General features: G+C 50.1%; 52 protein-coding genes, 1 tRNA gene and 1 rRNA gene (1 of these 54 running past the window's edge). 33 read left to right on the top strand and 21 right to left on the bottom strand.

Annotation, left to right across the window (positions count from 1 at the left end):
• The 7 genes from H6F76_RS15935 to H6F76_RS15905 all read left to right on the top strand — a co-directional run.
• A protein-coding gene (locus H6F76_RS15935) for a response regulator (RefSeq protein ID WP_190510058.1) crosses the window boundary here: on the top strand, positions 1 to 757 show its 3' portion. Its footprint begins 479 nt before the window's first position; the window shows 757 of its 1,236 coding nt (coding positions 480-1,236); its start codon lies off the left edge, out of view; it ends in the stop codon at positions 755 to 757.
• A gap of 107 nt (positions 758 to 864) precedes the next feature.
• Positions 865 to 1,230 (top strand): response regulator, encoded by a 366-nt coding sequence (locus H6F76_RS15930; protein WP_190509676.1) that lies wholly within the window; start codon positions 865 to 867, stop codon positions 1,228 to 1,230.
• Positions 1,231 to 1,263: 33 nt separating this feature from the next.
• Complete coding sequence (locus tag H6F76_RS15925; RefSeq protein ID WP_190509674.1) at positions 1,264 to 1,830, top strand: chemotaxis protein CheW; 567 nt, start codon at positions 1,264 to 1,266, stop codon at positions 1,828 to 1,830.
• A gap of 59 nt (positions 1,831 to 1,889) precedes the next feature.
• Positions 1,890 to 4,439, top strand: a complete 2,550-nt coding sequence (locus H6F76_RS30555; protein ID WP_190509672.1) for a methyl-accepting chemotaxis protein — start codon at positions 1,890 to 1,892, stop codon at positions 4,437 to 4,439.
• 43 nt (positions 4,440 to 4,482) lie between these two features.
• Positions 4,483 to 8,121, top strand: a complete 3,639-nt coding sequence (locus tag H6F76_RS15915; RefSeq protein WP_242036694.1) for a hybrid sensor histidine kinase/response regulator — start codon at positions 4,483 to 4,485, stop codon at positions 8,119 to 8,121.
• Between the two features lie 16 nt (positions 8,122 to 8,137).
• Positions 8,138 to 8,635, top strand: a complete 498-nt coding sequence (locus H6F76_RS15910) for a chemotaxis protein CheW (protein ID WP_190509670.1) — start codon at positions 8,138 to 8,140, stop codon at positions 8,633 to 8,635.
• A 192-nt stretch (positions 8,636 to 8,827) separates the two neighbouring features.
• Positions 8,828 to 9,103, top strand: a complete 276-nt coding sequence (locus H6F76_RS15905; protein WP_190446858.1) for a GlsB/YeaQ/YmgE family stress response membrane protein — start codon at positions 8,828 to 8,830, stop codon at positions 9,101 to 9,103.
• 565 nt (positions 9,104 to 9,668) lie between these two features.
• Here H6F76_RS15905 and H6F76_RS15900 read toward each other — a convergent pair.
• Positions 9,669 to 9,741: transfer RNA gene (locus H6F76_RS15900), tRNA-Thr, on the bottom strand.
• Positions 9,742 to 9,953: 212 nt separating this feature from the next.
• Between H6F76_RS15900 and hemE the strand changes: the two genes are divergently transcribed.
• Both hemE and H6F76_RS15890 read left to right on the top strand, forming a co-directional pair.
• Positions 9,954 to 11,018 carry a uroporphyrinogen decarboxylase gene (gene hemE, locus H6F76_RS15895; protein ID WP_190446857.1) on the top strand — a complete coding sequence of 355 codons (1,065 nt, stop codon included), beginning with the start codon at positions 9,954 to 9,956 and terminating at the stop codon, positions 11,016 to 11,018.
• 5 nt (positions 11,019 to 11,023) lie between these two features.
• Positions 11,024 to 11,980: an NAD(P)-dependent oxidoreductase gene (locus H6F76_RS15890; protein ID WP_190509668.1), complete on the top strand. Its 957-nt coding sequence runs from the start codon at positions 11,024 to 11,026 to the stop codon at positions 11,978 to 11,980.
• A gap of 255 nt (positions 11,981 to 12,235) precedes the next feature.
• Here H6F76_RS15890 and lpxD read toward each other — a convergent pair whose 3' ends face one another.
• Together lpxD and rlmD are read right to left on the bottom strand one after the other, a co-directional pair.
• On the bottom strand, positions 12,236 to 13,294 hold the full coding sequence (gene lpxD, locus H6F76_RS15885; RefSeq protein ID WP_190509666.1) for a UDP-3-O-(3-hydroxymyristoyl)glucosamine N-acyltransferase: 1,059 nt from the start codon (positions 13,292 to 13,294) through the stop codon (positions 12,236 to 12,238).
• 33 nt (positions 13,295 to 13,327) lie between these two features.
• Positions 13,328 to 14,683, bottom strand: a complete 1,356-nt coding sequence (rlmD, locus tag H6F76_RS15880) for a 23S rRNA (uracil(1939)-C(5))-methyltransferase RlmD (protein ID WP_347276048.1) — start codon at positions 14,681 to 14,683, stop codon at positions 13,328 to 13,330.
• Positions 14,684 to 15,081: 398 nt separating this feature from the next.
• Between rlmD and apcD the strand changes: the two genes are divergently transcribed.
• Together apcD and H6F76_RS15870 are read left to right on the top strand one after the other, a co-directional pair.
• Positions 15,082 to 15,567, top strand: coding sequence for an allophycocyanin subunit alpha-B (apcD, locus tag H6F76_RS15875; RefSeq protein ID WP_190446854.1), 486 nt, complete (start codon positions 15,082 to 15,084; stop codon positions 15,565 to 15,567).
• A 386-nt stretch (positions 15,568 to 15,953) separates the two neighbouring features.
• A complete protein-coding gene (locus tag H6F76_RS15870) occupies positions 15,954 to 17,123 on the top strand; it encodes an alpha/beta hydrolase (protein WP_190509662.1) in 1,170 nt (389 codons plus the stop codon).
• A gap of 306 nt (positions 17,124 to 17,429) precedes the next feature.
• Here the strand turns inward: H6F76_RS15870 and H6F76_RS15865 are convergent, their stop codons facing one another.
• Positions 17,430 to 18,170 carry a DUF429 domain-containing protein gene (locus H6F76_RS15865; RefSeq protein ID WP_190509660.1) on the bottom strand — a complete coding sequence of 247 codons (741 nt, stop codon included), beginning with the start codon at positions 18,168 to 18,170 and terminating at the stop codon, positions 17,430 to 17,432.
• Between the two features lie 64 nt (positions 18,171 to 18,234).
• Here H6F76_RS15865 and H6F76_RS15860 point away from each other — a divergent pair, with 64 nt between their 5' ends.
• The 4 genes from H6F76_RS15860 (at position 18,235) to H6F76_RS15845 (ending at position 21,743) form a co-directional block, all read left to right on the top strand.
• Complete coding sequence (locus H6F76_RS15860) at positions 18,235 to 18,738, top strand: hypothetical protein (protein WP_190509658.1); 504 nt, start codon at positions 18,235 to 18,237, stop codon at positions 18,736 to 18,738.
• A gap of 239 nt (positions 18,739 to 18,977) precedes the next feature.
• A complete protein-coding gene (locus H6F76_RS15855; RefSeq protein WP_190509656.1) occupies positions 18,978 to 19,541 on the top strand; it encodes a DUF981 domain-containing protein in 564 nt (187 codons plus the stop codon).
• A gap of 361 nt (positions 19,542 to 19,902) precedes the next feature.
• Positions 19,903 to 20,565 (top strand): hypothetical protein, encoded by a 663-nt coding sequence (locus tag H6F76_RS15850; RefSeq protein WP_190509654.1) that lies wholly within the window; start codon positions 19,903 to 19,905, stop codon positions 20,563 to 20,565.
• 230 nt (positions 20,566 to 20,795) lie between these two features.
• A complete protein-coding gene (locus H6F76_RS15845) occupies positions 20,796 to 21,743 on the top strand; it encodes an EamA family transporter (protein ID WP_190509652.1) in 948 nt (315 codons plus the stop codon).
• Positions 21,744 to 21,843: 100 nt separating this feature from the next.
• On the opposite strand, the gene kefC is transcribed toward H6F76_RS15845, so the two are convergent.
• From kefC to H6F76_RS15830, 3 genes are read right to left on the bottom strand one after another with little or no spacing between them, the layout of a single operon-like run.
• On the bottom strand, positions 21,844 to 23,736 hold the full coding sequence (gene kefC / locus H6F76_RS15840) for a glutathione-regulated potassium-efflux system protein KefC (RefSeq protein WP_190509650.1): 1,893 nt from the start codon (positions 23,734 to 23,736) through the stop codon (positions 21,844 to 21,846).
• Positions 23,729 to 24,364 (bottom strand): NAD(P)H-dependent oxidoreductase, encoded by a 636-nt coding sequence (locus tag H6F76_RS15835; RefSeq protein ID WP_190509648.1) that lies wholly within the window; start codon positions 24,362 to 24,364, stop codon positions 23,729 to 23,731. Before H6F76_RS15835 ends, kefC begins: the two co-directional genes overlap by 8 nt.
• Before the next feature lie 52 nt (positions 24,365 to 24,416).
• Complete coding sequence (locus H6F76_RS15830; protein ID WP_190509646.1) at positions 24,417 to 24,629, bottom strand: hypothetical protein; 213 nt, start codon at positions 24,627 to 24,629, stop codon at positions 24,417 to 24,419.
• 239 nt (positions 24,630 to 24,868) lie between these two features.
• Here H6F76_RS15830 and H6F76_RS15825 point away from each other — a divergent pair, with 239 nt between their 5' ends.
• The 5 genes from H6F76_RS15825 to H6F76_RS15805 all read left to right on the top strand — a co-directional run bounded on the left by H6F76_RS15825 (position 24,869) and on the right by H6F76_RS15805 (position 27,795).
• A complete protein-coding gene (locus H6F76_RS15825; protein WP_190509644.1) occupies positions 24,869 to 25,411 on the top strand; it encodes a transposase in 543 nt (180 codons plus the stop codon).
• A 172-nt stretch (positions 25,412 to 25,583) separates the two neighbouring features.
• A complete protein-coding gene (locus tag H6F76_RS15820) occupies positions 25,584 to 26,132 on the top strand; it encodes a leucine-rich repeat domain-containing protein (protein ID WP_190509642.1) in 549 nt (182 codons plus the stop codon).
• A 226-nt stretch (positions 26,133 to 26,358) separates the two neighbouring features.
• Positions 26,359 to 26,628 carry a hypothetical protein gene (locus tag H6F76_RS15815; protein ID WP_190509640.1) on the top strand — a complete coding sequence of 90 codons (270 nt, stop codon included), beginning with the start codon at positions 26,359 to 26,361 and terminating at the stop codon, positions 26,626 to 26,628.
• A gap of 2 nt (positions 26,629 to 26,630) precedes the next feature.
• The gene (locus H6F76_RS15810) at positions 26,631 to 27,086 is read left to right on the top strand and encodes a type II toxin-antitoxin system VapC family toxin (protein ID WP_190509638.1); all 456 of its coding nucleotides are present in this window, start codon (positions 26,631 to 26,633) and stop codon (positions 27,084 to 27,086) included.
• Positions 27,087 to 27,294: 208 nt separating this feature from the next.
• Entirely contained in the window at positions 27,295 to 27,795 is a 501-nt protein-coding gene (locus tag H6F76_RS15805) for a hypothetical protein (protein ID WP_190509636.1), read from the top strand.
• Between the two features lie 364 nt (positions 27,796 to 28,159).
• Here H6F76_RS15805 and H6F76_RS15800 read toward each other — a convergent pair whose 3' ends face one another.
• Positions 28,160 to 29,722 (bottom strand): heme peroxidase family protein, encoded by a 1,563-nt coding sequence (locus H6F76_RS15800; protein ID WP_190509634.1) that lies wholly within the window; start codon positions 29,720 to 29,722, stop codon positions 28,160 to 28,162.
• 211 nt (positions 29,723 to 29,933) lie between these two features.
• Between H6F76_RS15800 and H6F76_RS15795 the strand changes: the two genes are divergently transcribed.
• The 4 genes from H6F76_RS15795 to H6F76_RS15780 all read left to right on the top strand — a co-directional run bounded on the left by H6F76_RS15795 (position 29,934) and on the right by H6F76_RS15780 (position 35,289).
• Complete coding sequence (locus H6F76_RS15795; RefSeq protein ID WP_190510054.1) at positions 29,934 to 30,149, top strand: DUF2997 domain-containing protein; 216 nt, start codon at positions 29,934 to 29,936, stop codon at positions 30,147 to 30,149.
• A gap of 24 nt (positions 30,150 to 30,173) precedes the next feature.
• Positions 30,174 to 30,722: a molecular chaperone GrpE gene (locus tag H6F76_RS15790; protein WP_190509632.1), complete on the top strand. Its 549-nt coding sequence runs from the start codon at positions 30,174 to 30,176 to the stop codon at positions 30,720 to 30,722.
• A 236-nt stretch (positions 30,723 to 30,958) separates the two neighbouring features.
• A complete protein-coding gene (locus H6F76_RS15785) occupies positions 30,959 to 32,551 on the top strand; it encodes an Hsp70 family protein (RefSeq protein ID WP_190509630.1) in 1,593 nt (530 codons plus the stop codon).
• 233 nt (positions 32,552 to 32,784) lie between these two features.
• The gene (locus H6F76_RS15780; protein WP_190509629.1) at positions 32,785 to 35,289 is read left to right on the top strand and encodes a DHH family phosphoesterase; all 2,505 of its coding nucleotides are present in this window, start codon (positions 32,785 to 32,787) and stop codon (positions 35,287 to 35,289) included.
• Here the strand turns inward: H6F76_RS15780 and H6F76_RS15775 are convergent.
• The 3 genes from H6F76_RS15775 to H6F76_RS15765 form a co-directional block, all read right to left on the bottom strand.
• Positions 35,286 to 35,879 carry a DUF4126 domain-containing protein gene (locus H6F76_RS15775; protein WP_190509627.1) on the bottom strand — a complete coding sequence of 198 codons (594 nt, stop codon included), beginning with the start codon at positions 35,877 to 35,879 and terminating at the stop codon, positions 35,286 to 35,288. The genes H6F76_RS15780 and H6F76_RS15775 overlap by 4 nt on opposite strands.
• A gap of 114 nt (positions 35,880 to 35,993) precedes the next feature.
• The gene (locus H6F76_RS15770; RefSeq protein ID WP_190509625.1) at positions 35,994 to 37,184 is read right to left on the bottom strand and encodes an isomerizing glutamine--fructose-6-phosphate transaminase; all 1,191 of its coding nucleotides are present in this window, start codon (positions 37,182 to 37,184) and stop codon (positions 35,994 to 35,996) included.
• Positions 37,185 to 37,448: 264 nt separating this feature from the next.
• The gene (locus H6F76_RS15765) at positions 37,449 to 37,811 is read right to left on the bottom strand and encodes a hypothetical protein (RefSeq protein WP_190509623.1); all 363 of its coding nucleotides are present in this window, start codon (positions 37,809 to 37,811) and stop codon (positions 37,449 to 37,451) included.
• A gap of 705 nt (positions 37,812 to 38,516) precedes the next feature.
• On the opposite strand from H6F76_RS15765, the gene H6F76_RS15760 reads away from it, so the two are divergent.
• The 4 genes from H6F76_RS15760 to mtnA all read left to right on the top strand — a co-directional run bounded on the left by H6F76_RS15760 (position 38,517) and on the right by mtnA (position 42,717).
• The gene (locus tag H6F76_RS15760; RefSeq protein ID WP_190509621.1) at positions 38,517 to 39,404 is read left to right on the top strand and encodes a nucleotidyltransferase; all 888 of its coding nucleotides are present in this window, start codon (positions 38,517 to 38,519) and stop codon (positions 39,402 to 39,404) included.
• Positions 39,401 to 40,033, top strand: a complete 633-nt coding sequence (locus H6F76_RS15755; RefSeq protein WP_190509619.1) for a hypothetical protein — start codon at positions 39,401 to 39,403, stop codon at positions 40,031 to 40,033. Before H6F76_RS15760 ends, H6F76_RS15755 begins: the two co-directional genes overlap by 4 nt.
• A gap of 389 nt (positions 40,034 to 40,422) precedes the next feature.
• Positions 40,423 to 41,112: a GAP family protein gene (locus H6F76_RS15750; RefSeq protein WP_190509617.1), complete on the top strand. Its 690-nt coding sequence runs from the start codon at positions 40,423 to 40,425 to the stop codon at positions 41,110 to 41,112.
• A gap of 513 nt (positions 41,113 to 41,625) precedes the next feature.
• Entirely contained in the window at positions 41,626 to 42,717 is a 1,092-nt protein-coding gene (mtnA, locus tag H6F76_RS15745; RefSeq protein WP_190509615.1) for an S-methyl-5-thioribose-1-phosphate isomerase, read from the top strand.
• A gap of 71 nt (positions 42,718 to 42,788) precedes the next feature.
• On the opposite strand, the gene H6F76_RS15740 is transcribed toward mtnA, so the two are convergent.
• From H6F76_RS15740 to H6F76_RS15715, 6 genes are all read right to left on the bottom strand, one after another.
• Positions 42,789 to 43,967: an NDP-sugar synthase gene (locus tag H6F76_RS15740; protein ID WP_190449916.1), complete on the bottom strand. Its 1,179-nt coding sequence runs from the start codon at positions 43,965 to 43,967 to the stop codon at positions 42,789 to 42,791.
• Between the two features lie 279 nt (positions 43,968 to 44,246).
• On the bottom strand, positions 44,247 to 45,086 hold the full coding sequence (locus H6F76_RS15735) for a ScpA family protein (RefSeq protein ID WP_190509613.1): 840 nt from the start codon (positions 45,084 to 45,086) through the stop codon (positions 44,247 to 44,249).
• A 235-nt stretch (positions 45,087 to 45,321) separates the two neighbouring features.
• On the bottom strand, positions 45,322 to 45,684 hold the full coding sequence (locus H6F76_RS15730) for a LapA family protein (protein ID WP_190509612.1): 363 nt from the start codon (positions 45,682 to 45,684) through the stop codon (positions 45,322 to 45,324).
• A gap of 227 nt (positions 45,685 to 45,911) precedes the next feature.
• Positions 45,912 to 46,988 carry an AI-2E family transporter gene (locus tag H6F76_RS15725; protein WP_190449919.1) on the bottom strand — a complete coding sequence of 359 codons (1,077 nt, stop codon included), beginning with the start codon at positions 46,986 to 46,988 and terminating at the stop codon, positions 45,912 to 45,914.
• 170 nt (positions 46,989 to 47,158) lie between these two features.
• A complete protein-coding gene (locus H6F76_RS15720; protein WP_190509611.1) occupies positions 47,159 to 48,025 on the bottom strand; it encodes a DUF3153 domain-containing protein in 867 nt (288 codons plus the stop codon).
• A 74-nt stretch (positions 48,026 to 48,099) separates the two neighbouring features.
• Entirely contained in the window at positions 48,100 to 48,627 is a 528-nt protein-coding gene (locus H6F76_RS15715; RefSeq protein ID WP_190509609.1) for a hypothetical protein, read from the bottom strand.
• A gap of 209 nt (positions 48,628 to 48,836) precedes the next feature.
• On the opposite strand from H6F76_RS15715, the gene H6F76_RS15710 reads away from it, so the two are divergent.
• Positions 48,837 to 49,550, top strand: a complete 714-nt coding sequence (locus H6F76_RS15710) for a hypothetical protein (RefSeq protein ID WP_190509607.1) — start codon at positions 48,837 to 48,839, stop codon at positions 49,548 to 49,550.
• 1 nt (position 49,551) lies between these two features.
• Here the strand turns inward: H6F76_RS15710 and H6F76_RS15705 are convergent, their stop codons facing one another.
• A complete protein-coding gene (locus H6F76_RS15705; RefSeq protein WP_190509605.1) occupies positions 49,552 to 50,520 on the bottom strand; it encodes a DNA polymerase III subunit delta' in 969 nt (322 codons plus the stop codon).
• Positions 50,521 to 50,563: 43 nt separating this feature from the next.
• Complete coding sequence (gene tmk / locus H6F76_RS15700) at positions 50,564 to 51,253, bottom strand: dTMP kinase (RefSeq protein WP_190509603.1); 690 nt, start codon at positions 51,251 to 51,253, stop codon at positions 50,564 to 50,566.
• Between the two features lie 209 nt (positions 51,254 to 51,462).
• On the opposite strand from tmk, the gene H6F76_RS15695 reads away from it, so the two are divergent.
• Both H6F76_RS15695 and H6F76_RS15690 read left to right on the top strand, forming a co-directional pair.
• Positions 51,463 to 51,810, top strand: a complete 348-nt coding sequence (locus H6F76_RS15695; protein WP_190449925.1) for a hypothetical protein — start codon at positions 51,463 to 51,465, stop codon at positions 51,808 to 51,810.
• A gap of 168 nt (positions 51,811 to 51,978) precedes the next feature.
• Complete coding sequence (locus H6F76_RS15690; protein ID WP_190509601.1) at positions 51,979 to 53,025, top strand: zinc-dependent dehydrogenase; 1,047 nt, start codon at positions 51,979 to 51,981, stop codon at positions 53,023 to 53,025.
• Positions 53,026 to 53,113: 88 nt separating this feature from the next.
• Here the strand turns inward: H6F76_RS15690 and argS are convergent, their stop codons facing one another.
• On the bottom strand, positions 53,114 to 54,874 hold the full coding sequence (argS, locus tag H6F76_RS15685; RefSeq protein WP_190509599.1) for an arginine--tRNA ligase: 1,761 nt from the start codon (positions 54,872 to 54,874) through the stop codon (positions 53,114 to 53,116).
• 558 nt (positions 54,875 to 55,432) lie between these two features.
• Here argS and H6F76_RS15680 point away from each other — a divergent pair.
• Positions 55,433 to 56,287 carry a C39 family peptidase gene (locus H6F76_RS15680; RefSeq protein WP_190509597.1) on the top strand — a complete coding sequence of 285 codons (855 nt, stop codon included), beginning with the start codon at positions 55,433 to 55,435 and terminating at the stop codon, positions 56,285 to 56,287.
• A 20-nt stretch (positions 56,288 to 56,307) separates the two neighbouring features.
• Here the strand turns inward: H6F76_RS15680 and nadC are convergent, their stop codons facing one another.
• Positions 56,308 to 57,195 (bottom strand): carboxylating nicotinate-nucleotide diphosphorylase, encoded by an 888-nt coding sequence (gene nadC / locus H6F76_RS15675; RefSeq protein WP_190509595.1) that lies wholly within the window; start codon positions 57,193 to 57,195, stop codon positions 56,308 to 56,310.
• A gap of 363 nt (positions 57,196 to 57,558) precedes the next feature.
• Here nadC and H6F76_RS15670 point away from each other — a divergent pair.
• A 16S ribosomal RNA gene (locus H6F76_RS15670) occupies positions 57,559 to 57,671 on the top strand; the annotation flags it as partial.

Below are 57,671 nucleotides of genomic sequence, written 5' to 3'. Positions count from 1 at the left end.
TGATGCTGAAAGGCTAATTGCCGACGTGCAACAAAAATGGCAACTCTGGCAGCAAGCAAAGGTTGCCGATCGCTCACCCAATCAAGCGCCCATCATTCAACAGCCAGAGCGACTACAGCAGCAAATTTCGGCAGCTTCGTATCAAACCCTCGCGACCTTATTAAACGGTAAGCGCACGCTGAGAGATTTAGCTGTTAAGCGGCAACGCGATGTCGCAGAGGTTACCCGTTCTCTCTTACCCTACATTCAAGCTGGCTTTGTCAAACTTGTAGATGTTCCTGATTTTCCTGTACCGTTTGCGGGTCTCCCGACTGCCGCAACACCCATTTCTACGGTGGGTGCCTCTACAACGGCAATGGAAGGCTTGCTGGTTGCTTGTGTGGATGATAGTCCGGCTGTTTGCCGTGTGATGGAAACAATCCTCACTCAGTCTGGGTATCGCTTTATAGGGGTGCAGGACTCGCTACGGGCGATCGCCACGCTGTTAATCCGCAAACCCGATTTGATCTTTCTCGATCTGGTGATGCCAAACACCAATGGCTATGAAATTTGTAGCCAGTTGCGGAAGGTGTCTGCTTTCCGCGATACGCCGATCGTCATCCTTACGGGCAATGACGGCATCGTCGATCGAGTGCGTGCCAAGATGGTCGGCGCGTCTGATTTTCTTGGCAAACCAGTGAATGCTGAAACCGTGTTGGCGGTGGCTCACAAGCACCTCAAGCACTTGCAGCAAAACAGTTCTCTGATAGTTGGTTAGTCGTGTGATTCCGCGTTGTGTTTCGGCTTTGTTTCGGTTGGTTGTGTGTTTCAGGTTGATGTCGTCGGTTTAAGCGCGGTCGCTAGTCTTTTAAGGGGATAAATTCCATGAGTACTGTTTTAGTTGTTGAAGATTCTTCGACCGAGATGGAGATTCTCACCGCTTGCCTGCAACGGGGTGGTTTCAACGTTGCGACGGCTAGTAGTGGCGAAGAGGCATTAACCAAAGTTGGCAATATTAAGCCAGATGTCATTATTTTGGATGTGGTTTTGCCAGGTTGCAGCGGTTTTGAGCTTTGCCGTGAGTTAAAAGCTGATGTTCTTACTAACAAGATTCCGGTTGTGATGTGTTCAACTAAAAGCACTGACATGGACAAGTTTTGGGGCATGAAGCAAGGAGCTGATGCTTACATCACAAAACCGATCGACCAAGAAGAACTCGTTCGCACAGTTAAGCAATTAGTTAAAGGCTAAAGCCACCCTGTATTTGGTGCTCTAAGGATAACCATGCTACCTGAGTCTCTACTCGAAACAACCCGCTTTCTCGATCCGCTCAACCAGCCTGACGAAACAACTAAAGGTGTGGGTCAACAGTTTTTACGGTTTCATCTGGAACCAGCCACTACAGCGTTATTGCCTGTGAACCAATTGACCGAAGTGCTAACCATTGCGATCGGGCAGATTATCCCAATTCCACATTTGTCCGCCTGTGTGATGGGTGTGCACAACTGGCGTGGCGAGATTTTGTGGATGGTGGATTTGGGTCACTTGATCGGATTAACACCCTTGCACCAGCAGGCATTGAGCGGTTCCACTTACACGGCTGTCGTGATTCACCCTTCAACGACGACCCGACAAACTAGCAGCCAAATTCAGGCTGGAAAAATGCTGGGCTTGGTGGTTCACCGAGTAGAAGACATGGAATGGTGTAATCCAGATTTAATTCAATCGCCTCCTGCCTCTGCAATTTCACCCGCTTTAGCACCATTTCTACGAGGTCACTGGTTGAACGCTCAGGCAGAACTTGCCCTGGTTTTAGAGGGTAATGCGATCGTTCAATCTTTCTCCAACTAGCTCAACTAAAACTTCAAGACAGCCTCTCTACCATTATTGAATTTTAAGGACAATAGCTCATGCTAGATCAACGCCCAACTCCCTCTGCTTCTAACGGCAAAGTGCCAACATCGTTAGATGACTCACTCCTCACCTCCCAGCTTCAGCCACTAGAGTCAGCAGAGGTATCACCAAATGCTAAGGTGCCTGCTGTTTGGTGGCGGCAGTTCAATCAAAGTTGGGATAACCTTAGTATTCGGCTAAAACTGACGTTGCTGTTGGTAGCGGCGGCGGCAGTGCCTGCCGTAATTGTGACAGAGGGTATTGGTCGGATTGCTCAAGATGACCTAATTAATGGGTTGCAAGCAGGGTTGCAACGCGGTATGGATACGTTGGATGAGGGCATCCGTAGCGCTCAAGAAGACAGTAAAGTTGGTGCGAATACGATCGGTCACCTGGTGGAAACAGCGGCCATTGATTTGAGCAATCCTAAGGAGGTTGCTGCTAATCGATCGCGGCTGCAATACTTCATCGCTGATGCAAACATCCTGGAAGCGGGGGAGCAACAAAGCTTTATTGTGCTGACCGACGCTCAAGGGCGAGTCATTGCTCAAAACAACCAAATTCTGGCAGAAAATTTTGCTAGCTATCCAGCCTTGCCCAAAGACGGTAGTGCTCCAGCACCGGCGACTTTCCGCCCCGTGACAGTGCCAGTCGGAGCATCACTCGCTGATCTATCCATCTTCAAAGAGGCGTTGAGCCGCAACAAACTGTTAGATGGCGTAGAGCTGTTAAAGAGCGACCAACTCAAACGTCTAGGGCTGGCAGAGCAAGCCGCAATTAATGTGCGATCGCAAGACACAAAAGGCTTGGCAGAAGCTAAACAGCCTTCACCAGAAGGCACCTACGACATTGACCAGGGCAAGATCGGTTTGGTTGCGATGGCAGTTCACCCCTTATCAGTGAAGGGGCGCGTTGTTGGTAGTGCGATTGTCGGTCGAGTTTTGAATCGTGACTTCGGTATAGTGGATCGCGTTAAACAGACTGCTGGTGTTGCCACTGCTACCCTGTTTGCTCAAGATTGGCGCGTCAATACCAATGTGCCTTATAGCGACAAAAATACCCGTGCCATCGGCACTCGTGCTTCACGAGAAGTCGCAGATCAGGTGCTTACTCAAGGAAAAACCTTTACGGGTCGGGCAAACATTGTCGGCGATACCTACCTCACGCTCTACAAGCCGTTATACGACCATCGCCGAACGCTAAACCCAGCCCAAGCTAAGCCGATCGGTATTTTGTATGTTGGCGACCCTGAGAACAAAGTTAATCAGGTATTGCAGAAGCAGCAGTTGATTGGTCATGGTATTGGTGTTGGCTCTCTGGCATTAGCAGGTTTGTTTGCGGTTAGCGTTGCTGGCACGTTCTCGCGTCCGTTGAAGCGGTTGGCTCGCTTTGCCCAACAGGTGGGAGAAGGGAATTCAGGTGTGCGGCTAGAAGCAACGGACCGTCAAGACGAGATTGGCATTCTTGCCCGCGAATTGAATCAGATGACAGTCAGTATTGAAACCAACCTAGAAGCAGCCCGCTATCAGGAAGAACTACGGGGTCAAGAGGCTATCCAACAACGGCAAGGCAAGGAAGCACTCCAAAAACGCGCCATGGAATTGCTTATTGAAGTTGACCCAGTGAGTAGAGGTGACCTGACAACTCGCGCCAAAGTGACAGAAGATGAAATCGGGACGATCGCCGACTCTTACAACGCTACAGTTGGTAGCTTGCGGAAAATTGTAACCCAGGTGCAAACAGCCGCCCAGCAAGTAGCGACAACTGCTGGAAGCAGTGAAGATTCGGTACAAGTGCTATCAAGTGAAGCGTTGCAGCAGGTAAAGGAAATTACGATTGCGCTCGATCGCATTCAAGAAATGTCTCTCTCCATCCAAGCCGTTGCTGCTAACGCTGAGCAAGCCGAAGCAACCGTACAACAAGCGGCTAAAACGGTAGAAGAGGGTGATGCCGCTATGAACCGCACCGTTGATGGCATCATCGCTATCCGAGAAACAGTGGCAGAAACGTCTAAGAAGGTGAAGCGGTTGGGTGAATCGTCCCAGAAGATTTCTAAAGTCGTGAACCTCATTGGTTCGTTTGCTGCTCAGACCAACCTTCTGGCGTTGAATGCATCCATTGAAGCTGCCCGTGCTGGTGAAGAAGGTCGTGGTTTTGCAGTCGTTGCTGATGAAGTGCGATCGCTGGCACGTCAATCTGCCGCAGCCACTGCCGATATTGAAAAGCTAGTTGCTGACATTCAAACAGAAACCAACGATGTGGTTGCTGCGATGGAAGCAGGTACAGAGCAGGTTGTGACTGGAACCAAGTTGGTGGATGAAACACGGCAGAGTCTGAACAAAATCACTGCCGCTAGCGCCCAGATTAGCGCCCTGGTGGAAGCGATCGCTCAGGCAACCGTAACCCAGTCTCAGGCATCTGAAGCCGTGTCCCAAACCATGAACGATGTCGCAGCCAGCGCTAACAAAACATCCACCGGAGCCGCTGAGGTATCCACTTCGTTCAAAGACCTCTTGGCAGTAGCTCAAGCGCTACAAGCTAACGTGGGTCAGTTCAAAGTGAACTAAAGGCTTGAGTTGCCAAACAGTTTAGGGCGTAAAGACTGAGGAATTGTCTACGCCCTTTCCCTACTCCCGTTCGGCTGAGCGCTCACGTCGAAGCCCACTCCCTACTCCCCACTCCCAGTCCGTTCTTCCCTTCATCCCCCGCAAGATTATGGCGATCGACTCTGATATTCGCGATCAGGCGTACCAGTTTTTCATTCAGGAAGCGCCTGAGCTACTGCAAGTAATCGAAACAGAACTGCTAACCCTCAGGCAAGAGCGCAGCACAGCAAAGATACACAACATGATGCGGGCTGCTCATTCCATCAAAGGGGGTGCTTCCTGTGTTGAGCTGGAAACGATCAAAATGGTGGCTCACCGTCTTGAAGATATCTTCAAAGCGTTACACCACGATGAGTTGGAGATTGATGACGCACTCGAAAGCGGTTTACTACAAGCGTATGACTGTCTCCGCCTGCCGCTGTTAGAAGCCATTGCTACGGGAGAAGAACCTGATGCCGAACAAACGATCGCCCTTGCAGAGCCTGTCTTTGCTCAGCTTGAAGCACAACTGCACAACTTTTTGGGAGCCAGTGCCAACTTACCTAGCTCCATTGAGTTGGGGGTAGATATTGCTGCATCCATTTTTGAGGTGGATGTGGCAGAGGGCATGGAACGGATGAAACGGGTGTTAGCTCGTCGTCAAAATAATGAGATGGCAGCCGAACTTCACGCCCAAGCAGAAGTGTTTGCAGGCATTGCAGAACTATTAACCCTACCGGGCTTTGGCTCGATCGCTACAACCGTTTTGGCAGCGCTAGCAGCCCATCCTGATCGAGCGTTGGACATTGCTCCACTGGCATTGGCAGATTTTCAGGTTGCCCAACTAGAGGTCTTGGCAGGCGATCGCACTCAAGGTGGAACGCCATCCCCAGCCCTAACCCAGTTTGCGATCGCGGCTCCTATCTCAACATATCCATTGCCTACAGTCCTTGACGACCTCAACCTTGTTTCAGATGATGTCGCTTTAGACGCTGGGCTAGAAGACATTGCTAATTTGTCAATACTGGATGAGCTTTGGGGCGAGACAGCGGTTACCCAGCCTGACGTTGACTTTACAGCAGGCTCTACCTTAGATGCCGTGTGGAGTGATCCTCCGGCTGCAACCGAATTCGCTTTTCTAGACTCTTTCGATGTCAATGAACTTGAGGTCGACACACCGAATGGGAAAGACCTCCCAGTGATGCCCACGGCGCTCATAGAGCAGATGTTTGTCAATCATGGGCTTGAAAATGAGGCGATCGCGCCAATCGAGCTACCCTCCGCTCCAGCGGAGCCAAATCATTTAACTGATCCACTTGCTGCCGTACTCGCGCTTGATGCTATTTTTGGTGATTTAGCAGTTGGTGAAAGTGCTGATGCAGTTCTACCAGTAGTAGGAGATTTGCAACCAGAATCTGAGGCAATATCTCAGACTAAAGGCGATCGTGTTCAAGCTTTGATGGAATCAATTACACAAGACTTCGATCACTTGCCAACAGTTGAGGCAATCCCACCCCTCTCTATGTCGCCTGCCGCTAGTCCTGTAAAGACGGAGATAGCAGCCGCCAGTTCGATTCCAGCGAATTACAAGCAGTATCAGAAGCCAGCAGCCGGGGCAGTTGTACTTTCCGAAGCCGTCAATCAGCTTTCTGTACGAGTGAATCTCGATCGCCTGGAGCGGATGAATAACCTCGTTGGTGAACTTGCCATTAACCGTAACGGGCTATCGCTGCAAAACGAACAGCTACAAACGGCGGTTCAGGAATTGTTGCGTCGGTTTGCCAAGTTTCAGTCTATGGGAACTCAGTTGCGCGATCTATCCGATCAGATGTTGATAGCGCCCGATCGTCATAGCCCCTGGAGTCGCTCTCAAGCGAGAAATGGTATTACAACTGGCGTGACTAACGGCATAGCACAGTTAACCACTCAGCCTACCAGCCAACAGCGTGGGTTTTATTCCGCAGACTTTGATTCACTTGAACTCGATAGCTACAGCGACCTCCATCTACTTCTGCAAGCCACATTGGAAGAGATTGCCCAATTGGAAGAAACGGTTGGTGACATTGTGCTGTTGAGCGGTCAATCCAATCAAACGTTAGAAGGGCAACGTCAGAAACTTAATCACCTACGTGATGACCTGATGTGGGCAAGAATGCTGCCTCTCAGCGAAGTACTCAATCGGTTTCCACGCACCTTGCGTGATTTAGCGACCAAACATGGCAAACCAACTAATCTAAAGCTAAGTGGTACTGGTGTTTTAATTGACAAGGCAGTGCTAGAAAAACTCCAAGATCCTTTACTGCACTTGCTCCGCAATGCATTTGATCATGGTATTGAGCCGCCTGAAATACGGTTACAACAGGGCAAGCTAGAACAAGGTCGGATCGAGATTCGGGCGTACCACCGTGGAAGCCAAACCATCATTGAGATGCGGGATGATGGACGCGGTATTAACCTGGAAAAGATTCGTCAGCAGGCGATCGCAATGGGCTACTTCACAGCAAAACAAGCTGCTGGTATGTCCAATGACCGTCTTTTGAATTTGCTTTTTGAACCAGGCTTTTCTACTGCTAGCGAGGTCAGTGATTTATCCGGTCGGGGCGTTGGGTTAAATGTGGTATGTGCTCAACTGCAAGCACTTAAGGGTACTGTCACTGTCGCTTCTGAGCCTGGACAAGGAACCACGTTTACGCTGCGGATTCCACTCACGCTCACGATCGCTAAGCTACTGGTTTGTCTGGTTGGGTCAACAGCCATAGCATTGCCATCCGACAGTATCGAAGAGATCTTGATTCCCAAAGCTGGTCAAATTAAGCAGTCCAATGGACAATCGTTTCTCCATTGGCGTGATCAACTCGTGCCCGTCCAACCCTTATCTGGTTTGTTAGATTACGCCTATCCTTTACCCGAAAGCCTTCCTAGCCAAGCGTTAGTAGCTGTGCCAACACCAGAGACGTGGGCAGCCCCGCTACTCCTGCTGCGTCAGGGTGATCAAATGCTAGCGCTCGAAATCGATCGCCTGGTGACAGAGCAAGAGTTGGTCATCAAACCCTTTGGAGCCGCGATCGCACCACCAAGCTATATCTACGGCTGCACCATTTTAGGCGATGGAAGCCTGGTTCCGGTGATTGACGGTGTTGCCTTGTTTAGTCAAATTACCGCTAGCACCCAATTGACCAGTCCTGCTCCGTCGTCTACCGCTTTGCCCATAGTAACGTCTCGTACAGGCGCTACCGAGCCGAAGCCCGCTCTTGTCTCAGCCAAAACACCCACACTTTTGATTGTGGATGACTCGATTGCACTGCGCCAAACCCTGGCGTTGACGTTGCAGAAAGCAGGCTATCGGGTTTTGCAAGCGCGCGATGGTCGGGAGGCGATCGAGCAACTTCAGCAAAATACAACCATTCAACTAGTTATTTGCGACATTGAAATGCCGAACATGAACGGCTTTGAATTTCTCACTCAGCGCCGTCAAGATGCCTCACTTACAGCCATCCCAGTTGCTATGTTGACCTCTCGTGGCAGTGATAAACATCGACAGTTAGCCATGCACCTGGGAGCCAGCACCTATACAACCAAGCCCTATATTGAGCGTGAATTTCTTGCCATGCTCACCCAGATCTTAAAGCCTGTTGAGCAACCTGCAATGGCTGTAGCAACGTGAATTAGAGGAACTAACCATGAATCATCATTCAGTGAATGCGTCTACGACTGACATTCGGCAAGCAAAGACAACCGTAGCAGTGCCTACCCTGAAAGCGATCGCCTGCAAAATTGGGCATCTCAATTTGGCAATTCGCATCGAATCGGTTGATAAGATTCTGAAGCAGACACCTGTTCACAGCAGTGGCTTAAATAGTGTTGGCATTGCCCATGTGGGCGATCGCGAAGTAACTGTGTTCGATTTAGAGCGACACTTGTTTCAAACTAGCAACATGGACACAGCTCAAACTGGCTATCTTGTTGTCGTTCGCAATGCTGCTAATGAATTGCGTGGCATCCCGGTAACATTACTTCCGACCTTGATCGACATTCCCTTACCAACGCTGCGGCTCTTGCCAGAGTCTTACCGTCACAGCGATACACTGGGCATTGCTAGTCATGTTGCCCTTATTCCAGAGCCAGAAGGCTTACTAACCTTGTTTTTACTTGATTTAAATCTCGATTTACCACTTTAAACACAGCTGGCAACTAACAGCAACCCTTATTTGTTCTCCTTGCAACTCAGGGCAGAGGTTTTAGAGACTATTTCTCTTCCTTCCGCTTGATATAGAATCCTGCTCTAGATAGGGACAGCTACTGTAGGGCACCTGTTAACTTAAGAGCATGACAAAGGTTTTTCAGACCACTATTCAACTGGAGTTGACATCATGAATATCTTGGCTTGGATCGTTTTAGGTTTAATTGCAGGCGCAATCGCAAAGGCTCTTTTCCCTGGGCATCAGGGTGGCGGCATCTTGGGCACCATGATTCTGGGTATTGTTGGTGCGTTCGTCGGTGGTAGTCTTTTCAGCTTCTTGACCACTGGAACACTGGCGTTAACATCAGCTGGGTTGAGCATTGGTGGCATTGCAGTAGCGGTACTGGGCGCGATTGTAGCGCTGTTCATCTACTATGCTGTGACCCGTCGGAGTGCTTCCTACTAATTGCTTAGTTCTTGAATCACTTTCAATCTCTAATGGTGAAGCCCCTGCATAAGCAGGGGCTTTTGTTTAGCTAGGTATAGCATCAGGAACGCTGACCCCGTAGCTGTTAAGCGTACAAGGGTCAGCAGTAAATGAACATCTTGCTTGGACTTTTCAGTCCACTCTTTGAGCTTAGTGCGAGTTGTTAGAAGCTTGCGTCTTTCCATAGAGGGGTCAGGCAATGCACCAGGCATCTCTTACGATAGAGAATGTATATGGGCTTCCCACCGTTTGACAGAGCTTTGTGCTAACTAAGAATTGAAGGTCATTGAGGGAGAAATTAGCGATCGTCCGTTAGTTGTCTCTACCTGGGCTATAAGTCAAATCTATGCTTCAGCTTCAGTCACTAGAGCTGGAGAATAACTTATATAAGGGTGGCAGACCGCTTAAACCAGCGTTTCATTGCTCCACTTGCGTTTGGCTACAACATTTGGTGCAATGAGGGACCACGGGATGCCTCATTGCACTAATAGCAGCAGTAAGCTGTGAATTACGATCTTTCGACGTATAAACATGTTGATCAATAAGCTGGTGACAAGACTCGAACTTGCGACCGGCTGATTACAAATCAGCTGCTCTACCAACTGAGCTACACCAGCACACCATCAGTAAAACATATTAACAAACTCTGTCGCGTTATGCTCGATCGTGCCTACTGATTAATTTGCTAAAGCACTCGTTGAGCCGTCGTACTTTTTGCTCATTCTATGTCTTGTGACGACTTCATACTAAGAACTCGGAACGATCGTCCAAACGGTGTTCTCAGGATGATAAGCTAACGAATGCAACTAAAGTGCTAGGACAAGCTTAAATGACCGGGTTAACCGAGGTTCCCTACTTGCTGCGAGCAGCTCGCGGCGAAGCGTTAGACCGCCCGCCTGTGTGGATGATGCGGCAAGCAGGACGTTACATGAAAGCCTATCGGGACCTGCGAGAGAAGTATCCATCCTTTCGCGAGCGCTCAGAAATTCCCGAAGTCGCGATCGAGATTTCGTTGCAGCCTTGGAGAGCCTTTCGTCCCGATGGTGTTATTTTGTTTTCAGACATCGTAACTCCTCTACCTGGTCTGGGCATCGAGATGGATATTGCTGAAGGCAAAGGTCCAATCATTGCTGACCCCATTCGTACCGAAGCACAGATTAACGCACTGCACGCATTGGAACCGGAAGCCTCCTTACCCTTCATTAAGCCAATTTTGCAAGCGCTACGGGCAGAAGTAGGCAACCAGTCTACCGTCTTGGGCTTTGTGGGTGCGCCTTGGACGCTGGCAGCCTATGCCGTTGAGGGGAAAGGGTCGAAAACCTACTCCATCATCAAGCACATGGCGTTTTCCAACCCAACGGTTCTGCATCAACTGCTGGCAAAATTAGCGGATGCGATCGCCGTTTATGCCCGCTACCAAATCGACTGTGGCGCACAAGTTGTGCAAATGTTTGACTCGTGGGCAGGGCAGTTGAGTCCTCAAGATTACGAAACCTTTGCGCTACCCTATCAACAGCAAGTCTTTCGCCAGATTAAGGAAACCCATCCTGACACGCCACTGATTTTGTTGGTGAGTGAGAGCGGCGGACTGCTAGAGCGCATGGCGCAGTCTGGAGCCGACATTTTAACCGTTGATTGGACGGTGGACATGGCAGATGCGCGGACTAGATTAGGCAAAGAAATGATTGTGCAGGGCAACCTTGATCCGGGTGTTCTCTTTGGCTCCAAGGACTTTATCCGCGATCGTATTCTTGACACAATCCGTAAAGCTGGCAATAGAAAGCACATCCTGAATCTAGGGCATGGTATTCTACCGAACACGCCTGAAGAAAATGCTGCCTTCTTCTTTGAAATTGGCAAACAGGCTGATCAATTGTTAGCCGTTCATGCTTAACCCCGATGACGCTTAAGCGGATTTTTGTGACTGGTGCAAGTGGCTGTATTGGTCACTATGTAGTTGAAGCTCTGATTCAGGAAACTAACCACGAGCTTTTTTTGCTGGTGCGAAATCCAGAGAAGCTGAAGTTTGACTATCGCGCTCGCCCTGGTATCAACATTTTACAGGCAGATTTGCGCGATATTGAGCAGTTCAGCGACTTGCTGAAGACGATCGACTGCGCTGTGCTGATTGCGACTGCGTGGGGAGGGGCGCAAGAGGTTTACGAAACCAATGTGGTGAAAACGCTTCGCCTTCTGAGCCTGCTTGACCCAGAGGTGTGTCAGCAAGCAATCTATTTTGCGACTGCCAGCATTCTCGATCGCAACAATCAACCGCTTAAAGAAGCGGAGAGCATTGGCACAGACTATATCCGCTCTAAGTACGCCTGCTTTCAACAGTTTCCTAAACTCAAAATTGCACCCCGTATTACCACATTGTTTCCGACGCTCCTGCTAGGTGGTGATGCTAACAAACCGCAATCACACGTTTCGTCTGGCGTTGTACAGGTTGCTAACTGGGCGTGGCTACTGCGATTCCTGAAAGCAGAGGGTAGTTTTCACTTTATCCACGGCAAAGATATTGCCCAGATCGTGCGTCATTTAATTGATCATCCGCCTGCTGAGGGCGAACGTCGCCAGCTTGTGTTGGGCAATCAAATGGTGACAGTGAATCAGGCGATCGAAGAAACCTGCCTTTACCTTAACAAGCGCCTTTACTTTCGCATTCCTCTTACACCGAAGCTGGCAAACCTCTTCATTGCCCTCTTCCGCATCAAGATGGCAGACTGGGATCGTTTCTCCATGCATTATCGGCACTTCACCCATCGCCATGTCGTTAGTCCAGAAACGTTTGGGTTGCCGACCTACTGCGCTACGTTTATGGATGTTTTGAAGCTGAGTGGTGTTAGCAGGCGCTAGCTAAACAGTAGGAGGGACAGAGCTAAGGATGTACTTTATCTCTTTCTCCAGCCGGAAAGATAAAAGTGAGCGATGTTACCTTCGCTAGAGAAATATTTGCTATCCAGTGCCTGTGCTGGGCGATGAACAGAGGGCAGTGAACTGTTCTTAGTCACATGGAATGACGCTCGACTGTGGTAAGTCTTAATGGCTAGCGCTCGATTGGGTCATCTCATGCTCTTGAGCTTTGCATGGTTTGCTTCTACAAGGGGCGTCTTATGACTTCGGACGATCGTCCCCTTCCAACCGTCGCTGCAACCGCTTTAAAGTCTGATACATTTCCGGCAAGCGACTGTAGATGGCAGAAGACTTAAGATAAATTTTGTGATCAACAGCGGGGTAACCAGAGACGACTTGCCCTGCATCAACGGTGCCATGTACGCCTGTCTTGGACGTTGCGATCGCGCCTGCGCCAATCTTTGCGTTGTTTGCAGCGCCAACTTGCCCAGCTAGAATTGCGCGATCGCCAACTTCTACCCCTCCTGCTAGACCCACCTGAGCGGCGATCGCGCACGCTTGCCCAATCTGGCAACCATGACCAATATGCACCAAATTATCCAGTTTAGTACTGCGTCCAATGCGGGTTTCGCCGACTGCCGGACGATCGACGGTAGAGTTGCAGCCAACTTCTACGCCATCTTCTAAAACCACGTAGCCCGACTGCTCCATTTTGTACCAGCCATCACGAGTCGGCACGAAGCCAAAGCCCTCAGAGCCAATGACTGCACCCGCATGAATCACACAGTCTGCACCAATCTGGGTACGTTCGTGAATCACACAGTTGGCATGGAGAACCGTACGATCGCCAAGCTGTGACTCTGGATAGACCACCACATTAGGGTGAATGCAGACTCGATCGCCAACGCGTACGCCTGGCTGAAGCACAACATGAGCGCCGATCGCCACATCCGCTCCCAGTTGCACTGACGGATCAATCACAGCGCTAGGGTGAATTGATGGCGCAAGACGAAACGGTTGGTAAAACAGCGCGATCGCCTGAGCAAACATCAGCCGTGGTTCGGGTGCTTCGATCCAGGCAATGTTACGATCACTGGCTGCTGCCTGGAGTGCTGCATCTTTGGGCAAAATGAGCGCACTGGCAGCCGTCGTTTTGATCTGTGCTGCAAACTTTGCGCCTTCGATGTAACTAATTTGCCCTGTGATCGCGTCATCGACCGCAGCAACACCCGTCAGCTCCGCATCTTCACTGACTGCCGATTGCAACGGCTGACCGCTGATGGCACTCAGTTTCTCGATCAGTTCACTAATTTTCATCCTTCCCCCGCTCGTCATCACGCTCCACCGCCCTTACCGTACCAAAAAGGCGACGCACTCAACATGGGGCGTTTGAGGAAAGAAATCAACGGGCTGCACTCGCGCTAACCGATATTGGTTGTCCTGGCAGAGTAGTTTTAGGTCACGAGCAAGCGTAGCAGGATTGCAACTGATATAGACGATGCGATCGGGTGCCAACTGAGTAAGTGCTTCAATCACCGCAGCATCACAGCCTCGGCGGGGCGGATCAAGCAGCACAATATCAGGTTTTGCATCCAATTGAGGCAGCAGCGTTTCCACGGCTCCTTCGATAAAGGTGACATTCTCTAACTGGTTCAAGCTGGCGCTAAGTCTGGCTTGCTCAACCGCTTCGGGCTGCACCTCTAGCCCAATCGCCTGCCGAACTCGTGCTGCTAGCGGCAGGGTAAATGTCCCGATACCACAGTAGGCATCCAGCAACAGCTCATGCCCTTGCAGTTGCAACTCGTCGATGATCGTTTGCAGTAACGCTTCTGCCTGCTCGGTGTGGATCTGGAAGAAGGTGTCGGGTCGCAGTTGAAAGGTCAACCCCGCAAAGGTTTCGTGCAGGTAGGGTTGCCCGGCAACGCAAACAGTCTCGCGCCCAAAGATGGCATTGGTGCGATCGGGGTTTACGTTCAGCGACACACCTGCAAGCTTGGAATAGCGTGCCAGCCATGCCTCTGCCTGTTCCTCAAGTCCTGATAGGTTCTTGTCTTTCACCACCAGCGTCAGCAGCATTTCGCCTGTACGTCGTCCAATGCGGAGTGCTAGATGGCGCACCTTGCCCCGATGGAGTTTTTCGTCATAAATGCCCCAGCCGCGATCGTACAGATCTTGCTTTACCTCTGCTAGAAGGGGATTCAGCCGGGCATCCTGAATCGGGCACTGGTTGAGGTTAACAATGTGATGACTGCCTTTCTGGTAATAGCCTGCCTGAATTTGTCCCGCTTGCGATCGCGCCAGTGGGTAAGTCGCCTTGTTGCGATAGCCCAAATCTGCCTCTGCTGCCAGAATGGGAGAGACTAACGGTTGGCTAAACTTACCAATGCGTTCTAATGTCTGCACAACCTGATTGTGTTTGGCAGCAAGTTGGTAGGGGTAATCAACGTGCTGCCACTGGCAGCCGCCACACTTGTCTGCCACGATGCAGCGAGCGCGAATGCGATGAGGCGAGGGTTCCAGCACCTCTAGCAGCTTGCCATGAGCATACTGGGGCTTGACGCGCAACAGTCGTACGCGCACCTGATCGCCTGTCACTGTGTCGGGCACAAAAACCACGCGCTCATGCGATCGACCGACACCATCACCGCTATCGCTCAGGTCAGTAATGGTCACGTCAACGACCTGTCCTTGCTGCCAAGGCTCCACTGGTGCAGCTAAGTTATCTTCAGACGGCAGGGAAGTTAAAGACACACGACCTCGTTGTAAAAGGGGCACAGCATGATGAAGACCACACATTCTGTCGCCTTCAGTGTGAACGATGCTTCAAAATTACTGTAAGCCTCCATACTATCAACTCTCTCAGCAAGGCGGGCTCCACGAAGTCTTAGATGAGTGGATGGCGGTAGAGCAACACTATTCTGCTGAAACCAAGGGGACGAAAGGGGGCGCGATCGCCTTTTTCACCCCCACTTCCGGCTCCTTCTTCTCTAACGCAAATGTTAACTATTGTAAAACTGTGCTCAGGGTTTTTTCTCTACCCTTTCGCTGTGTCCCCTTGAGTCGTTAAACTACAAAGAGATATCCGCAGAGACACAACCATAATTATGAGTGTAGTTAGCCAAGTCATTCTGCAAGCCGACGATGAACTGCGTTATCCCACCACGGGTGAGCTTCAGGGCTTGCAAGGATTTTTTCAAACGGGCGAGCAGCGTACCCGCATTGCGGCAACGCTATCGGAAAATGAGAAAAAAATTGTGCAGCAAGCCAGTAAGCAACTTTGGAAAAAGCGCCCAGACTTTATCGCTCCTGGCGGCAATGCCTATGGCGACAAGCAGCGTGCCCTGTGCCTGCGTGATTATGGCTGGTACCTGCGTCTGGTGACGTATGGTGTTCTAGCAGGAGATAAGCAACCGATCGAAGCGATTGGTCTGGTCGGTGCACGAGAAATGTACAACGCTCTGGGTGTACCTGTTCCTGGTATGGCAGAAGCCATTCGCTGCCTGAAAGCGGCTTCTCTAGAGCTACTTTCGACAGATGATGCGGCAGAAGCCATGCCCTACTTTGATTATATTATTCAAGCTATGTCTTGAACGCCTAGAGAGCAGGGCACAGAACCGTTCGTAAAATAGCTTCCCCGCTGTTAGTGGAGGCTTTGGCAATTGTGAGCCAGAGCATTTACTGAGAGCGGGGAATTTTAGTAGGAAATGGCAGAGCGGTTTAATGGGACATGGGAACCGTCGCGTGCAGCAATTGCAATATCTTCTGATGTGCGGAATAATCTGGGCGAGGTTTGTAGTTGTAACTATGCAGGCAACACAATACCCGTTCCAAACGCTTAGCTTCTTTTAGCTTCTTAACGTCAAGGCGAAGGGTAGTTTGTCCTGATAAAGGACTCGATCGTGAGTCTATGCCTGAAGCGTTAGCGTTTCTCAAGCAACCCGGTTTATCCGTCTAGCCCCCAGGAGTATTTTGCATAATGCCATCTGTAACCCCTACAGCAACGCAACTTGACCAGGCAAAGCAGGCGATCGCTGCTTACATTACTAGCCTTGCTAGCCACCCCGATCGACGCGAGGGTGCTTATCCCTACTACTTATTTCATGAGCCTGGGAAACCCATTCTCGGTACGGTGATGCTGTTTCATGGGTTCAGCGCCAAACCGCATCAAATGTGGCGCTTGGCGGATTACTTGTTCCAAAACGGGTTCAATGTCTACCAGCCGTCAATCTTTGGGCATTCGCTGCTTAATCCTGCTAGAAACTGGGCGCAAGTTGACCTCAAGCCCGAAATTGCCGTGCCGCTGAAGGCAAAAGTGGCACAAGATCCAGTGTTACAGACTTACTTTGCTAACCTTGCTAGCAATCCTAATGTTGCCGCCCAACCGAACCCGTTGCAGCAAGCCGCATTAGTCAAGCGGTTAGTAAGCATCGAGCCACGCCTATTGGATATTGTGCAGTCGATCGAGACCTACGACGATCCCGATTTCGATGAATACTTCACCTCGTCCCATTTGGAGTACCTGACCCACGCAAAGGCTCGGCTGGCAGATATCGCGTCGATCCCTGGAGCGGTCTATACCGTGGGTTTATCGGTAGGTGGAGCCGTAGCGTTGGCATTGGCGGCAGCAAAGCCCGATCGCGTGCGGAAGGCTGTAGTCTATGCGCCTTTATTAAGAGTGTATGACGAGCAACGGCGGCAATACGTCAACCTCACGGGTCCGCTCGACATTAAAGAAATGGGCTGGGATCCAAATCTGCTGTTTCCAGTGGGTTGCTTTACGGCAGCCGATCGCTTTGGCGGCGGTGTAGTCATGAGTCCTGCATCGCTCAACTTGCTCAAAAAAGTGCCCATTTTCATGGTGCTGACCGAAAACGAAGACGCAGCAGACGTCAAAACAAATCAAGACTTTTACGAAAAGACAGGCGCAGAGCAGGACGGCAACCGCTACTATCTCTACCGCGCTATGGATCTGGTGCCACATCCGATGGTTGACCCGACAGAAGTTAGCCAGAATATGAGCAACCGCTTCTGGCAAAGCCTGTATCAAGAAACGTTCCGCTTTCTAACGACGGGCGAGGTCGATATTCCCAACATGGGCAATTTAGATCAAGACCCGGCGTTGCCGCAGGTGCCTCCAGTAAGCTAAGAGGTTGTTAGTTGTTAGTGTTAGTTGTTGATTATTGAACGATGTAACAGTTCTTGTTTGAACGAGAGACAAGTTTGTGGTTCTCAAGGCGATTTCTAGCAAATAAAAGACCTGTAGGGGCAGGTTTGATACCAACGTGATCGGCTATGAGCCAAGCTTCTGGCAAAACCTGCTCCCTACAAGCGGTACATTCTCTCTCAGAAATCTCTTAAGGTAGAAGCAGGAGGTAGAAGGGAATCCACATTCCTCATTCCTCTTTCTTTCTGCCCTCTGCCTCCTGCCTTATCCCGGCTCTACTTCGCCTGATTAGGACGCTGTAACTAGGTTTGGAACAATGATGTAGCCTTCGGTGAGGTTGCCGAGGGCTATGTTGCGCTCTAGACCCCAGTACCACCAGTGCGCGGCGACGTAAGCACATATGAGACTATCCAATTGATCTTCCAACGCTTTCAAAGCTGTTCCTTTAAGCGGGATTTCGTTTGGCAAGGGTTTGCTTTGGTTTATATCGAGTGCTGGTTCAAAGGCTGGAAGTCGATCGCACAGATACTGCTGCAACCGAGCTAGCTCCACTCGTCGGTCTGCCAATTTGCCTTTTTTGTATTTCAAGATTCGCTCTAGCCCAAAGAGATGGACGATCGCGGGATGAGGAAAGACCTCAATCTGGTGTCGCCCAGACTGCTGCGGTGCGATCGTAGGTGCATGGTGGAATCCCTTTGCTTCCAGGCTCAAACCAAAGGCAACGGTACGTGCCGCAAAAGGCAAGCCCAAATTGGCAGGATAGGAACCCGCATGGTAGCGACCAAAATGCTTGTGCGTGAGGCGATCGCACAGCCGCATTCCGGTTGCATTGGGGATCAGCGTTGGCGCATCAACCGCAATCACGCCAGATTCATCGGGTGCTACGCAGGCATCTACCCAGGCAAGAATGGCTGCGGTGTCGTCCTCTCGTCGCAAATCTACCAGTTCTAGCCTGCCAGCCTGCCAATCGAGGCAGCATAACCCACTTGCCCCGAAGCTCCAACCCAAGTCGATGCCCAAAAATTTCATTTAAAGGTCTGTGCGAGAATAAAGGCTAGCGTTTGATGAAAGGGCGCGATCGAGGTTAATCAATATGAACTCAGAAACCCAATCGAATTCTAAAGCAAGTCATCTTAAGTCTGCGCTCTTCATGTTTTTCGTCAGTGCGGTTCTGGTTATTGGTATAGCTCTTCTGAATAGGGATAATCCGCAGTTCGATAGCCTGACATTCTTAGGCGCTAGTTTTTTCATCATTAGTCTGATTGCATTCTTTCCATTCTTAACGCTTAAGTTTTGGGTCACCTATGCGCTTTTAGCCATTGTTAGCGCCTCAATCATGGCTGTACTAATGAAGGAACAAAACCCCCAAGTAAGCAGCATCAGTTTTTTGAGCGCACTTTTTATTACGTTTGGGGTAATTGCAGTGGCTTCTGTGGATCGCCTGCAATTGCTGCTACACAAGCTTGGTTATCGAGCAACCGTTGACTACAGCAATGCTACGGTCGGGTATTCAGATGGAAGCCCTAACTTCGGCAGCGATGGTGGTTGGGGCGGTGGTGGCTGTGGCAGTGATAGTGGCGGCGGCGACTGCTCTTGAGCATCACTGGGGAATAAAGGCAGCACCTGATACAGGTTAAACAGTCATTACAAAGTTAGCCTGATGAGCGTTTGAAGGTGATAGGGTTGCGAAGTCTTGGCAAGATTCTGAGGTTAGTGGATAGATGCTGTTGTTGTAGGGCTTCAGGAAGCCTAAACTGACGTACAAAAAGGCAATAAGCATTTTGCTTCAGTTGTCTAAGTTCCGGTAAAACTAAACATTCATTTGGAGGCAGTCTCATGTTTGTCGATTACCTTACACTCATGCTCATTAACTTAGCGGCTGGACTCGCCCTGTTAGCTGCCTATGTCTACTTTGGGCTGGGTGAGGCAAATCAGAAACGCTGGGTGCCTGGCTTTGGTGTCGTCGGTGCGATCGCGTTAGTCACTGGCTTACATATGACGTTGACTTGGCCCATTATTGGCAGCTTCAATATTGCCTTTGGCGAAACAACTGTCTTATTTGGCATTCTCTTTGCCGCAACTTCACTCACGCTGGCAATGGGTTGGGATCTCTTTACTCTGGGCGTTTATGGCTTCTTTGCAGGGCTTGTATCGCTGCTCATTGGCGTTCGCATCATCAACCTGGGATTAACAAAAACCCCTTTGCTGACAGGCGTTGGGTTTGTTTTAGTTGGCTTAGGAGGCATTTTTTCTGCACCAGCCCTCCATCTCAAGGAAAACCGGCTCTTGCGAACGATTGGAAGCATTGTGTTACTTGTGGCAGCGCTCATCTTTGCATTTATTGGCTTGGGCGCTTATTGGGGACATCTTGCAAGCTTCTCGACATGGCAGCCTAAGTAGTCGTCGTAGAATCACTGCTATCTCTGAGAAAAAGCGTAGTTGGTATGCAGATGCAAACCTTAGGTGAGCTTGCTTACAAATTGGCAGCCCCCGTTTAACTGCAACAATTGCAGCTTGAGTGCGATCGCTCAATCCCAATTTCCCTAAAACTTATTCACATGAGCTTTGAAGGCATCTTCACATCGTTAAGGTAGGTGCAATGCCTGCCTTACTCATTCTCTGCGTCCTTAAGCGAAGTACTTCTGGCGCTTATGCCAAAAGACGTCGATCGCCTTCCAAAGCCCTACCGATCTAACTTTAGGGGTATGTTTGGCAAATCTCCATCCTTAACAATCAAGCGTAAGGCAATGAGGCACACATCATGGTTCGCTCGCTGACGCTCTGGTTAATTTGGCTGGGTTTTATCCTTTACTTGCTCTTTTTGGCACCGCCCTTGCAGGCTGATACGCTTCAGCCCCTTCAATCGCTACTAGCAGGAAAACTTCCTTCAATTAATCCAGTTATCCTGTCGCTGTTTAGCCTGGTGGGTATTTGGCTCTTAATCTATAGCTGTCTTATTTTCGCAGACGGGAGAATGCAGTCTTTACCTGCGTGGATGTTTATGCTTGCTTCGATCGCTACTGGTGTATTTGCTCTCATTCCATACCTGGCATTGCGTCAGCCTAATCAATCCTTTTCGGGTGAAAAAGATCCGTGGCTTGCTGTATTAGATTCGCAGACGACTGGCATCGTTCTAAGCATTAGCACACTGATTCTGATGCTTTACGCCATTGTATGGGGCGATTGGGCTGGTTTTGCTCAGGAGTTTTTAACGAATCGGTTTGTGCATGGGATGAGTCTTGCTTTCTGTCTCTTCTGTGTATTGTTTCCCTACCCAACCCTGTTACAGGATGATATGGCGCGACGTGGGCTGACACCCAATTCTCAACTCTTTCATCTAGCAGTGTGGGTGCCCCTGTTGGGACCGCTCGCCTATTTGTGTTTACGTCCTTCACTGTTGGCATTTCGGTTTGGTAATGCTTGAGAACCGTTGCTTTCATTGGTGGCGTGATGTCGACTGCCTGGTTTGTAATCATGCGGCGTTTGAGGCCTGAGAGAGGCTTTTTAATCCTCACTACGCAGCAGGCAACGCAAGCGATACGTTAGCCTTAAGCAGGCTCAACGAGGGTTTCCATCACCGTCTAGAGGAACCCTCTGAACCATTGTGTGCAATGGGTTTGAGTCAGTTTGGGCTGTTCTTCATAACTTTTGCCAGTGCTGGGTTTTTTAATCGTTCTACTGTCGTCAGCCTTTTTTTGTATTCAAAACGTCGTTGTCAGAGTGCTCTTTAACGAACAAACCGTTTTGGGTGTGTTCCCTACGGGCGGCTTTGTTGCGCCGACGTTGCCCAATTCGTTTCTGCTAATGTTTATGCGGATGCTGCTGGCAGTGCCGCTGATGGCAGTCCTGGCTGTTACGTTGTATCCACCGACCTGGAAAGAGATTGGGCAGTTACGCTACTTGGAGCAACGCCCCACTTTGCAACGGGCGATCGCCGGTGGTGTGCTGATGTTTCTCTACCTGGCGCTGCTCTACGTGTCGATGGGGCTGATTCCGGTAGGCATTGCGATTACGCTGTTCTTTGCATATCCCGTCTTTACAGCGCTTTTTTCGTGGCGTTTGTTTGGCGATCGCCCGACCCCTTTTCGTTGGAGCGTGATGGGGCTTGTGCTGTTAGGCGGCATCCTCACCTTGCCGCACACGAGCGCTGCGGTTGAGCAGACAACGTTAATTGGCATTCTGACGGGGGTTGCCTCGGGCCTTACGTACGCTCTTTACACGGTGGTTGCCCAAAAGAGCTTTGAAACGTTCCATCCTGTACCCTTCACCTGGCTCAGTTTTTTGATCACGCTGGTTTTGTCAGGAGTCAGCCTGTTGTTTTGGCAGGAACATGGCACAGCGTTGCCCTGGCTCCCACTCTGGATTGGTGGTTTGCTGTCTGCGATCGTCACCTTTGCGGGACATTTGCTCAACAATATTGGCATTCGCATGATTGGTGCCACCTCTGCTTCCATCATTGGTGCTAGCAATCCCGCGCTGACGGTTGTGCTTGCCTGGTTGATGATCCAGGAAACGCTGAATGGCTTGCAAATAACAGGAGTGGCGATCGTTACGTTAAGCGTCGCGCTGCTAGGTCGAGAGAGAGGGTTGGAGAAAGGATGAGGGGAGAGGGAAAGGATAAAGGATGAAAGCTAAAAGTTTTACTCCATTCCCCACACTCTCTTTTACCTTCTGCCTTCTGCCCTTTGCCTTCCACCTTTCTTCAAACTTCCTTCTGCAAAGCAGTCGTATCCCAGGCTCCATCAAGATCGTGGGTCATGCCTCGATCGTCTGCTCGTAGCACTCGTTCAAGGTCTTGCCGGAGTTGTTGCCCTCGGGCAAACCGGGTGTCGTCTTCCAGAGTTGCCATTTCCCACAGGGCTTGCTCATCATGCGCTTTAAAGATGCGGGCAGAACGGTGTGCCTTGTAGGCACGAGTACCGAGGAGTTTGAGGGCTGCTTCTCCCATTTCAAGGGCAGAGTCAAAGGTTTCGCGCTGTACGACTTCGACACCGCGCCGAATGAACTCATAGGCATGACGACGATCGATCGCGCGTGCCAGAATTTTGAGATGAGGAAAATGCTTTCGCACCAGATCTACCACATGGAGCGATCGGTCGCGATCGTCAATGGCAACTACAAAAAGCCGTGCGTGCCGTGCGCCTGCTGCATGAAGTAAATCAAGCCGGGAGGCATCGCCATAAAAGACCTTGAAGCCAAACCGTCGCAGCAGTTCAATTTGAGTCGGGCTGTGATCGAGGACGGTGGCTTCAAACCCATTAGCAATAAGCAACCGACCCACAATCTGCCCAAAGCGCCCAAAGCCAGCAATGATTACAGGGGTTTCGCCATCATCAATTTCATCCGCTTCTGCTTCAATTTCGGCAGCAACGAAGCGTGGTTGAATCAGTCGATCGTTAATGATCATGATCAACGGGGTGAGCGCCATCGAAAGCGCGACAACGACCACTAATGGTCCGGTTACGTCTTCGGTAAGGACTTTGTTTTGAGTTGCGAAGGAAAACAGCACAAAGCCAAACTCGCCGCCTTGCGCCAGCGCACAACCAAACAGCAGACTTTGGCTCATTTCTAGCCGGAAGACGCGCCCTAGCCCAAACAACACGGCAAATTTGACGATCGCCAGCACCAGCACCAGGCACAGAATCAACAGCGGTTGCTGCATCAAGAGATTAAAGTCGATGCTGGCTCCAACGGAGATAAAAAACAGCCCCAACAACAAGCCTTTAAACGGCTCAATATCGCTTTCTAATTCATGGCGATACTCGTTTTCAGCCAGCACAACCCCTGCGACAAAGGTTCCCAATGCAGGAGACAGCCCGACCTGCTGCATCGCTAGCGCAATGCCAACCACTAAGAGCAATGCCGTGGCGGTAAAAATTTCGCGCTGCTGTGTGGTGGCAATAAAGCGAAAAAGCGGGCGCGTGAGAAACCGTCCGCCCAGGATAATGCCGCCGACTGTGCCAATGACTAGCAGCGCTTGTTGCCACGCGGGTAACCCTGCACTCGCTCCGCCTGATTGCTCTGCTGCGACTAAAAGCACCCGATCGGCGATCGCACTCATAGCCGTGATTGCGGGTGCCGCCAGTAGCGGCAAGAGCGCCAGGATGGGAATGACCGCAATATCCTGAAACAGCAGCACCGAGAAGGCAGACTGTCCGGCTTGTGTTTTCGTGAGTCCTTTTTCGTTCAGAGTTTGCAGGACGATCGCTGTAGACGATTGCGCCAGAATCAAACCTACTGCAAGCGCTGTTTGCCAGGGAAGCCCTGCCACAAAGCCGATCGCGGCAAGCACCAGCGACGTTACTAGCACCTGCAAGCCGCCCAAACCCAAAATTGGGAGCCGTAGCCGCCACAGCAGCGAGGGTTGCAGTTCTAACCCCACCAAAAACAGCATCATGACTACGCCAAATTCAGCGAAATGCATGACATCTTCGTCCTCGCCGCCGACAAACTTCAGCACAAACGGACCAATGATCACGCCTGCAATCAGATAGCCCAGCACAGAACCAAGTCCTAGCCGTTTGGCGATCGGCACCGATGCGACAGCCGCTACCAGGTAGATAAAGACTTGAAAGAGGAAACCTTCGTCATGCATAGTGTGTCACCTCTGGTTGTTTCAGCAGCCAATCGAGTTTCGGGTTCAAATGCTTTCGTTGCCGTAGCTGTTCCCAATTGATCGTGTCGTCCCGTAGTGCCGTAATGACCGCGCGGTAGTCTGCGGCGTGCTGGTCGATTTGATGGCGTTCTTGCAGGCGATGTGTTCCCTGCACAACAAACGGTGGTAGATACTCCATACCGCATAGACCTGCTGTTTGCTCAAAGGGCACCAGCAGTTCACGAATGGTAAAACGGTTATACCCCTTCTGGCAGTAAGCTTCTTTGTCCCCACCCGTTGTGATGGCAGTGAGGAATTTTTTACCGCGTAAAGCCGTGCCGCCATGCCCATAGGCAAAGCCATGTTCCAGCACTAGATCTTGCCACTCCTTCAGCATCGCCGGACTGCTATACCAATAAAACGGATGCTGAAACACAATCACATCATGTGTCAGCAGCAGGTCTTGTTCTGCTTTGACATCGATATGAAAGTTGGGATAAACCTCGTAGAGATCACGAATGGTGACGGATTCCAAACCCTGTACGGCTCGAATCAACTGCCGATTGATCCGCGATTTTTCGAGCGCTGGATGAGCAAACAAAATCAAGATCTGGTTAGGAGTATCCATGAGTTTTGCTCTGCGAGGTGCAGGTGAGGAATGCTGTGCAAAGGATAGCATTTCAGCGGTGAGAGGATAGCAGTAGCGAAGCCCAACCTGTTACACACCACGTAAGCGAGGATCGCACTTGACCCAGCGATCGCATAGGCTGACCGACTGGTGCGTTAACTTGAGCCAGTTCAGCGATCGCTCGACCTATCTCAAAGACTACTCGACTTAGTTCAAAGACTACTCGACCGAGTTCAATCCTTGCTTGAGCGATCGTTTTGCTCACTCGACTGAGCTTTGATATAGCTCATTCAGGTAATTTAACCACTCAACTAATCTCAGAGCTTGCTCATCCCATCTCAGAGATAGCTCAACCAGGTTGCAGGCTTGCTCGGCTATAGAATGCAGTAGCTTCAGCACGACCGCCCCCACGTAGGTTGGGTTGAGGAACGAAACCCAACACATGCCCCTGTTACATCCAAGCTTCTGTAGCCCATCCTAAACCCATCCGTTACAGAGCAATTCATGCACTACCGTCGCACCAAAACTCCCGGTGCCACCTACTTCTTCACAGTTGTTACCCATCAACGTCAACATATCTTTTGTGAGGCTCAAACGATCGCTTTACTGCGTACCGCTTTTCGCACCGTCAAAGCCAAACATCCTTTCACCATTGATGCCATTGTCGTCCTTCCTGACCATCTGCACTGCCTCTGGACATTACCCGAAGAGGATGCAAACTTTTCTACTCGCTGGAGGTTGATCAAAAGCGAATTCAGCCGCCATTGCCCTGCTCAATACAAACGACAATGCTCAAAATCTCGTCACAGTAAAGGGGAGCAAGCTATTTGGCAGCGACGCTTTTGGGAGCATCAGATTCAAGATGAATCGGATTTGATTCGACATGTCGATTATATTCACTACAACCCCGTGAAACATGGTTTGGTTGAAGCACCAAAAGATTGGGCATATTCCAGCTTCCATCGATTTGTCCGAGAGGGCGTGTATGCAGAGGATTGGGGTGCCAACGAGAGTATCGGCTTTCCTGGTTGGATTGCTAGAGAATAATGCTTGAGTTTCGTTCGCTCAACTGGCAGCGAATGGTTGTCATCCCAGTTAACAGGTGTTGGGTTTCGTTGCCTCAACCCAACCTACGGCTACTGAAGAATGGCATGAGGATGGGCGATCGCGCTGACCGCTGTTACAGTAAGGGTCAATATCTTTCGGCTCTATAAAATCCATGACCCGCGACGAACTGCTGCAACTGATCGATCGCGCTCAGCAAGAGAAGTGGGAAACCCTCGACCTAGCTGGCAATAACCTGAAAGAACTGCCGCCCCAAATTGGCAGGTTGACTCAGCTCAAAACCCTCATCCTGGGCAAATGGGATAAAGAAGCAGAAGAGTGGAAAGGCAACCAGCTAAGCACATTGCCAGCAGTCATCGGGCAGTTGACGAACCTGCAATCCATCGACATCAGCAGCAATGAGCTGAGCACACTGCCAAAGTCCATCGGGCAGTTGACCAACCTACAAACCCTCAACCTCTATGACAATGAACTGAGCACGCTGCCAGAGAGCATTGCGCAGTTGACCAACCTACAAACTCTCAACCTGTACAACAACGGACTGAGCACCCTGCCAGAGTGCATCGGGCAGTTGACCAACCTGCAATCCCTCGACCTCAGCCGCAATAAACTGAGCACACTGCCAGAGTGCATCGGGCAAATGGTATCCCTCAAAACGCTGGATTTTCGGGGTAATCCAGTGCCCATTCCCCCGAAATTTTAGTTTGTAGGATGTGTAAAGCCGTTCCGACATCCCAGAAAAGCGCAGCGTAACGCATTGACTCCAGGGCTTGTGATGCATTACGGCTATCGCTTTTAGCAAAGCCATGCCGCAAGCTTTACACACACTACAGCTTCAACTTCCCCCAGCACCCTAACGACGATCGCTGTTTCCTCCCGATCGAGCCATTGTCTACAATTGAGTACATCGCTATTGTCTGGAATGCCCTATGGACAGCACCTCATCGCAACGACAGCAAATTATCGACACGATTCAGGTCTTGCCAAATGATACGCTGGCGGAGTTACAGGCATTTGTGCAGCAATTGAGCGATCGCACTGTGAAGCACTCCTTACAACCCCAGTCGTTAGATACAGAGTATTTTGATCAATTATCTAAACAACTGACCGAACTGTTTGTCGCTACTCGCCTTTCAGACTCTGCTCCGCTATCAGACTATGCGGTTAGCCGAGAAGGTATTTACGGCGACCATCCTTGACCATGACCTATTTGCTCGACACCAATATTCTACTCCGATTTATCGATCCCACAGACCCATCTCATGCGATCGTTCATCAGGCAATTGATCACCTAAGGCTGAATGGACACGACCTGAGAGTTTCAACCCAAAACTGTATCGAATTCTGGAATGTTACGACTCGTCCAGTCACACGCAACGGCTTTGGGCGTACACCCAAGGATGCCGATCAATTCCTTCGTCTACTGACACAACTATTCTCTGTTCTACCAGATGACGCTGGTGTGTACCCAGAATGGTATCGGTTGGTTTCCCAATTTGATGTTTCAGGTGTTCAGGTACATGATGCAAGACTTGTTGCGGTCATGCGTATTCATCAGATTGCACACATTTTGACCTTCAATGCTGCTGATTTTGTCCGCTACAGTCCGGTAGGAATTACTGCTGTTGAACCACGATCCATATGCACTACTCTCTAATGACATAGGCAATTCCCGTATCAGCGCTAGCAATAGCGATACCCTGCACCTCATTCTTTGAAAAACCAAGCATTTGAGGTATCCATTATGCTGACGCAAAGCTGTTCTAAATTTCTCTGAGCGGGAATTCTAAATGCACAGGTTGAGTGGACAATCGGTGCCGCAAACACCATTCGTCCCGCCGCATTTACTACTTGGAGAGCTTCTCATGCCTTACGAAAATATTAGCGCGTCGATTTCACCAGAGAAATTGCAGGAAATCAAAGCCGCGATCGCGTTACTCGATGCCAATATGCCGTTCTTGATTAGCCTGACACCCGACGAACGCCGCAAGCGGGTCAAAATGGGCGACAAGAGTTTAGCCTTCGTCAGCAATAGTTTGAACGTGACCCAAAACAACGCTGACGTTGTGCCTGCCAGCTTTAACGTTGCCGAATTTAGTCGCGATTACCAGTTGACGATCGCGCTAACGGAAGTGCTGAACCTGCTAGAGCAATTATCTGAAAAGGTAGACGACACCCTGATGGCAGTCGGCAGCGAATCAATGGCAAGCAGTCTGCTGGTGTATGACTATGTGAAAACTGCTGCCAAACACGCACCCGGCTTAAAGAGCGTTGCTGATCAACTTGGTGAAAGATTCAAAGCAATGGGCAACAGACGCGCTAAACCTGAGCCAAGCACAGCTCAAGCTATCTCACCTATAGGCTGACCGAGCTTAAAACAAGCTCAACCCAGATCAAAGATAGCCTGACTGAGCGAACCTATAGCTCGACTCATAGCAGCGATCGCCCGACTCAGCTTAAAACTCACTCGACCTAGTTCAGACATTGCTCAAGCTACCCTGAAGCTAGCTCGACTCAGCTCAGAGGTAGCTCGACTCAGCTCAGAGGTAGCTCGGCTTAGTCCAGAAATAGCTCGACTCATCTCGGAGATAGCTCGACTCATCGATTGATGCGTTACGGCTGCGCCTCAGACGATCGCTCTACTGCATCTAAAAGCGCAAAACGGACTAAAGGTAACTCTAGCCCGCTTCGTGGTCATTGGAGAACGCCATCACCAGGGCGATCGTGACGTTAGCCTGCGGGAGGAGAAACCGGGGCTTCGAGACCGTCGATCGGGCTAATGTCTTTCGTAAACCGGATCAGGTCTGCAAACGTAAACGTCCCTGGCACTTTAGCAGTCAACGTGGGTTTCCAGTTGCGATTCCGCACAAAGAAGGAATCGCTATCGCCCTCCAAGAGACCTAAGAAGACCTCTGCCACAATGCGGCTACCTACTTCGCCCAGACGCAAGCCCTTTTGCTGCACGTGCGCTTCTTTAAGGATGTAGTACCAGAGCGGTGTTTCCTTATCGAAGCAAAACTGCTTCGCAACAGCACCATCAGAACCCGACGCAATCTCGCTTGAACTCAAGGGTTTGAGCTTCATAAAGCGTGCCACGCTTTGCCCAGAGGGTAGCCCCATATTGCGTCCCCGCAGCAGGTTTCGCACCGCTAGCGATGTCGGTTTCTTCATATTCGGTACATCTGGGATATTGGGGATGTCCTTCAGCGGATTGACGAGGAAGGGATCAAGCTTGCGAGAGTGGTTCACTGGCACGGCTGGGTCAATCTCAAAGAAGCGTCTCCAATCAATAATCCAGTTGGTGGGCAAGAGCGTTTCTAGCCCTGGACCATCAGGTGGCATACGTCTAGATTTGCCCGTAAAGTTGAACAGCAGACCGAGCGAGGCTGGGGCAAAGCTATCGGCAGCAATATCCTTGAAGGTAAAGACGCGGTTGTAGTCGTAGGAACTGCGGATCATGCTGTGACCCAAACGGTACGCTGCCACCGAGAACTCTACTGGGATAAACGGAAAGGTGTTGAACTTGTAAAACTTGCGACCCTCATCCAGCACTTTGTTGACCTGATTGGAGTCAAGAATGCGATCGAGGAAGTCAAACACCACAATCCATTGATAGTGCCACACCACTAGTTGTCTGGCTTCTTCAAAGATCGTCTTGCTGATCTCAGCTTTGCGGGGAATCGAGCCGTCTCTAAGTCCATCAACAATCTTGTTGTGGAACTTCAGGATCGCCAGGTGAGTTTGCGCCACTAGCAAGTTCTCGTCATTGCGAGGATCACCCAATAAAGCGACTGTGCTGGGGGCACGAGGCAGATCGTGATCACCCTTGACGACGATTACGCCATTGGCATCGCTGCTCTCCTCATTCTTGCCAATGAGGAACTTCTCTTTGTCCTTAAGCTGAAACAGGTACGGTTGATCATCAGGACCAGAGCCATACACGCTATCCAGATCGAGTGCAGGTGTGCGGAAGTTGACAACGGCTTGAGGATCCACCTGCTTCTCTTTTAGCGACGTGGGGTCAAAAGTCAGGTCATGATCAACAAACTGCCCCAAGTACGTAAAGCCAGCAGGCACATTGCGGTTATCGCCATCGGGATGATCTCTCAGTGGCTCGGATGGATCGGTGCGATCGTCGCTCATGGCATTGCCCAGTGCTACCAGGTTGTCGATCGGTGGTGTAAACGCGGGCAGCTCCGGAAACATCCTGCCGAATTTGCCCGTCTTTGCAAAAGCACCCTGAGGTGTGTTGTCTCCGTTGCGAACACTAAAGCCGTGTTGTGGTGATGGCATAAGCTTCCTCTAAAGAACAAGTTTTCACCTGACTAGGAGACAGCCTAAGCGATGAGGCAAAGTATTGATGGTACCCATTCGGGTTATTTTTCTTTGTGTAATTAGTTTTCTGTTTTAGCGCTGCATGGTCACGGTTGCCATCCTACGAGCGCTTAATCACAATGGAAGGGGCGAGAAGGTAAACAACAACCGCAAAGGGAGTCAAGGGCGCATGGCTGAGTATCAGAAAATCGAGTACCGCATTGGCAAAGACGGCAAAATTGTTGAAACGGTGCTGAATGCCTCTGGTACAAGCTGCATAACGGCAACAAGCGCGATCGAGCAAGCGTTGGGTACGGTCGAGTCGCGCGAGCTACTGCCGAGCTATGACGAGAGCGAGGATGCCTTAGCTGTAGACCTTATCCAACCGTTGCAACAGCATGAATAACGTTAGAGCAAGTGAGTCAAGGCTATGACTGATGATCCCGAGCTTTTTTGGTTTGGCGTTGTGCTGACCTTCGTCACCATATGCTTCACACTTAGCCTGGTTGGTACGGGCACTAAAACGTCAGCAACACTGCCTACAGTAACCTCTGATGCAACCTCGATCGCCAATGCCGAAATTGTTGCGCTACAACAACAGTGTCAACGGTTACGCGCCGAACTTCGGCAGCAAAAAACGCAGCTTAATGTAGACTTCCAGGACAATACCTTTGCTCAACTGCAACCCCTACTGACCCACTATCCCAGCGCTCGCAAGATGGCAGAGCACAAACCCGATTTGCCTGCCCGCAACTTCAACGCACTGTTTACACCCTTAGAAAACCTACTGCAAACCTGGCACGTCGAACCGATCGGCTCTGCCTGGGAGCAAGTGTCGTTTAATCCGCAACTGCACCAACCGGATGCGGAGGATATGTCTACGGGTGAACCAGTCTATGTTCGTTTTGTTGGCTATACCCAAGGCGATCGCATCCTCAGCCCTGCAAAGGTCAGCCGAACGTTGCCAGGAGGGGAATAGAGGAAGATATGAGTTTTGAGTTGGGAATTGCTTGCCTGTCTAACCCTACTTTCAACTCCCTCAATCTGATTCCCTTCTAACAACTAAGGAGATTTGTGAGAAAGAATGTACCACTTGTAGGGGGCAGGTTTTGCCAGAAGCTTTGCTCATAGCCGATCACGTTGATATCAAACCTGCCCCTACGGGTATTTTGTTTGCTAGAAATCTCCTAAAAACCAACAACTAACCACTCCTCCATGACCGCGATCGCGATCGACTTTGGCACTAGCAATACAGTGGTCAGCCTTTTGGAGCCAGATACACAGGCACCGAAAACGCTAAGGTTTCCGGGTCTTTCGCGGCTGTTCAAGCTAACTACGCCATCAGGAGATGTGCAAGACGTGCCGGTGGTGCCGACGCTGGTATTTGTCAAAGATGCGGAAACGCTGCTTTTGGGGGAGCAGGTGCGATCGCAGCGGTTGGGTCTAGCGCAACCAGAGCGTTTATTCAAGGCGTTCAAGCGTGAACTGGTTGCTGATTTTCAACCGCCAGCGCGTCTACTTGATGGACAGTCATACAGCGCGGAGTCTGTGTCAGAGCGATTTTTGCAGGTCATCTGGCAACAGCTTCAACAGCAGCAGATTCAACCGACTCAGGCAATTTTTACGGTGCCGATCGGTGCTTTTGAGCGTTATCTCGGCTGGTTTCGGGAGCTAGCGGCGCAGTTAGACATTACAGACGTGCAACTTGTCGATGAAGCGACTGCGGCAGCGTTGGGGTATGCCGTACAGCATCCTGGTGCACTGGTGCTGGTGGTTGACTTTGGCGGCGGTACGCTTGATCTCAGCCTGGTACGAACGATTGTCACCCCAACGCAGAGGGTAACAGATGCGGTGCCAGTGCAATGTGCCGAAATCCTGGCAAAGTCTGACGCTTACCTCGGTGGTGAAGATATTGATCTTTGGATTGCTGAGGATTATCTGCACCAAATTGGCTCATCGCGTAGTGCTGTCGGCGCTGTCGGTTGGCAAAATTTGCTGGAACTGGCTGAACGGCTCAAAATTCGTTTATCCAGCGTGGAGTCTGCGAAAGAAAGCTGGTTGGATGAAGAGACGTTTATGTCCTACGACATGGAGCTGAATCGCGATCGCTTCGAGTCTATCCTGGAAGCGCGACAGCTCTTGGAGCAAGTACGGCAGGCCTTGGATGCAGTGCTAGCGATCGCGATCAGCAATGGCATTCGCAAAGCGGAGATTGAACAGGTTTTGCTGGTGGGCGGCAGTTGCTTGATTCCTGCCGTGCAGCAGCTTGTGTTGTCTTACTTTGGGCGGCAGCGCGTCCGGCTCGATCAACCGTTTGAGGCGATCGCGCATGGGGCGCTTGCCGTCAGCCAACTAGCGAGCCTTGACGACTATCTACACCACACGTATGCCATTCGTCTTTGGGAACCCTCTGCTGGCACCCATACCTATGTGCCTCTTTTTAAGCAGGGCAGTCGCTACCCATGCCAACGGTTAGAGCCGTTGACGCTACAAGTTGCCAGTAATGGACAAACGGAAATTCGGCTAGATATTGGCGAAGTTGCTACGATCGCCCAGTCAGAGATGACTTACGATGCCCAGGGTAGAATGACCAGCACCCCCTTGCTACAACGAGAAACTTATCGTTCGCTTGAAAGCCAGCATGAAGCCGTTTGCATTGCGCGGCTCAACCCACCGGGGCAAGTTGGGGTCGATCGCGTCACCGTACAGTTTGAAGTGAATGAGCAACGATCGCTTGTTGCCACGGTGCAAGATTTACTGACCAATCGGGTTCTGGTAGAGCGGGTCGCGATCGCGAAACTGCGTTAAGTCGATTTCTAACCAACAAAAGACCTGTAGGGGCAGGTTTGACACCAACGTGATCGGCTATGAGCAAAGCTTCTGGCAAAACCTGCCCCCTACAAGCGGTATATTCTTGCTCAGAAAGCTCCTAAAGAGTTTAAGAGCCAGCAGACGCGAGTTCAGGTGATGTCAGTCTGCTCAGCGAGGATTGCCGAGTAAGATGGTACAAGGGTACCGCTACGCTTCACTGGTGCAAGTCAATGACGGATTCTGCTGCATGGCTAGTTCAACCGATCGCGCCGCTGCCAGACTGGTTTGTGCAGGCAGTCAATCAAGCTGCGAACCTGTCTGCATCCAATGTGGCTGCGCCGCATGTGGCTCAACTATTGTGGCAACGTGGCATTCAAGACCCCGATCGACTAGCAGGCTTTCTCAACCCAGATTGCTATCAGCCTGCTAGCCCATTTGACTTTGGGCAGGAAATGCAGTGGGCAGTGGAGCGGTTGCAGCAGGCGCGTCTCAACCAGGAATCGATCGCCATCTGGGGTGACTTCGATGCGGATGGCGTTACCGCAACGGCGGTGCTGTGGGATGGGTTGGGGCAGTTTTTTGAGCAGCAGCAAACGCTGTTTTACTACATTCCCAACCGCCTGACTGAATCGCATGGCTTGTCGCAGCAGGGCATTGACACGCTGTATGCGAAGCACTGCCGTCTTATCGTTACTTGCGATACAGGCAGCACCAATCTGACGGAGATTGAATACGCTCGCAGCCTGGGAATGGATGTGATTGTGACGGATCACCATACGCTGTCGGCTGTGCGACCGCCTGTTAGGGCGATCGTCAATCCTCGTCACTTACCGACGGATCACCCGCTGGTAACTCTCTCCGGTGTGGCAGTAGCTTACAAGCTTGTCGAGGCACTTTACGAAACGCTGCCCGACATTCCACAAAAGCCGTTGGCATCATTGCTCGACCTGGTGGCGATCGGTCTCATTGCCGATTTAGTTGAACTGAAAGGCGACTGTCGCTATCTCGCACAGCGCGGCATTGAGCAACTGCAAAAGCAGTCTAATCCAGCAACTGCAACGCGGCCGGGGCTGTCTAGATTGTTGGCATTGTGCAAACGCAATGGCGATCGACCCACCGATATTTCCTTTGGTCTGGGACCTCGGATTAACGCGGTGAGCCGCATTCAAGGTGATGCCCACTTCTGCGTCGAACTTCTGACCAGCCAGGATGCTACGCTCTGCAATCATTTGGCAGAAGCCACAGAACTTGCCAACACACGCCGTAAAGCACTGCAAAAAGAAGTCATTCAGCACGTCAAAGCCCGACTTGCCCAACTTGATCTCTCAACTACCCGCGTCATTGTGTTGGCAGACGACCAGTGGCAGCTTGGCGTTTTGGGTCTCGTTGCTGGTCAAATTGCTCAGGAGTATGGACGACCCACAATTTTGTTGAATACGGAATTGGAAGAAAGGCAGGAGGCAGGAGGCAGAAGGCAGGAGGCAGAAGGCAGAGGGCAGGAGGCAGTTGAGCCGTCAGCCGTTAGCAGTCAACAGCAGAACTCAACCCTTCATCCTTTATCCCTCATCCCTCATCCTTCATCCTCTCCTCTCGCTCGTGGCTCTGCGCGTTCAGTTAACAATATTGACCTTTATCAATTGGTGCAAGACCAAGCGCATCTGCTGCATCGGTTTGGTGGGCATCCCTATGCAGCGGGTTTAAGCCTGCCCGTAGAAAACATTCCGCTTTTCACAGAAGCGCTCAATCAACAGGCGCGGCAGATGGCTGAGATGGCGCGCCCATCACTTCAGGCTGATTTGACAGTGACGATCGCCGCCTTGGGCAAGGAGCTTTTTCAAGCATTAAAGCTATTGGAACCCTGTGGGATGGGCAACCCAGCGCCCAAACTATTGATTCAAAACTGCTGGTTTGAGCAGGTGCGAAATCAAAATATTAAAGACTGGAAAGGTGGGAAAGTCCGCTACATCAAAACTGAATTTGAGCTTCGGGATGACTCGACTCAGCACGGCTTTCCGGGTCTTTGGTGGGAGCATTACCAGGATGAGGTGCCCAGAGGCAGGTGCGATGCGATCGTTGAACTGGATTTTAATACTTACCAAAAGCGTTACGAAATCCGCCTCATTGCCGTGCGTCCCTGTGAGTCAGCCGCATTAACAGCGGCTAATGTAGCGAATGAAGGATGGCTACTAGATTGGCGGGGTTTGAACGATGTGCCTACTCACGCCTCTCCTCTCTCTCCTCCCCTCATCCTCTCCCAATGCCCTACAAGCTGGGCGGAGTTGCAGGTCTGGTTTCGTCGCGCTAAACAGGAACAACGATCGCTGGCGATCGCCTACGCTGCACCACCGCAAACAGAACCGCAGATGCTCTGGCAACAACTGGTTGGCATTGCCAAATACCTTAGCCGCACTGGGCAATCTGCTACTCGCATCCAGCTCTTAGAGAAGCTGGGCATTGGCGATCGCGCCCTCAAACTCGGCTTTCAAACTTTGGAACTGCTGGGGTTTACGCTGCGTTTTAGCGACAATGCGTTTTACGTTTCCTGGCAAGAGCAGCCGTCGCACTTCAGCACCGATACTGCATTAACGGCAGCCGTGGAGCAATTTGCGATCGCGGTAAAGGAAGAACAGTTCCGTCGTCAGTATTTCTATCAAGTGCCCCTTGCCACGATGCAAGCGGTGGCGCAAGCCGCTTCAGCAGAACGTACTACGCCTCTCAACCTGGACGATCCTTAGGGCACGGCTTCGTCGATCGTGGGGGGTTGAGGCTGACGTTTGAAGAGGAAACGCCAGAGCCGATAGGTAACAAACGGCAGTACCCCAAGGACAACAACGCCAGCCACTACAGGAAGGGCAATCGCCAGTGCTGACAAGCCAAGGGCGGCAATCAGTTCGAGCGTCGAAAGAATGGGATTCGTCAAGCCACCGGATGTAGCAGTCGAGCCGATGCGTAAGAGGTTGAGCAAGCCTTTTGTGAGCCCGGCAGCACCGCCACCGGCGATCGCGGCTAGCGTCCATTGCGCTAACGGACTCATATCTGGCGCTGTTGCTGCCGTGACGACAGTGCCCGCAACAATGGCTAAGGGTGTGGCAACGGTATCGAGTAAATGATCAAACCAGGGAATATAGTAACCAGCGATTTCTAGACTACTGGCAACTGCAAACGCAATCAGTGCATGATCGGTGCCAACCCATGCCACATTTGAGGGTAAGTCTAAATGCCCGATGATCGCGGCTGCACTGACGACTAGCAACGGTACAAAAACCCTGAATCCACAGGCAGCACTCAAGCTCACGCCTAGCAGCAAACTGATGAAGGTATCCAAGCGCGTCTTCCTCTCCTAGCGTTCGTCTTCGCTGTCCATGACTCAGGCAACTTCAGCTATTGTGACGAATTTCTGGTGGGCAAACATCAGCCCAGAGAACCCAATCGCGCCCACTCAACGGATGAGCGTTTTTGTGATATTTCTCGGTCGATCAACATCCAAGCCACGTTGTACCGCGATCGTGTATGCCAGCAATTGCAGCGGCACCACGGTAAGAAAGGGAGACAGCGGTTCGTCAATCTTGGGTACGGTCAGTGGATGATCAAACACAGTGCGATCGGCTGGCTCGTTAACAGTCGTAATGCCAATTAAGGGTGCGCCGTTTGCTTTTGCCTTCTGTGTATTAGCAAGCATTGAGTCATAAACGCTGCCAGCAGGCGCGATCGCAATCACTGGCACTGTTGCATCTAGCAGCGCGATTGGTCCGTGCATAAATTCGCCACCTGCATACCCTTCGGCATGGATGTAGGTCGTTTCTTTGAGTTTGAGTGCGCCTTCCAGCGCGATCGCATGATTAATGCCGCGACCCAAAACGATGCAGTCTTTAACGTTTGCAAAGGTTTGGGCAATGGTCTGAATGGGTTCGTGCTGTTGCTGAAGCGTTGTTTCGATCTGGTCAGGCAATGCTCGCAAAGCGGCGATCGTGGGCGCTAACTGCTGCGGTGAGAGCACCTGCCGACGAACGGCAAACTCCAACGCTAAACAGCAAAACACAACCAGTTGAGCCATAAAGGTCTTGGTGGCAGCGACCCCAACCTCTGCACCCGCCAGCGTTGGCAGGGTGTAATCAACCGCTTTTGCCAGCGAACTTTCTGACTGGTTGGTGATGCCTAGTAACCAGGATTGCAACGAGCTTTCTGCTGGCGACGATCGACGTTTTGCCGTCGCGATCGCCGCTAATGTATCTGCCGTTTCGCCAGATTGTGTGACTGCGATCGTCAGCGTGTTTCTAGCTAACGGGAAGGGTGCGGAGACAAATTCGGATGCCGATCGGACTCTGGTGGGAATGCCCGCAAGTTGCTCAAACCAATACTGCGCAACCAAGCTTGCATGACGACTGGTGCCACACGCCACAAGCTGAATCTCTGACACAGTAGCGAATAACTCATCTGGCAACGCCAGATTAAAGGGGCTGGAGGACAAAGCTGCATCTTGATCGCTATCCCAACCAGGCTTAAGATATGCAGCCAAACATTGACGCACTACGTCTGGCTGCTCGTAAATTTCCTTCAGCATGAAGTGAGCAAACCCTTGTCGATCGTGCGGGTCAGCGTCAGCATTTTGAATCGGTTTGTGCAGTGTCAATGGTGCCCTCAACTACTCTCAAACAGCGCCATTACTATACCGTAACCAGTTGGCAGGGAGGAGTTTTGTTGCGATCGCCAAACTCAACTGTTTAGCACAAGCGTAGAGATTGAAGTGCGATCGCAGTCTTCTTATCGTGCAGGCGATCGACTTAGGAGCTTGTACCGCTTGTAGGGGGTAGGTTTTGCCAGAATCTTTGCTAGTAACCGATTCACGTTGGTATCAAACCTACCCCTAGGGGTCTTTTGTTGGCTAGAAATCTCCTTATACAGCCACTTTTTCGCCGATTCTACGAACGGGGCGCTTGCGCTGACTTTTGCGAACACCACCTGCCATTTCATACTCAGCGCTATCTTTGCCATACTCAAAAGCAACGCCCAGCAACATCTTTTCAGAAAGTGCCATCAAGGTCTTTTCGGCTTCTAACATGGCGGCACGATCGGCATCCAGTAGAGAAAGCGTTGTGTTGTAAGCAGCAACCCGTCGGCGAGTGGTTTCAATCAATTCTATGAAGGCTTCAACAGTTAACCCTTTACCTAAATCAAGCGCTGGATTAATGGATTTTAAGCCTGCAATGCGACGCTCGGCTTTATCAACACTGGCTGAACTGCGCTTTAAACGTGCCATAGATGAACCTCTTTAAGGATAGGTTGGATAACGCCAAGATGCCTGCCAGCAAAGAGAGTCATCGCCAGAAAAACTACGGATTTTTGTCTGCTTCAGGTGCGATGCATCCGTAAATTCATTGATTAGCCACTTTTTTATAGTTGCAATCAACAAATGCATACCCAACATCGAGAAACCTGAACAAAATGCAAAAAATACAAACCTGAAATCAAGCAACGCTGACTTGAATTAAGCAAAACTTATAGATATTCAATAAAGCTGAAGCTTAAAACCTTGAACACTTATCGAAAATCAAGAAACGTGTATGTGTTGCAAGCATTTGTGGCTTACGTCAAAGCTTTGACGTTAAAGTTTGAAAGAATTGGGTCTTATGATCGCTCTGTTTAGTTGCGAAAGGGGCGATCAGGCTTGTGCTCATCGCCACACCCAAAAAGAATCTAAAGGTTTTAGCCTTATTCCATCCATATAGTTAATATGCAGACAAACTGCCGTCTAACTGCCTCAAAAGAGATCTTAGACAGCGAGGTGTCAGTCTAAACGCCCAATAAGGGTAAATAGGCTGCCACAATCTGTCTATATCCCTCGTCAAGGATAGATAGATCGATGGAGTCTGTCTAATCAAGAGTTAGGTGTGCAAATATCTAGATACGGCCAAAAACGTTTGTTCAAATATATAGATTTCCATTCAAGTACAGACTCAGACAAATGAATCTTGAAGATACCTTGAGTAGCTGGACCAAACCATCAAGTGACAGTGAACAAAACAAGCAAGAGCGTACAGAGCGAATGATTCGTCAAGCGATTGACGCACATGGGACATTTGAAAAGTGCACACTAAGCGTATATGCAAAAGGATCATACGCTAACAACACTAATGTTCGATCTGACAGTGATGTTGATATAGCTGTAGAGTGTACAGAAGCACTTTATTGGGAAGAGTCTGAGCAAGGAATTTATAAACCTAGTAGCTCATATCAAGGTATATGGACACCTAACAAATTGAGATCTGAGCTTGTAGCTGCTTTGGAAAAAAAATTTCCAGGACAAGTTGATACATCCGGTTCAACTGCTATCCAAATCAACTCTAGTTCAGCCAGGGTAGATGCAGATGTAGTTCCCTGCTTCACCTACCGCTATTATTCATCTTTAAATCACTATTGGCAGGGAACGAAGATATTCACTAAAGCTGGCAAAGAAATAGTTAACTATCCTGCTCAACAGCTACAAAACGGTAGGACTAAAAATACACGTACTGGTAATGCTTATAAGAAGGCAGTCCGCATCTTTAAGCGGGTTGAAAATGCAATGGTTGTTAAAAGCATTTACCAAGAACTGCCGTCTTATTTCATTGAATGTTTGGTGTATAACTGTCCAGATGAAGTCTTTTCCCTCAAAACTTGGACAGATGTAGTTCAAGGTGTGCTAGTGCATATTTGGCAGAGCCTTCAGGGTGGAGAATTAACGAGCGGCAACAATCGATGGATTGAGGTCAATGAATGCTTTTACCTTTTCCATGATGCACAGAAATGGAAACGAAGTGATGGAAGGGAATTCGCACATGCAGCTTGGAATTATTTAGGCTACGCTTCATGAATCGACGCGTCCTTGTTCAAGTTGTTGCAGCGATAGTCGTTACCGTCTTCGCTGCTGGAATATGGTTTACTGGTGGAACACTAGATCTACAATGGCTCCGTTTTTTCGCCGCAGCAGTCTTTATAGCGGGGACTGCTCTTACCATCTGGGAGCACTGGGCTTGGCATCTTCCCTTTGTCCAAAAGCTTCCGCAAGTTCCACGCGATCTGCGGGGTACATGGAAGGGAACTTTAGAATCGTTTTGGATTGACCCTACAACGGGATCGTCTCCACCAATCAAGGTCGCTTACTTAGTTATTCGTCAATCTGCAACTACTGTTTCAGTTGTTATGCTGACTAATGAATCTAGGTCTAAGTCGTCTCTCGCTATGATTTCCGATGATAGAGTCAGTGCATCTCTCAATTACATGTATCTGAATCGACCTGATAGTCGTTTTGAGTATCGCAGCAGAATGCATTATGGTTCCACCTCGCTTGATATTACTGGAAGACCTGCTGTTCGACTTCAAGGTAGATACTGGACTAGCCGTGATAGTAAGGGTGAGCTAGATTTTAATCAGCGAATCATACAATTTGCTGACGATTTTCTTCAAGCGGAAGCTCTTTTTAATCGTGGACAGAGCAATTGACTGACTAGCCTAGTTAAACACAGTGAGATCGTCGATCTTGTAAGGTGCGTTGCTGATAAGCAAACGTAACCCACTATTGAGCATTCTTACACTACAAGTTGATTGAATGGTTCCATGCCTAACTACCGAAGACCTACATTGCAGGTAATCATTAATTTTGACCTGGATGCAAGTCGATATGGAAGCTGACGGTGCGTTTACTTGACAGCAACGCACCCTATGAGAGAAGCGCGATTACAACAAGTTACTCATAGGCTATACAGAGTTTGGAAGATATACGGAACTTTGCTGTCTATTTACCCAGACTATGGCTAATGTATAGTGTGCCTGCTGTCAATCTACCTATTTAGATGAAGCTTCGCTAAGTCTTGCTTAACTGAAGTGGGAACATGAGCATACAACTTACTCTTTCATTTCTCATTCTGGCTGTAGTTGATAGTTTAAATCCGTCAATTATTTTAATGACGCTGTACTTACTTTCAACGAAACGACCCGAGAAGCGAACAGCAAGCTATATCTTTGCCGTCTTTGTTACTAATTGGACGTTAGGTTTACTCGTCTATTTCGGTCTAGGTGCTACCCTCTCAGCTATCATCAACCGAATCATATATACGACGAGCTGGTGGGCTTACGCTATTCAGTTTGTTGCTGCCGTCGCTTTACTTATCGCTGCTGTAAGGATGAAAACAGAGGCGGACACCAGTTTAACGAGAAAACCGAAAAAAATTAATCCAGTGGCGACATTTAGCCTTGGTGTCGGGCTGACGTTTTTGGAGTTTTCAACCGCCGCCCCATACCTTGGTGCCATTGCGGCGTTGACGAAAGCCGCGCCGCCCACATTACTTGTCATTACGGCGCTCGGCTTATACAACATTATTTACGTCGGCATACCGCTCACGTTGTTCAGTATTTTCTTGTTCAAACATGACCAAGCACAGCCGTTACTCACTCGGATCAATCTGCACGTGAGTCGCTGGATAAAGAAAATTATGAAAGTTGCTTTTTTTATTTTGGGTGTGCTGTTACTAGCCGATTTTGTCGGCTATTTGCTCGGTCATCCATTTCTTGTACCCCAATAACTAAACGTAATCAACAAGTTTGCTTTCTTGGTCTAGCTTTTATATGGTTCTTGAAGGCGCGCTTTGGCAAGTTGGCTGGTTATATTCAAGCGCTGCTAAACAAAAACTAGTAGTGGAACCACAACAATCAATAGTGAAGCACTTGCCATTGATCATTAACTGGTTCACATGTTCATGCGATCGCCTGCAATGGCAATGCAACAGCCTGCATAATCAATGCGACTTGCTTTGGTGGAAACTCGCATCTAGCGACACTTAAAACCCTCTGATTAAGCAAGCTATGGAAAACTATTGGTTAAACCGTGATGCTGGTAGTTATTAAGAAGGTTACTGGTCAACCTAACAACTCGATCGAAGCAGACTGCTAAAGGCGTAGTGGTAATGTCTTCCTAGGCATTGGAACAAGACAGGCGATCGCAGCGATTTGAGTTGAATCAACTGCTGGTGAATGCAGGCATTTAGTAGTATGACTGAGAGATTACCGTTGCGTTTGGCTCCAAGTCCTTCATCTTTATGTCTTCTAACAGTAACAATCAGGTCTATCCCGTTCTTTGGCGTGATCAGTCGCCAGCGACCACGCTGCAAGGTCACGTGTTGTTGATCGACCAAACCCGCTTGCCAAATGAATATACAGTCGTGGAGATTAACCGCTACGAGGATATGGCACGGGCGATCGAAACCATGATTGTGCGTGGCGCTCCAGCGATCGGCGTAGCGGCTGCCTATGGTGTGTATCTTGGTGCGCGAGATATCCAAACGAGCGATCGTAGCGAGTTTCTAGCTCAACTAGAGCCAGTGGCAGAACGGCTACGGGCAACTCGTCCTACCGCAGTGAACCTGTTTTGGGCGATCGATCGCATGGTTAAAACAGCGCGGCAAACACTGGGTTCAGTGGATCACTTAAAGCAAACGCTGCTAGACACAGCAAAAGCAATCAATGCTGATGACATACAAACCTGCCACCAAATTGGTGATCATGGACTCAAAGCGCTGCCGACCAACCCGAAAAAACTACGCATCCTCACCCATTGCAATGCAGGCGCGCTGGCAACCGCAGGCTATGGCACAGCGCTCGGTGTGGTGCGCTCGGCATGGCGTGATGGACGCTTAGAGCGAGTCTATGCCGATGAAACTCGTCCACGCTTGCAGGGTGCGAAGCTGACAGCCTGGGAATGTGTGCAAGAAGGTATTCCCGTCACGGTGATTACTGACAATATGGCAGCCCACTGTATGCAACGAGGCATGATTGATGCGGTTGTCGTGGGAGCCGATCGTATTGCGGCAAACGGTGATGCTGCTAACAAAATCGGCACCTATAGCGTTGCGCTAGTGGCAAAGGCACACAACATTCCCTTCTTTGTTGCAGCACCGTTATCCACGATCGACTTCGCGATCACCGATGGTAGTGAGATTCCGATTGAAGAACGCAATCCCAGCGAAATCCATACCGTGGGCGAGACAATTCTGTGTCCAGCAGGTGCAGAGTTCTACAATCCTGCCTTTGATGTCACGCCAGCCGCCTTGATTAGCGCCATCATTACCGAATATGGCGCAATCGCTCCAGCTCAACTTAGAGAGCAACTTGCTGACAAACAGGCTGGGTAGAATCCAACAGGCTGGGTAGAAAGAACTTCTTGTGGCATTCTTGCTACCCAGCACTAAATGATCGCGATCGCTCAAACACCAATGATTTTGCCGTCAGTGTTCAGGAGTTCAGCGATCGCCTGTCGTTCCGCTGGTGGATGAGACGGTAACACCTGACGAGCATCCGTAATCAGCCAGTCGAGGGAGGCTGCCTGTACGTCGATCGTTGCGCCTGTTTTATCAACGCAGTAGCGACCAAACACTAGCTTGTCTACCAGCCGCACACCAGGACCCAGACGGGCATATTCAAAAATAACGCTGTTATCAACCGTTGCCCCGCTACAAATCCAGCAGTTTGGACCAATCATGGTCGGTCCAATAATGGTGGCACCGTCCTCAATATGCGTCATCCCGCCAATATAAACGGGACCCTGAATATCCACCTTGTCCCAGTTGACCGACACATTTAAGCCCGTGTAAATGCCTGGTGCCACCTGGCGACCAGGGATCTCAACGTTTTTGACTTCACCATTTAAGACGCTGCGGATCGCTCGCCAATAGTCAGGTGTTTTGCCAATGTCTACCCATTCAAAGTCCATCGGTACACCGTAAAAGGGCGCACCTTTTTCTACCAACTTAGGGAATAGTTCTCCACCGATGTCAAATTCCACACCCGAAGGAATGTAATCAAAAATTTCGGGTTCAAAGATATAGATGCCCGTGTTGATGCAGTTGCTGAGGGCTTCTTCAACGGAAGGTTTTTCTTGAAACGCTTTGACCCTACCCTCATCATCCGTCACGACCACCCCGTAGCTCGGTACTTCTTCTTGGGGCACCGTTTTCATGACGATCGTGGCGATCGAACCCTTTTCGCGGTGCCACTTCACAGCAGCAGTTAAGTCAAGATCAATCAGTGCATCACCACACAACACGACGAACGTATCGTCAAAAAACGGGGAGAAATCTTGAATGCGCCGCATGCCACCCGCCGAGCCGATCGCCTCACCAACCAGTTCGCCATCAACAATGCGCCCCTCAAAGGAGTAGGCAATCTGCACGCCAAAGTGCTGCCCATCACGGAAGTAGCTTTCAATTTCGCTTGCCAGATGGCTCACGTTAACCATAATTTCGTCGAATCCGTGCTGCCGCAGCAGTTCCAGCAAAAACTCCATAACGGGTTTCTGCAAAATCGGAATCATTGGTTTTGGAATGGTGTAGGTAATGGGACGGACGCGCGTTCCCTTACCGGCTGCTAGAATCATAGCTTTCATAGATCGTTCATCTCCCCAAACCTTCGCCACTAAATGTTAGCTAATTACGCCTAATGCTTGGATAAGCTGGCGGAAGAGGCAGCCCTGTGCTGATGCTAGGCGATCTTCAGAACGAGTCAATGTAAAAGAATGACTCTTTGTGAAGCCCTATTAAAACTAGATAACTACTTCATCACATCTATAGTTAAGTTTTATAACGAAAGCGCGGATACCACTTAGCAAAAGCGATTGCGCGTTTTCCGTTCCATCAAGCTTGTGTCAACCGCAATGTTAACAAACTTAATCAGGTGACGCACGCGCTGACCAATCTGCCAGTTCAGATAATGCTTGCTCAGAGAGAAGCTGAATTTTGAGATCCTGATAAAATTCCTCTTGTGCCAGTTCGACTTTTGATTGCGCCGACAGCAGCAGCAATGCCCAAAAGATGCCAACTCGATCGTGCGTCGCGTTGCCTGCATGAGGATCATGAGGAATTCCGACTTTGTACTCGCTTGCCTGAGACCATAGCTCTAAAAGTAAGTCGAAATCGAGCCAGCTCTCACCTTGGGCGATTGTCTGCCACTGGTCTATAAAAAATTGCTCCAGCGCTACTGCCATCTCTGACAAATTTTCCTGGTGGGCAAGTTGAGCGATCGCCCGTACCGCCTGATTGCGCGATTGCGGACGGGGACGACGTACACGCGGCGTTTTCTCGTCTAGAGCAGTGGCGATCGTGCGTAGCTGGTCAATCAGCTCTTTCAGCGTGACTCGCCGTCGCTGAGGCGGCTGGGCAACCGCACGACGACGAATTTGGCGCTCCAGGTTGGCTGGCAAGGCACCACCCGCTAACCCATCTGCGTCAAGGTCTACGTCTTCCTCTGGCTCTGGTTGTGGTGCCACTGGCTCTGGCTGAGAGAGGCTATCTGCTTTAAGCAGCACCAGCATAGAGGCATACAAAAATGCTTGTCCCGACTGAGACAAGGTTGCTTCATACAGTTCACGCCCGCTGTTAAGGGGTGTCAGAGTGCTGAGAAAGCGATCGATCACCTCAATCACTTTGACATCCCACGGATCAATTTCGCCCCGTTCTGCCAGGTCAATAAGAAAGGCGATCGCGTCCTGTGCGAGAGAAAGGGTCATGCAGGCACCTACCGAAGAGGAATTCGAGCAAACCAGAGAGCTGCCAGCACAATAAACGCAAGCAGGAGCAAGGGCACCCAGAGGCTCCAAAGACTCAGCGGCATGATCAGGTCAGAAATCATTTTTTGTATGCTAACGCACAGGGGTCGAGGCAAGGAAACGTTATGAGCGCTAAGTTCAGAGTCTTGAGCTATGAAGATGAAGCTTAAACTCAAAACTCAAAACTTGTTAGCTTCTACTGGGCATAGACTTCCGCTTCGTTGCCTTGAGTGGAGTGCGCGGCGGCAGGCAAAAGCCGCTGTTGTTCTTCAAGTTCTGCTTTGTAGCGTTCAACGTTTTCTTCAAGCTCCTGGATTCGAACATCCTTAACTCGCACATCCTTCTTAGAGTCGAGCGCCCGCTGAAGCTGAGTCCACACGCTAAAAACCCAAGCCAGCACTGCCCCAATGCCCATTGCCAGGATTAGTTCGACGGAGAGCGGCGCTTGCAGTTCAATCCCTTTAACAATCCGAATCACAGCTGGGTCGGTATTTTCGATGCCGAATAGCACTAAAGCCAGACAAATAACGAAGATAATGACAAAGTTAATTTGTCGCATATTAACGTCCTACACTTGCAGATCACTTACTTCTGCCTAGAGAATAGCTGTTCTGAACAGCTACGTCTCGATCGGCTACTCAAATTTGTAGCAGAGGCAGGGGCAAAATGTTGCAGTCGATCGATTGTTTTGCGATTTCAGATGGGATGCGAGGCGCTAAGTTTGCCGCCACTCCTACTCTCCACTCTCGCTTGGCTGAGTGCTCAAGTTGCAGTCTACTCCTGACTCTATAAATTTCTTGGTACGATTTCTGTCGCCACGCCTGCGGTCTGTTTGGTGCCATACATGGCGTCTAGCGTGCCTTTGATCGTACCTGCGATTGGCACAGCGACCACCACACCTAAAAAGCCAGCCACCTGAAGCCCTACCAGGAGCGCAATCAGAATGACGATCGGGTTGAGTCCGGTGAAGCTGCCCATCATCCGTGGTGCGAGAACGTTATCACGAACTTGCTGCATAATTGTGGCAGAAACGCCAACCCAGGCTGCTAAACCCACATCTTGCAGCAACAGCAATAGAGTGACTAGACCGATGCCCAAGGTCGCACCGATAAAGGGGATGAGTTCGGCAATGCCAATCACTAGTGCAAAGAGGAGTGCAAAGGGCACCTTAAGCACCAAAAAAATTGGGATCAACACTGCGGTCATAAAAACAGCTAACAGCAGTTGGCTAATAAAAAAATTCTGGAAGTTGAGTCGTAGTGAGATGCCTAGCGGAATGCCGATATGGGGGGGAAGAAACTGAATCAGACCATTCCACAGGCGATCGCCATAGAGCAGCATATAAAACGCCAGCACCAGCACTAGCGTGCCGTCAATTAAACCGCTGACAGTACCGAGGGCAAAACTAAGTGCCTGTGCTGCCAACGTCTGAAGCTGGCTTTCGATCTGACCACTAATGCGTCCCGTGATGCCCTGCAAATCTAGGGGTAGGTTGCGTGCCTTTGCCCAACTGTCGAGAGATTGTAGATTGTTGCGGCTTGCCTCTAACCAGGCAGGAATGCGTTCAAGCAGCTGGGTAGCTTGCTCGATCAAGAGCGGTACTAGCGTTACACCCAGAATCACAAGTAGCGTGAAGGTCGCTAGCAAGACTACTGTCACTGCCTGGGTGCGAGTCATCCGGGCACGTTCAAAAAAACGTACTGAATAGTTCAATAAGAAGGCGAGAATTGCCGCGATCGCCAGTAGCGTAATGAGATGTTCAAAGTAACGATACACCTGGGTCAGCAGCCAGACGTTCAACCCCACGATCGGACCGATGAGACCGAAAACAAGTAGACGTTGAAGTTTGGTTGAACGGCGCATCGCAAACCCTCTCACAAAGGTTTTAGCAGAAGTGTACAACCCAACTTGCCACAAAATGGCTCATCCTGGTTCGATTACAGGACAGTCTTTACCTCTGGATTCGCTTTAACTGGGCAGTCTCAAAGCGCTGATTATCATACGCAGTGGTTTAAGCGGTCAGCAGTTAGCAGTCAGCTATCAGCATTGGCTTTAGGGCTAAAAGCTGATGCCTGATGGCTAAAAGTGTCTGATGGTGGATACTTCAAATACCTGCCAACTACAACCAAAAGGACGATCGCTAGGGTGCCAAATCCTAATGGGCTAGGTAACCAAAAGACAACTTCTAGATGGTTCAAGGCACCAGGGACGAGCTGCCAAACTAGCGTTTTCCCCGATCGCTCACTGTCTGGCTGATTGATAGCAGACCCGGTGCTTTTAGCACCCCACGGCGTATGCAGCCGAAACTCCAAGCCAAGCAGGGACGCAGGGCTGAGTAGTACACTACCACTGGATGAAAGTACGCCGAGTGATCGCAGATCTAGGTCATAGCGAAGATGATTGCGCTCGACTAACAGCAAGTTGCTGGTGGCAATAGTAAAGCGAGAGGCAACAGGCGGCAGGGCGATCGCGGCTGCTACAGTTGGGCTGTCGTTCTCCAGAGGGCTAAAAAACTGGTTGAATTTGGTTTGCAATTCCCCACTGCTCGTAAACGGAATCGTGACTAGCAGATCATCATCTGGCAGTTGCTCGAGCCGTCCGCCCAGCCGTTGAGTTCGCTCTTTAATGAGCGCTAACCATTGTTGTGCCGTACCGCCACTAAATTGTTTCAGCCGTTCCTCAATCTGGATGTGCTGCACAAATTCACCCCCATTGGAGCTGTCGAACCGCACACCAACGTCGTATCGTACACACCCAGATAGCAGCAGCGAGAGCAGTAGCATTAACCAGAGCGATCGCGATCGCTGGATAATTTGTGTCGAAAGCTGTCTGGTTCGCTGAAATGGCGACTGTTGGGAGTGGAGCCTCTGGTTTGGCGCGTCACTACTGATTAGCGGCATGGCGGTTCGATCGTGGAAACGAAGGCTTACGAGAACTCAGCATACGCGAAGATTATGAGGAAATGATTGTGCTGTTACATGAACCACACCAGTCCGCCTAGCACCAGCACTCCAGCCCCCAAAGCAACCCAAATAAAGCGATTATCCTTCGTGTTCACTCGCTGGGGATCAATTACATTTTCAAGCTGAAACGCTGGTTTCTCAGATTGTTTAGTAGGGGCGATCGTTGCAGCCGTTAGACGATCGCGCTCATCACCGTCACCCAGCGCAGTGAGATCGGGAATCTGGGTCAACCATTCTGGACGAGCGGTAAGCCGAGGCGCTTCCAGAATGTAAAGCAGGCGGCTGCCTTGTTTGCGGATTTGTAAATCAGGGTGTCGGCTGACTTCACGACAAAGAGCAAGTGCGTCCGAGCGCTGCCCCATCGCTTCGTAAGCGGTCACTAGCCAAATTTGTACTTCGCCACCAAAGCGAGAGGTGACATTGACCAGCGTTTTAGCAGACTCTAAAAACTGCACTGCTTTGCGGTATTCGCCACGCTCGAAGGCAGCTTTCCCAGCCTGATAATCTGCTCTGGCGGTATCGAGAGAATCTAAACTCACAATAGTCGAACGCTATGACAACAGTGTGAACTGAATAAGGTGGTCGCCTAAAACAACAGACCCTTTCCATTCTATCGGAACAAGTTAAGCTAGAAAGTAGTCCTATAGGGCAAGGGATTTCAGCTAACAACTTGCTTCTGCGTGCGTCATACCAGGCAATGAGGGTGTCATTGCTTACCTCAATTTTTCCTCCCTTTATGGTAAAAACAATGGCTAAAACACCTTTAACGCTTTGGCGTATACAGTCCTTGTCTGGAATATACTCCCGAAAGCCTTCTCTCCTAGGCGCATCGCTTTTACTAAGCGTTGTGGCGATCGCTGCATGGTCGTCTGCTGTCAGTGCCAAACCAGGGCTGCGCGTGCCGAGTAACGGTTACGCTACGCCAGGGAAGACGATTACATTTCCGCCTGTGCGCTCGTTTCATGGTTCGGGCTACTATCCGTTTCGGCAGCCAATTCATCCTGTTTCAGGGTTTGGGCTTTCGATACAAATTGGCACTCCAACTTATTACCCGTCTGTCGTTTATCCCTCTGGTGGCTACACCTATCGGCAACCTAGATTTCCGCAGCATGGCAGCGTTGACAATTCAGTCTTGCTGAATCCAACGGTGATTAATGGTTCCATTCGCAATTCAACCTTAGTCAACCCGACGATCGTCACTACTCCCAAGGCCTCTGAACAGTATTACCCTGAACAGTCCTATCCTGGGCAAGCTTACCCTTCACAAGCTTATCCAAGGGTGTCTTACCCAGCGCCTTATTACAATATCCGCACCGTCATTCCGACGGTTCGTCCCGAACCACAGGTAGTAATTGATCCTCAATATGGCGTGCGTTATCAGGCTCCATCTTCTAGCACTGAGCGGCAAGTGGTCGTTGATCCTCAATATGGCGTGCGCTACAGCAACCCTTCTGGCTATTGAGCTAGCGCACCATGCCCATCAGAGTTACTTCCCACACCAAGCGTGGCTGTACGTTTCGCATGAGATACTGTCGTGCTTTTTCTAGCAGGCTGATGGGTGCCGCATTTGGTAGCTGGTGGCCGCTCGTGCAGCTTTGTTGCCAGTATGTTTGTTGCAGGTAATCAATCAGCCAGCGCTGCGCCTCTGCTTCCAATGCTTTGTCAATATCACGGGCAAGGCTGAGCGCCTCTCGAACGGTGCGTGGCGGTTGGGTGATGGCTTGCAGGAGGTCTGCTGGCATTGCCTGAAGTTGCTGCCAGTGGGCGATCGCTGCGCCAGGGCTGCCTTGAGCAAGCTGCAAGACTTCTGGATGTTGGAGAATTTCAGACTGTCTTGATCGCTCCAATACCTGCGCCATGCCACCGACGCTCAAGCGATAGAACGGAATGCGCTGACAGCGGGATACAAGTGTGGGCAACAATGACTCTGTACTAGGAGCAATCAGAATGAGCGTTGCCTGTCCCGGTTCTTCTAGCGTTTTTAGCAGCCCATTGGCGGCTCCTTCTGCCATTGTTTCGGCATGGTCGATGACTACGACCGCTCGCGATGCTTCCAGAGGTGCACGCGAGAGAAAACGGGCAATTTCGCGTATTTGTTCTAACCGTACGACGGGTGGTGTTTTAGGCTTGAGACCCGCGTCTGCTGCTTCTACGATCGATAGTCGCTTCCCCTGATGCAAGTAGGTGGGCGCAACCCACAGCAAATCGGGATGGTTCCGTTGCTGAAGGCGTTGCCGTAAGGCTTCTGTAGGGGCGATCGCTCCTTTGCCTCCACTAAATAAAAGCGTTAAAAAACACTCAGCCGCTAGTTGCCGCCCAATGCCAGGTGCGCCTGCAAAGAGATAGGCGGGTGCCAGCCGATCTTTAGCGACTGCTTGAGTCAGTAGCTCGACCGCGTGGGTTTGTTCAATCAGTGGCGCAAAGGGAGACATGAGGGAAAGGCTAACGGCTAAAGGATAAAGGCTCAAAAACTTTTTAGCCCTCACCCTTCCTACTTTCTAACCCATACCACTTTGCAAACTGCCGACTCAAGACCTTCTGGATTTGTTCAGCAACGTTCGCTTCTGTCTGACTGGCATCAATGCGGGTGATGCGTTGGGGATAGCGTGCGGCTAGCTCGGTAAAGCCTCGCTGGACACGCTGGTGAAAGGAGAGGTCGGCTTGCTCAATGCGATCAATAGTGCCGCGTTGACGGGTTCTGGCTAACCCTATAGCTGCATCCAGGTCGAGCCAAAGGGTAAGGTCGCTTTCTAGCCCGTCGGTGGCGATCGCGTTAAGTTGAGCAATGAGATTGAGGTCAATGCCGCGCCCGTAGCCCTGATACGCGATCGTTGAGTCAGTGTAGCGATCACACAAAAGCAGTGCTCCCTGATGTAACTGCGGTTTGAGGTATCCCTCGACGTGTTGGGCACGGTCAGCCGCATAAAGGAGCAATTCGGCACGGCTTTGCATGACTTCTGTCGATGGCTCCAGCAACAGTTGGCGTACTTGCAAGCCGAGTGCCGTCCCACCTGGTTCGCGGGTGGTAACGAGGTGCTGAAGGCAGCCTTTCGCTTGTAGCAGTGCTTGCCAACCGCTGTCTACCAGCCATTGCTGCGATCGACGCAGTTGGGTCGTTTTGCCACAGCCTTCTACACCTTCAAAGACAATCAACTTACCTTGCATAGTATTTTACAGCGCAGACCCTAAGTAGTAGTCTATGGATATTCGACTCTCATACGCACCTGGTTATGACATTGGTTTTTAGCCTTGCTTGACACGTTTTTACTGGTCAGAAGGGTATTTCCAGTCTGCCAAAACCTGAAGATAAGGCTTGTTATGCTAGATGAACGATATGATAGCGAAGTTCTAATGTCACGTGTCCGGGGTTAGTTATGGCTCGTTATACTTGCCTGTTTACAGTTGCGGCATCTGTAGGAAACGTCCAACGCCTGCTGAGCGAGACTTTGGAATCCTGTAATTTCGATATTATTTACGAAACCGGCGACTACTTGATGGCGCGTGAAGTACCGGGCAATGTTGCCTTTACACAACTGGTCACTGTTGAGGTGCTGGTTGATAAGACGCTGGCGACCGATCGCGAAGTTCGCATGAGCTTTGTGATTAAAAATGAAGAACTGCCGCTGCAAACTAATAACCACTGTCGGCGGATGTACGAATTGGTGAGCCAGGCGATCGCCGATAATCGCCATTGGAGTTTGATTGACACTGTTGCTGGTTAATGCCCCAAGCCAGTTGATGGCTTTGATCACTGCACTATCTGCTACCCAACGCGCTGCTCAATGTTGCGATTGCTGAAATCTAAGAGGCAAGCACTTTATTTCTGTAGTAGTAAGACGGGTAAGGTCTTAGCAGTGGTAGAGTCTGCATTGAGGGTTTTGAGGTAGACCATGAAGGCGCAAGTATTTCGGGGCGTAAACCAACTGAGCTACGAGGAGATTCCGGTTCCAGCAGTCGCAGCGGATGAAGTGCTGGTGCAAGTGCAGGTTGTGGGCTTGTGTCAGTCAGATATCAAAAAAATTCGTTATCCCCTTTACAATCCGCCGCGCATTTTTGGGCATGAGACCGCTGGAACGATCGCTGCTGTAGGGGCTGATGTGCATAATTGGCAGGTCGGCGATCGCGTGGTCGTGTTGCATCATATTCCCTGTATGCACTGCGCCTATTGTCTGAATGACAACTTTTCGATGTGCGATGTTTATAAAAACATCACCACAACAGCAGGTTTTGCACCTAGTGGTGGTGGCTTTGCTGAGTATGTCAACGTGCCAGGGCATATTGTCCGCAGTGGCGGTCTAGTAAAAATTCCTGACGACGTAACGTTCGAGCAAGCTAGCTTTGTCGAGCCAACTAACTGCTGCTTAAAAGCTGTCAAAAAAGCTCAAATCGCGCCTGGTCAGACGGTCTTGGTTACAGGTGCGGGTCCGATCGGGCTGATGTTTATCATGCTGGTGAAATATTTTGGGGCACGAGCGATCGCCACTGACTTATTGCCGACACGTATTGAAAAAGCGCTCAGCGTTGGTGCCGATGCTGCCTTTGATGCCCGTGATCCTGAGCTAACGACCAAAATTCAGGCGCTAACTCAAGGTATGGGCGTTGATACTAGCCTTCTGGCAGTACCCAGCGACAAAGCCTTCTTTCAGGCACTCGACTGCACTCGCAAAGGTGGCAAAATTCTGTTCTTTGCCGAATTTCCGGATGAATTAGAGATTCCGATCAATCCAAACATTCTTTATCGGCGCGAAATCGACTTGATGGGTAGCTACAGTTCGTCCTATCGGGTGCAAGCATTAGCAGCAGATATCGTGTTCCATAAGCGGATTGATGTCGATGCATTGGTGAGCGATCGCTATCCGCTTAAAGATCTAGCAACGGCTGTCGAGCAAGCCATCTCACCGGGACCTGAAACCTACAAGATTCTGATTTACCCGTAAGCCAGTTTGCTTTCTTGTCCTCAAGCTGTTTCCCAAACAGCCTGAGGACAAATGCTGGCCAATGTAAAGCCAAAGTTCCAACAGTTGCTTACATTCGTTCCAGTACAGGAATGCCCAGTAGAGCCAGCCCTAGCTTGAGCGATCGTGCCGTCAAGTCAGCCAGAATGAGCCGCGAGGTTCGTAATGGTTCTTCTGCATCAAGAATGGGGCACTGCTCATAAAACCGATTGAACTTCTGACTCAGCTCAAAGAGGTATTGGCAGAGCCGATTGGGCAGGAGATCTTCATCAATCTGCGCCAAAACCTCGTCTAGTTGCAGTAGGTGTTTTGCCAGCACTAATTCTGTTTCGTCTTGCAGCAAAATCTTGGCATCCGTGCCCAATGCCTCAAAATCAATTTGTCCCTTGCGGCTAACGCCCTGTACTCGCACATACGCATAGAGCATATAAGGAGCCGTGTTGCCTTGTAGGGCAAGCATCCTGTCGTAGCTAAAAATGTAGTTGCTAGTGCGGTTCTGGCTCAGGTCAGCGTACTTAATGGCGCTAATGCCAGTTACTTGTGCAGCGTGGGCAATAAATGCCTCGCTTTCTTGCCGCTCTTCTGCTTGAAGGCGCGCTTCTAAGTCAGCACGAGCACGAACGATCGCTTCATCCAGCAAATCTTGAAGACGCGCTGCTTCACCCGATCGGGTCTTTAGCTTCTTGTTATCCTCTCCTAGCACTAAACCAAACGGCGCGTGAATGAACTCCACTGCCTCCGTGATCCAGCCAGCCCGTCGTCCTACCTGAAAAATTTGGGTAAAGTGATTCGTCTGCTCCATGCCCACAGGGTAAATGACCCGCTGTGCCTTATCTTCCTTCACCCGATAACGAATGGCTGCTAGGTCGGTTGTTGCATAGTTGTAGCCACCATCTGACTTTTGTACAATCAGCGGTAGCGGTTTACCTTCCTTATTTGTAAAACCTTCCAGAAACACGCATTGCGCTCCGTTATCCTCGACCAGTAACCCAGTTGCCCTCAAATCTTCGATCACACTTTCTAGCAAGGGATTGTAAAATGATTCTCCCCGCTCAAGGACATGTGCAATGCCCATCAGGTCGTAGATAACGCGGTAAGAACGGCTGGATAATTCACATACAATCTTCCATGCTTGCAGGGTTTCTGCCTCGCCCGCCTGAAGCTCGACAACAGACAGACGTGCTGCCTCACGAAAGTTCTCGTCGTCATCAAACCGCTTTTTTGCCTGCCGATAAAACGTGGACAGATCACCTAAATCTAAGGATTCACTAGCTGTTAACGCTGCTGGGTATGCTTCCCGTAAGTAGGCAATTAGCATCCCGAATGGCGTGCCCCAGTCGCCAATATGACTAATGCGTTGGACATCATGTCCTATAAACTCAAGAATACGGGCAAGGCAGTCTCCAACGATCGCAGGACGCAAGTGTCCTACGTGCATCTCTTTGGCAATGTTGGGGCTGGGATAATCGACAATGACACGCTGCGGCTGGTCAATCGCTGCCACTCCTAGACGGGGATCAGACTGAATAGCTTTGATCTGCGCCTCTAGGTAGCTCGTTCTAAGGGTTAGGTTAATGAAGCCTGGTCCGGCTACGGTGGGCGGCTCACATAAATCAGCTAGATCAAGCTGTTGTACAAGCTGCTCGGCGATCGCTCGTGGAGCTTTACCCAACGGCTTTGCTAACGACAACGACACATTCGCCTGATAATCCCCAAACTTAGGGTTACTTGCAGGCACCAAAATTGGATCAACAGACCCATAATCAGCACCAAAGGCGGCTATTAAGGCTTGCCCAAAGCGATTTTTCAGTTGAGCGATCGTAGAAATCATAGCGAGAAATTCACAGCAAAAAATGTGGTTTTAGTCCTAGACCGCAACCGTATTCCATCAGCGTACTCTGGTTAGACCCCCAGTTGCAGCGCCTATACCCATTTCCCCGCATTCCAAGAGCTTTGCCCTGCACTAGTACCGTTCTTCTCATTATTTCAGTGTCTATATTCCTGGGAGTTCATGACTGTAGTGAGAAACAACCCAATTCGTTGCCTCTAAGTTGATACTGCGATCATCCAGCCATAGCCTAGCCTCTTCGCTTAGAGGAATATTGATGCTCTGTTGCGTTATCCGCTTGTTGTGTCGTAAGAGAAATGGGGCATCTTAAAAACGGCTTTCTTTGCTCGTTCCGCCAATCTTGCGATTGATGCTTCTAACTTAAAAACCTTTTTAAATCTGTCTAAAAATTAAATATAACTTTTTGGTAGCCTAATAAGGATCTGAACTTCCGCAAAGCTGCTGTCCCCAATTGTTTTAAACCTCAGCGCAAGAACGAGAGTTTTAACTCTCTTAACTACCTTTCAAGCTATCCTCCGCCCCCACTCAGGGTCTACCATCATGCCAAAAGCAACCGTCGAAGCTAATACCTTTCTCAAAAAGCGAGTCTTAGGAGCAAGCGATTTGACTGACTCCGAGAAGATTCTTGTGACTAAGGGCAGCACTTTTTATGTCACTGAGTTTTCTCCCGATCGCAACCAACATCTCTTTCTAAAGCTGGCGTCGCCAATGACGGCTAAGGACGGCAAAACCAAGCTGGAAGCTGTCTACGCTTACGATCCGCACATTCGAGTTGAGGGCGAAGAAGCGACTCAGGCTGTGAAGCTCAATGTTCCTTATGCCAGCCAGCTAGGAAATGAAGAAATTGCTAGAGCCGGAGAGATTTGGTACGACTGGCGGCAATGCAACACGACAAGTAACACAATGCTGGCAAATTATTTGCTTAAAGGGGAGCTAACCAATAGAGCAAAGGAGCAGGGATTGCCAGAGCCAGAATCAATTTATATGCGGTTGGTTGCTAAGTACGGAGACACCACTGATCATGATGCTCAGACCAGGGCACTCAAAGATTTAGGTATCGAGTCGTATTTCAGCTATACCCTTTCATCAAAGGATGTACTGCTATCCCTAAAAGCAAACATACCAATCGCGGCTGGCTTTGCCTACAAATACGACGGGCATATCTGCATCATTGTTGGACATGATCCTGCGAAGAAAGTATGGCTAGTGCATGATCCCTATGGTATTCGCCACGGCGCTAGCGATAACTACGACATTGGCATTGGTGGCGCTTTTGATCCCTACACTTACGACACCATGCAGCGTATTTTTTGGGATCAGGGCGGTGAAGCAGGCTGGGGTAGAATTGTCACCAGTATTAAAGGAAAACCAACTGGGCTCCCAACAGGACTGTAAACAGTACTTATCCAGGAAGATTAGCGATCGAGTAATCTCATACTAAGATCCAGCCACGTTGATTGGGTTACTGGGGCACTACTCGAAATGTAGTCGACCCCAGTTTCAGCAACCGAGCGAATAGTTTTCAGAGTAATATTTCCAGATGCTTCAATTTTGATGCGATTGCTCGTCTGTCGAATGATTTGCACTGCTTCTTGCATCATCTCTAACGGCATATTGTCCAGCATAATAATGTCTGCTCCATGCTGCAGAGCTTCTTTTACCTGTTCTAAACTCTCCGTTTCTACTTCTAGCGTCAGTGGGTAAGGCATCCCAGCGCGAACAAGTGCGATCGCCGCTTCAATACCGCCCGCTGCTGCAATGTGATTATCCTTAATCATCACACTGTCATCCAGCCCCATTCGGTGATTAACAGCTCCGCCCACCTGCGTTGCATATTTTTCCAGTACGCGTAATCCTGGTGTCGTCTTACGCGTATCAACCAATCGCGTTGGTAAATCTGCAATCTGTTCCACATACCTGCGTGTCAACGTTGCAATACCGCTTAGACGCATTGCCAGATTCAGTGCTACCCGTTCACCTGTGAGCAAAGCTTCCATCGATCCTCGCATCGCAGCGATCGTCTGTCCCTTTTTGGCTCCTGCTCCCTCAAGTACCTTTGCATCAAAGCTAACGCGTTCATCTAGAAGCTGGAAAACTCTGGCAGCGATCGGTAGTCCAACAACCACACCATCCTCTTTCGCAATCCATGCCGCTTCACCAATGGGAGGTGGGTCACTAAAGAGAGACGAAGTCGTGCGATCGCCCCGACCAATATCTTCTAGAAGCCACCCTTGCAGAAGTGGCTCCAAAACAAGCCACGGAGGTAATACTGCCTTCACTCTCACAAGCCTACTTAACTCCATACGGCTTAACTTTCTGGACAATAGTTTAGCAGCGTAGCTTTAGAGCGTTAGCTTCAGCCCCAGTTTCCCCTTCTGCGATACTTTCCTACATTCCCAATTTCTTTTTTTTCCTGCTTGACGTTTCCTTCTTCTGTTGTTATGTTAGATAAGCGGTGAGGCAAGCGCAGCGAAAGTGAAGCGAGCCGAGGCCGCCTGAACCTAGAGAATTAAATAGTTTGGAAGCCAGAATAGCACTTAATCTTTGTGAAAGAAAGTGTTTTCTAGGAATTTATTCTTAGGAATGAGATAACGAAAGGTAAGGGCATTAGTTTTGGCTAATGTGTTTGCTTAGATTTGAGCCTTAAGGGTTCTTCTTGTTTTTACAACATGGAGAGTTTGATCCTGGCTCAGGATGAACGCTGGCGGTCTGCTTAACACATGCAAGTCGAACGGAGTCCTTCGGGACTTAGTGGCGGACGGGTGAGTAACGCGTGAGA

The sequence above is a fragment of the Leptolyngbya sp. FACHB-321 genome (genome assembly GCF_014695975.1).
Lineage (GTDB): Bacteria > Cyanobacteriota > Cyanobacteriia > Leptolyngbyales > Leptolyngbyaceae > Stenomitos.
The sequence above is the reverse complement of the archived record's forward strand: the minus strand, read 5'-3'. Positions and strand labels throughout refer to the sequence as shown.

Excerpts from the sequence above, each read along its gene's own strand:
- H6F76_RS15930 (WP_190509676.1), top strand. The coding sequence starts at position 865 with ATGAGTACTGTTTTAGTTGTTGAAGATTCTTCGACCGAGATGGAGATT.
- H6F76_RS15925 (WP_190509674.1), top strand. The coding sequence starts at position 1,264 with ATGCTACCTGAGTCTCTACTCGAAACAACCCGCTTTCTCGATCCGCTC.
- H6F76_RS30555 (WP_190509672.1), top strand. The coding sequence starts at position 1,890 with ATGCTAGATCAACGCCCAACTCCCTCTGCTTCTAACGGCAAAGTGCCA.
- H6F76_RS15910 (WP_190509670.1), top strand. The coding sequence starts at position 8,138 with ATGAATCATCATTCAGTGAATGCGTCTACGACTGACATTCGGCAAGCA.
- H6F76_RS15905 (WP_190446858.1), top strand. The coding sequence starts at position 8,828 with ATGAATATCTTGGCTTGGATCGTTTTAGGTTTAATTGCAGGCGCAATC.
- hemE (WP_190446857.1), top strand. The coding sequence starts at position 9,954 with ATGACCGGGTTAACCGAGGTTCCCTACTTGCTGCGAGCAGCTCGCGGC.
- H6F76_RS15890 (WP_190509668.1), top strand. The coding sequence starts at position 11,024 with ATGACGCTTAAGCGGATTTTTGTGACTGGTGCAAGTGGCTGTATTGGT.
- lpxD (WP_190509666.1), bottom strand. The coding sequence starts at position 13,294 with ATGAAAATTAGTGAACTGATCGAGAAACTGAGTGCCATCAGCGGTCAG.
- apcD (WP_190446854.1), top strand. The coding sequence starts at position 15,082 with ATGAGTGTAGTTAGCCAAGTCATTCTGCAAGCCGACGATGAACTGCGT.
- H6F76_RS15870 (WP_190509662.1), top strand. The coding sequence starts at position 15,954 with ATGCCATCTGTAACCCCTACAGCAACGCAACTTGACCAGGCAAAGCAG.
- H6F76_RS15865 (WP_190509660.1), bottom strand. The coding sequence starts at position 18,170 with ATGAAATTTTTGGGCATCGACTTGGGTTGGAGCTTCGGGGCAAGTGGG.
- H6F76_RS15860 (WP_190509658.1), top strand. The coding sequence starts at position 18,235 with ATGAACTCAGAAACCCAATCGAATTCTAAAGCAAGTCATCTTAAGTCT.
- H6F76_RS15855 (WP_190509656.1), top strand. The coding sequence starts at position 18,978 with ATGTTTGTCGATTACCTTACACTCATGCTCATTAACTTAGCGGCTGGA.
- H6F76_RS15850 (WP_190509654.1), top strand. The coding sequence starts at position 19,903 with ATGGTTCGCTCGCTGACGCTCTGGTTAATTTGGCTGGGTTTTATCCTT.
- kefC (WP_190509650.1), bottom strand. The coding sequence starts at position 23,736 with ATGCATGACGAAGGTTTCCTCTTTCAAGTCTTTATCTACCTGGTAGCG.
- H6F76_RS15835 (WP_190509648.1), bottom strand. The coding sequence starts at position 24,364 with ATGGATACTCCTAACCAGATCTTGATTTTGTTTGCTCATCCAGCGCTC.
- H6F76_RS15825 (WP_190509644.1), top strand. The coding sequence starts at position 24,869 with ATGCACTACCGTCGCACCAAAACTCCCGGTGCCACCTACTTCTTCACA.
- H6F76_RS15820 (WP_190509642.1), top strand. The coding sequence starts at position 25,584 with ATGACCCGCGACGAACTGCTGCAACTGATCGATCGCGCTCAGCAAGAG.
- H6F76_RS15815 (WP_190509640.1), top strand. The coding sequence starts at position 26,359 with ATGGACAGCACCTCATCGCAACGACAGCAAATTATCGACACGATTCAG.
- H6F76_RS15810 (WP_190509638.1), top strand. The coding sequence starts at position 26,631 with ATGACCTATTTGCTCGACACCAATATTCTACTCCGATTTATCGATCCC.
- H6F76_RS15805 (WP_190509636.1), top strand. The coding sequence starts at position 27,295 with ATGCCTTACGAAAATATTAGCGCGTCGATTTCACCAGAGAAATTGCAG.
- H6F76_RS15800 (WP_190509634.1), bottom strand. The coding sequence starts at position 29,722 with ATGCCATCACCACAACACGGCTTTAGTGTTCGCAACGGAGACAACACA.
- H6F76_RS15795 (WP_190510054.1), top strand. The coding sequence starts at position 29,934 with ATGGCTGAGTATCAGAAAATCGAGTACCGCATTGGCAAAGACGGCAAA.
- H6F76_RS15790 (WP_190509632.1), top strand. The coding sequence starts at position 30,174 with ATGACTGATGATCCCGAGCTTTTTTGGTTTGGCGTTGTGCTGACCTTC.
- H6F76_RS15785 (WP_190509630.1), top strand. The coding sequence starts at position 30,959 with ATGACCGCGATCGCGATCGACTTTGGCACTAGCAATACAGTGGTCAGC.
- H6F76_RS15780 (WP_190509629.1), top strand. The coding sequence starts at position 32,785 with ATGACGGATTCTGCTGCATGGCTAGTTCAACCGATCGCGCCGCTGCCA.
- H6F76_RS15765 (WP_190509623.1), bottom strand. The coding sequence starts at position 37,811 with ATGGCACGTTTAAAGCGCAGTTCAGCCAGTGTTGATAAAGCCGAGCGT.
- H6F76_RS15760 (WP_190509621.1), top strand. The coding sequence starts at position 38,517 with ATGAATCTTGAAGATACCTTGAGTAGCTGGACCAAACCATCAAGTGAC.
- H6F76_RS15755 (WP_190509619.1), top strand. The coding sequence starts at position 39,401 with ATGAATCGACGCGTCCTTGTTCAAGTTGTTGCAGCGATAGTCGTTACC.
- H6F76_RS15750 (WP_190509617.1), top strand. The coding sequence starts at position 40,423 with ATGAGCATACAACTTACTCTTTCATTTCTCATTCTGGCTGTAGTTGAT.
- mtnA (WP_190509615.1), top strand. The coding sequence starts at position 41,626 with ATGTCTTCTAACAGTAACAATCAGGTCTATCCCGTTCTTTGGCGTGAT.
- H6F76_RS15740 (WP_190449916.1), bottom strand. The coding sequence starts at position 43,967 with ATGAAAGCTATGATTCTAGCAGCCGGTAAGGGAACGCGCGTCCGTCCC.
- H6F76_RS15735 (WP_190509613.1), bottom strand. The coding sequence starts at position 45,086 with ATGACCCTTTCTCTCGCACAGGACGCGATCGCCTTTCTTATTGACCTG.
- H6F76_RS15730 (WP_190509612.1), bottom strand. The coding sequence starts at position 45,684 with ATGCGACAAATTAACTTTGTCATTATCTTCGTTATTTGTCTGGCTTTA.
- H6F76_RS15725 (WP_190449919.1), bottom strand. The coding sequence starts at position 46,988 with ATGCGCCGTTCAACCAAACTTCAACGTCTACTTGTTTTCGGTCTCATC.
- H6F76_RS15720 (WP_190509611.1), bottom strand. The coding sequence starts at position 48,025 with ATGCCGCTAATCAGTAGTGACGCGCCAAACCAGAGGCTCCACTCCCAA.
- H6F76_RS15710 (WP_190509607.1), top strand. The coding sequence starts at position 48,837 with ATGGCTAAAACACCTTTAACGCTTTGGCGTATACAGTCCTTGTCTGGA.
- H6F76_RS15705 (WP_190509605.1), bottom strand. The coding sequence starts at position 50,520 with ATGTCTCCCTTTGCGCCACTGATTGAACAAACCCACGCGGTCGAGCTA.
- tmk (WP_190509603.1), bottom strand. The coding sequence starts at position 51,253 with ATGCAAGGTAAGTTGATTGTCTTTGAAGGTGTAGAAGGCTGTGGCAAA.
- H6F76_RS15695 (WP_190449925.1), top strand. The coding sequence starts at position 51,463 with ATGGCTCGTTATACTTGCCTGTTTACAGTTGCGGCATCTGTAGGAAAC.
- H6F76_RS15690 (WP_190509601.1), top strand. The coding sequence starts at position 51,979 with ATGAAGGCGCAAGTATTTCGGGGCGTAAACCAACTGAGCTACGAGGAG.
- argS (WP_190509599.1), bottom strand. The coding sequence starts at position 54,874 with ATGATTTCTACGATCGCTCAACTGAAAAATCGCTTTGGGCAAGCCTTA.
- H6F76_RS15680 (WP_190509597.1), top strand. The coding sequence starts at position 55,433 with ATGCCAAAAGCAACCGTCGAAGCTAATACCTTTCTCAAAAAGCGAGTC.
- nadC (WP_190509595.1), bottom strand. The coding sequence starts at position 57,195 with ATGGAGTTAAGTAGGCTTGTGAGAGTGAAGGCAGTATTACCTCCGTGG.